This is a genomic window from Propionivibrio limicola (assembly GCF_009469695.1).
In the GTDB taxonomy this organism is placed as follows: domain Bacteria; phylum Pseudomonadota; class Gammaproteobacteria; order Burkholderiales; family Rhodocyclaceae; genus Propionivibrio; species Propionivibrio limicola.
The window spans coordinates 1-50,998 of record NZ_SSSR01000022.1; the positions used below are offsets into that span (position 1 = coordinate 1).

The 50,998-nt window shown below is 59.3% G+C and carries 48 protein-coding genes and 1 pseudogene; 47 read left to right on the forward strand and 2 right to left on the reverse strand.

Annotated elements, in window-relative coordinates; translation table 11 throughout:
* Positions 1-139 precede the first annotated feature (139 nt).
* On the reverse strand, positions 140-469 hold the full coding sequence (locus tag GH659_RS12785; RefSeq protein WP_153111826.1) for a transposase: 330 nt from the start codon (positions 467-469) through the stop codon (positions 140-142).
* Between the two features lie 27 nt (positions 470-496).
* On the opposite strand from GH659_RS12785, the pseudogene GH659_RS12790 reads away from it, so the two are divergent.
* The 44 genes and pseudogenes from GH659_RS12790 (at position 497) to GH659_RS13005 (ending at position 48,118) form a co-directional block, all read left to right on the forward strand.
* A pseudogene (locus GH659_RS12790) lies at positions 497-1,662 on the forward strand (IS110 family RNA-guided transposase).
* A gap of 227 nt (positions 1,663-1,889) precedes the next feature.
* Complete coding sequence (locus tag GH659_RS12795; protein ID WP_153111827.1) at positions 1,890-3,689, forward strand: NAD(P)H-dependent oxidoreductase subunit E; 1,800 nt, start codon at positions 1,890-1,892, stop codon at positions 3,687-3,689.
* A gap of 16 nt (positions 3,690-3,705) precedes the next feature.
* Positions 3,706-4,434, forward strand: coding sequence for a 2Fe-2S iron-sulfur cluster-binding protein (locus tag GH659_RS12800; protein ID WP_153111828.1), 729 nt, complete (start codon positions 3,706-3,708; stop codon positions 4,432-4,434).
* A 3-nt stretch (positions 4,435-4,437) separates the two neighbouring features.
* Positions 4,438-5,001 carry an NADH-quinone oxidoreductase subunit B family protein gene (locus GH659_RS12805; protein ID WP_246167846.1) on the forward strand — a complete coding sequence of 188 codons (564 nt, stop codon included), beginning with the start codon at positions 4,438-4,440 and terminating at the stop codon, positions 4,999-5,001.
* A 12-nt stretch (positions 5,002-5,013) separates the two neighbouring features.
* Positions 5,014-6,510 (forward strand): Ni/Fe hydrogenase subunit alpha, encoded by a 1,497-nt coding sequence (locus GH659_RS12810; protein ID WP_153111829.1) that lies wholly within the window; start codon positions 5,014-5,016, stop codon positions 6,508-6,510.
* On the forward strand, positions 6,507-7,004 hold the full coding sequence (locus GH659_RS12815) for a hydrogenase maturation protease (RefSeq protein WP_153111830.1): 498 nt from the start codon (positions 6,507-6,509) through the stop codon (positions 7,002-7,004). The genes GH659_RS12810 and GH659_RS12815 overlap by 4 nt, the downstream gene beginning before the upstream one ends.
* Positions 6,997-7,338 carry a hydrogenase maturation nickel metallochaperone HypA gene (gene hypA, locus GH659_RS12820; protein ID WP_153111831.1) on the forward strand — a complete coding sequence of 114 codons (342 nt, stop codon included), beginning with the start codon at positions 6,997-6,999 and terminating at the stop codon, positions 7,336-7,338. The genes GH659_RS12815 and hypA overlap by 8 nt, the downstream gene beginning before the upstream one ends.
* A 30-nt stretch (positions 7,339-7,368) precedes the next feature.
* On the forward strand, positions 7,369-8,283 hold the full coding sequence (gene hypB, locus GH659_RS12825; RefSeq protein ID WP_153111832.1) for a hydrogenase nickel incorporation protein HypB: 915 nt from the start codon (positions 7,369-7,371) through the stop codon (positions 8,281-8,283).
* Entirely contained in the window at positions 8,280-9,377 is a 1,098-nt protein-coding gene (locus GH659_RS12830; protein ID WP_153111833.1) for a Kae1-like domain-containing protein, read from the forward strand. The genes hypB and GH659_RS12830 overlap by 4 nt, the downstream gene beginning before the upstream one ends.
* A gap of 3 nt (positions 9,378-9,380) precedes the next feature.
* Complete coding sequence (locus GH659_RS12835; protein WP_153111834.1) at positions 9,381-9,614, forward strand: HypC/HybG/HupF family hydrogenase formation chaperone; 234 nt, start codon at positions 9,381-9,383, stop codon at positions 9,612-9,614.
* Entirely contained in the window at positions 9,611-10,720 is a 1,110-nt protein-coding gene (gene hypD, locus GH659_RS12840) for a hydrogenase formation protein HypD (protein WP_153111835.1), read from the forward strand. The genes GH659_RS12835 and hypD overlap by 4 nt, the downstream gene beginning before the upstream one ends.
* A 121-nt stretch (positions 10,721-10,841) precedes the next feature.
* Positions 10,842-11,864, forward strand: a complete 1,023-nt coding sequence (hypE, locus tag GH659_RS12845) for a hydrogenase expression/formation protein HypE (protein ID WP_246167847.1) — start codon at positions 10,842-10,844, stop codon at positions 11,862-11,864.
* Positions 11,865-11,992: 128 nt separating this feature from the next.
* Positions 11,993-12,433, forward strand: coding sequence for a carboxypeptidase-like regulatory domain-containing protein (locus tag GH659_RS12850; RefSeq protein WP_153111836.1), 441 nt, complete (start codon positions 11,993-11,995; stop codon positions 12,431-12,433).
* Positions 12,434-12,657: 224 nt separating this feature from the next.
* Positions 12,658-13,632 carry a hypothetical protein gene (locus GH659_RS12855; RefSeq protein ID WP_153111837.1) on the forward strand — a complete coding sequence of 325 codons (975 nt, stop codon included), beginning with the start codon at positions 12,658-12,660 and terminating at the stop codon, positions 13,630-13,632.
* Between the two features lie 609 nt (positions 13,633-14,241).
* Positions 14,242-14,898, forward strand: coding sequence for a helix-turn-helix domain-containing protein (locus GH659_RS12860; RefSeq protein WP_170285888.1), 657 nt, complete (start codon positions 14,242-14,244; stop codon positions 14,896-14,898).
* 73 nt (positions 14,899-14,971) lie between these two features.
* Positions 14,972-16,282 carry an MFS transporter gene (locus tag GH659_RS12865; RefSeq protein ID WP_153111839.1) on the forward strand — a complete coding sequence of 437 codons (1,311 nt, stop codon included), beginning with the start codon at positions 14,972-14,974 and terminating at the stop codon, positions 16,280-16,282.
* Positions 16,283-16,324: 42 nt separating this feature from the next.
* On the forward strand, positions 16,325-17,980 hold the full coding sequence (locus GH659_RS12870) for a sensor histidine kinase (protein ID WP_153111840.1): 1,656 nt from the start codon (positions 16,325-16,327) through the stop codon (positions 17,978-17,980).
* Positions 17,980-18,621: a response regulator gene (locus GH659_RS12875; protein WP_153111841.1), complete on the forward strand. Its 642-nt coding sequence runs from the start codon at positions 17,980-17,982 to the stop codon at positions 18,619-18,621. The genes GH659_RS12870 and GH659_RS12875 overlap by 1 nt, the downstream gene beginning before the upstream one ends.
* A gap of 175 nt (positions 18,622-18,796) precedes the next feature.
* Positions 18,797-21,148 (forward strand): cadherin-like beta sandwich domain-containing protein, encoded by a 2,352-nt coding sequence (locus tag GH659_RS12880; RefSeq protein WP_153111842.1) that lies wholly within the window; start codon positions 18,797-18,799, stop codon positions 21,146-21,148.
* Between the two features lie 172 nt (positions 21,149-21,320).
* The gene (tatA, locus tag GH659_RS12885) at positions 21,321-21,509 is read left to right on the forward strand and encodes a Sec-independent protein translocase subunit TatA (RefSeq protein WP_153111843.1); all 189 of its coding nucleotides are present in this window, start codon (positions 21,321-21,323) and stop codon (positions 21,507-21,509) included.
* 277 nt (positions 21,510-21,786) lie between these two features.
* Positions 21,787-24,138, forward strand: a complete 2,352-nt coding sequence (locus GH659_RS12890; RefSeq protein ID WP_153111844.1) for a cadherin-like beta sandwich domain-containing protein — start codon at positions 21,787-21,789, stop codon at positions 24,136-24,138.
* A gap of 168 nt (positions 24,139-24,306) precedes the next feature.
* The gene (tatA, locus tag GH659_RS12895; RefSeq protein ID WP_153111845.1) at positions 24,307-24,543 is read left to right on the forward strand and encodes a Sec-independent protein translocase subunit TatA; all 237 of its coding nucleotides are present in this window, start codon (positions 24,307-24,309) and stop codon (positions 24,541-24,543) included.
* A 77-nt stretch (positions 24,544-24,620) separates the two neighbouring features.
* Positions 24,621-24,962, forward strand: coding sequence for a Sec-independent protein translocase protein TatB (tatB, locus tag GH659_RS12900; RefSeq protein ID WP_153111846.1), 342 nt, complete (start codon positions 24,621-24,623; stop codon positions 24,960-24,962).
* Positions 24,963-24,978: 16 nt separating this feature from the next.
* Positions 24,979-25,710, forward strand: coding sequence for a twin-arginine translocase subunit TatC (gene tatC / locus GH659_RS12905; protein WP_153111847.1), 732 nt, complete (start codon positions 24,979-24,981; stop codon positions 25,708-25,710).
* A 133-nt stretch (positions 25,711-25,843) separates the two neighbouring features.
* Positions 25,844-27,388, forward strand: coding sequence for a histidine kinase (locus GH659_RS12910; RefSeq protein WP_170285889.1), 1,545 nt, complete (start codon positions 25,844-25,846; stop codon positions 27,386-27,388).
* The gene (locus tag GH659_RS12915; RefSeq protein ID WP_153111849.1) at positions 27,388-28,029 is read left to right on the forward strand and encodes a response regulator; all 642 of its coding nucleotides are present in this window, start codon (positions 27,388-27,390) and stop codon (positions 28,027-28,029) included. Before GH659_RS12910 ends, GH659_RS12915 begins: the two co-directional genes overlap by 1 nt.
* A gap of 298 nt (positions 28,030-28,327) precedes the next feature.
* Positions 28,328-29,296 carry an alpha/beta hydrolase gene (locus tag GH659_RS12920; protein ID WP_153111850.1) on the forward strand — a complete coding sequence of 323 codons (969 nt, stop codon included), beginning with the start codon at positions 28,328-28,330 and terminating at the stop codon, positions 29,294-29,296.
* Positions 29,297-29,320: 24 nt separating this feature from the next.
* Positions 29,321-30,280, forward strand: a complete 960-nt coding sequence (locus GH659_RS12925) for an alpha/beta hydrolase family protein (protein WP_153111851.1) — start codon at positions 29,321-29,323, stop codon at positions 30,278-30,280.
* A 381-nt stretch (positions 30,281-30,661) separates the two neighbouring features.
* Positions 30,662-32,464, forward strand: coding sequence for a tannase/feruloyl esterase family alpha/beta hydrolase (locus GH659_RS12930; protein WP_170285890.1), 1,803 nt, complete (start codon positions 30,662-30,664; stop codon positions 32,462-32,464).
* 391 nt (positions 32,465-32,855) lie between these two features.
* Positions 32,856-34,724 (forward strand): alpha/beta hydrolase domain-containing protein, encoded by a 1,869-nt coding sequence (locus tag GH659_RS12935; RefSeq protein WP_153111853.1) that lies wholly within the window; start codon positions 32,856-32,858, stop codon positions 34,722-34,724.
* A 489-nt stretch (positions 34,725-35,213) separates the two neighbouring features.
* The gene (locus GH659_RS12940) at positions 35,214-35,885 is read left to right on the forward strand and encodes a helix-turn-helix domain-containing protein (RefSeq protein WP_170285891.1); all 672 of its coding nucleotides are present in this window, start codon (positions 35,214-35,216) and stop codon (positions 35,883-35,885) included.
* A 333-nt stretch (positions 35,886-36,218) separates the two neighbouring features.
* On the forward strand, positions 36,219-37,022 hold the full coding sequence (locus tag GH659_RS12945; RefSeq protein WP_153111855.1) for a hypothetical protein: 804 nt from the start codon (positions 36,219-36,221) through the stop codon (positions 37,020-37,022).
* Positions 37,019-39,196 carry a type II secretion system secretin GspD gene (gene gspD, locus GH659_RS12950; RefSeq protein ID WP_153111856.1) on the forward strand — a complete coding sequence of 726 codons (2,178 nt, stop codon included), beginning with the start codon at positions 37,019-37,021 and terminating at the stop codon, positions 39,194-39,196. Before GH659_RS12945 ends, gspD begins: the two co-directional genes overlap by 4 nt.
* Positions 39,197-39,200: 4 nt before the next feature.
* Positions 39,201-40,688: a type II secretion system ATPase GspE gene (gene gspE, locus GH659_RS12955; RefSeq protein WP_153111857.1), complete on the forward strand. Its 1,488-nt coding sequence runs from the start codon at positions 39,201-39,203 to the stop codon at positions 40,686-40,688.
* Positions 40,689-40,695: 7 nt separating this feature from the next.
* Positions 40,696-41,775, forward strand: a complete 1,080-nt coding sequence (gene gspL, locus GH659_RS12960) for a type II secretion system protein GspL (protein ID WP_153111858.1) — start codon at positions 40,696-40,698, stop codon at positions 41,773-41,775.
* A gap of 9 nt (positions 41,776-41,784) precedes the next feature.
* Positions 41,785-42,285, forward strand: a complete 501-nt coding sequence (gspM, locus tag GH659_RS12965) for a type II secretion system protein GspM (protein WP_153111859.1) — start codon at positions 41,785-41,787, stop codon at positions 42,283-42,285.
* A complete protein-coding gene (gene gspN / locus GH659_RS12970; protein WP_153111860.1) occupies positions 42,282-43,010 on the forward strand; it encodes a type II secretion system protein N in 729 nt (242 codons plus the stop codon). The genes gspM and gspN overlap by 4 nt, the downstream gene beginning before the upstream one ends.
* 151 nt (positions 43,011-43,161) lie before the next feature.
* Positions 43,162-44,364: a type II secretion system inner membrane protein GspF gene (gene gspF / locus GH659_RS12975; protein WP_153111861.1), complete on the forward strand. Its 1,203-nt coding sequence runs from the start codon at positions 43,162-43,164 to the stop codon at positions 44,362-44,364.
* A gap of 27 nt (positions 44,365-44,391) precedes the next feature.
* On the forward strand, positions 44,392-44,820 hold the full coding sequence (gene gspG, locus GH659_RS12980; protein WP_153111862.1) for a type II secretion system major pseudopilin GspG: 429 nt from the start codon (positions 44,392-44,394) through the stop codon (positions 44,818-44,820).
* On the forward strand, positions 44,792-45,328 hold the full coding sequence (locus GH659_RS12985; protein WP_153111863.1) for a GspH/FimT family pseudopilin: 537 nt from the start codon (positions 44,792-44,794) through the stop codon (positions 45,326-45,328). The genes gspG and GH659_RS12985 overlap by 29 nt, the downstream gene beginning before the upstream one ends.
* On the forward strand, positions 45,306-45,686 hold the full coding sequence (gene gspI / locus GH659_RS12990) for a type II secretion system minor pseudopilin GspI (RefSeq protein WP_170285893.1): 381 nt from the start codon (positions 45,306-45,308) through the stop codon (positions 45,684-45,686). The genes GH659_RS12985 and gspI overlap by 23 nt, the downstream gene beginning before the upstream one ends.
* A complete protein-coding gene (gene gspJ / locus GH659_RS12995) occupies positions 45,664-46,293 on the forward strand; it encodes a type II secretion system minor pseudopilin GspJ (protein WP_153111865.1) in 630 nt (209 codons plus the stop codon). Before gspI ends, gspJ begins: the two co-directional genes overlap by 23 nt.
* Positions 46,290-47,216 carry a type II secretion system minor pseudopilin GspK gene (gene gspK / locus GH659_RS13000; RefSeq protein ID WP_153111866.1) on the forward strand — a complete coding sequence of 309 codons (927 nt, stop codon included), beginning with the start codon at positions 46,290-46,292 and terminating at the stop codon, positions 47,214-47,216. The genes gspJ and gspK overlap by 4 nt, the downstream gene beginning before the upstream one ends.
* Before the next feature lie 212 nt (positions 47,217-47,428).
* Positions 47,429-48,118 (forward strand): PEP-CTERM sorting domain-containing protein, encoded by a 690-nt coding sequence (locus GH659_RS13005; protein WP_153111867.1) that lies wholly within the window; start codon positions 47,429-47,431, stop codon positions 48,116-48,118.
* A 39-nt stretch (positions 48,119-48,157) separates the two neighbouring features.
* Here the strand turns inward: GH659_RS13005 and mnmH are convergent, their stop codons facing one another.
* Complete coding sequence (mnmH, locus tag GH659_RS13010) at positions 48,158-49,225, reverse strand: tRNA 2-selenouridine(34) synthase MnmH (protein ID WP_153111868.1); 1,068 nt, start codon at positions 49,223-49,225, stop codon at positions 48,158-48,160.
* A gap of 48 nt (positions 49,226-49,273) precedes the next feature.
* Between mnmH and selD the strand changes: the two genes are divergently transcribed.
* Genes selD through GH659_RS13025 form a run of 3 tightly spaced genes read left to right on the forward strand, consistent with a single transcriptional unit; the run spans position 49,274 to position 50,922 of the window.
* On the forward strand, positions 49,274-50,317 hold the full coding sequence (selD, locus tag GH659_RS13015) for a selenide, water dikinase SelD (RefSeq protein ID WP_153111869.1): 1,044 nt from the start codon (positions 49,274-49,276) through the stop codon (positions 50,315-50,317).
* A gap of 9 nt (positions 50,318-50,326) precedes the next feature.
* On the forward strand, positions 50,327-50,677 hold the full coding sequence (locus GH659_RS13020) for a DsrE family protein (RefSeq protein WP_153111870.1): 351 nt from the start codon (positions 50,327-50,329) through the stop codon (positions 50,675-50,677).
* A gap of 35 nt (positions 50,678-50,712) precedes the next feature.
* Complete coding sequence (locus GH659_RS13025; RefSeq protein WP_153111871.1) at positions 50,713-50,922, forward strand: HAD family hydrolase; 210 nt, start codon at positions 50,713-50,715, stop codon at positions 50,920-50,922.
* The last annotated feature ends 76 nt before the right edge of the window (positions 50,923-50,998 follow it).

Sequence of the window (50,998 nt, forward strand, 5' to 3'; positions counted from 1 at the left end):
CGAAAAGACCTCCGTCAGCGAGACTCGTTGATTTGCCGTAGCCGCTTTCTCCGTCTCCATACGCCACCCAAAAAGACAGAAAACTACACAAATCAACGCCCTGTGAACAGCCCCTTTGTAACTGATTGATTGTGAACGGCTATTTTGGCATGTTCACGACGGTGGCATTTCGGGTTTGGTGCGATTGCCCTGGACCAACCACGCGGACGGGAACAAAGGCCGCTGGCAGGGAGGTGGCGGCCGCCGCCGGTGAGGACGGATTGTCGGCGGCGCCAACCTTCGTTACGCCGGCGCCCGCCTCGGCGGCCGCTTTGATCCAGCGCCTGACCAGGTTGGCGTTGAGTTGATTCCGCTGCGCAATCGCGGCCACTGAAATGCCGGGCACCTGACAGGCGGTGACGACCTGCGATTTGAATTCGGGGCTGTGATAACGGCGACGGCGCCGTGGGGCTTGTGTCGTTGGGAGCATAGTATCCACCAAAAATTAGTGGACACTATGCTCCCAAGCTTTCTTGCTGCGTTCAATGTGGTCGGGTTGGACGCTTACGGCGCAGATCACGGCCTGCGCGATTATCGAAGAGGCCGACGGAACGACTCGAATCGAGCAGCGGCAATTTGGTGCCTTCAAGAAGGACCGACGGGCACTGGCCGAGTGGGCAGCGGCCCTGCGGCCGGACGAAGTCGTAATGGAAAGCACCGGCATTTACTGGAAGAGTCCGTACGTCGCGCTGGAGACGGTCGGCATTCGTGCTCAGGTGGTCAATGCTCGGCACGTCAAGAACGTCCCCGGGCGCAAGACCGATGTCGGCGACGCGCAATGGCTGGCAACGTTGGCGCGCGCCGGTCTGTTGCGAGGCTCGTTCATTCCGCCGGCAAAACTGCGTGAGTTGCGCCTGATCTCGCGCCAGCGGCAGAAGTTGGTCGGGCAATTGGCCTCCGAGAAGAACCGCCTGCACAAGGTGCTCACCGACGGCGGCGTTCGCCTGGGCGTGGTGGTCAGCGATTTGCACGGGCAATCGGCGCGAGCCATGGTCAAGGCAATCATCCTCGGTCAAGCGCCGCAGGAGGTGCTGAAGTTCGCCAGTCGCGAGGAGTTGTTCGACGCCTTGCAGGGCGATCTGACCGACAGCCATCGCTTCGTGCTCGACGAATTGATGCGACACGTCGAGGAGATCGAGGCGCGCATCGCACGATTCGATGCCCGACTTCTCGCCGAACTCAAGGATCAGCACAACGCTCTCGCCCTGCTGCAAACCCTGCCCGGCGTCGACCTTATCGGCGCGGCCATGCTGCTGGTTGAGATCGGGGGCGATATGACGGCCTTCGGCAGTGCTGACCGCCTGGCCTCCTGGGTCGGCATCTGTCCGGGTTCGCAAAGGCAATCTCTACGTCCGCCGACTCCTTTGCGAATTCGCTCATGCGGCCAGCCGAACAAAGTCCGTCTTCAAGTCGAAGTTCCAATCGTTGATCGTCCGTCGCGGCGATAGGCGTTCCATCGTCGCCTTGGCTCACAAAATTCTGCGCACGATCTTCTTCATGCTCAAACGCAACGAACCCTACAGGGATTCCAACACCGATTACGAAGCCATCTCCGTTCAACGCAACGCCCCTCGCTGGATCAAGGCCCTCACTCGCTTCGGCTTTATCCCCGCCGCCGCCTGATTCGCCGCATCGTCATTTCGATGACCGTCTCCGGTCAGGCCTTTGCTCGCCTCGAATTCCGGTTCTTTCACGTTAAAGTTCGCCACTCTGAATCGCTCACAAGCGTTCGGGCAATGCCCTCTCACTAACACTCGTCACTTACACATAGCGCGCTCATGTGGCGTGGTGTATGTTGTGATGGATGGGGTTTTTTGCGCCAAGCGAGATGTTGCCGGGAGGTGGTGTTCATGGATGATTTCAAGCACTGTGCCTATCTAGATCCGATTCTGACGCGCTTTGAAAATCGTTCAGACTATCTTGTTCAGATTCTCCGGGAAGCGCAGGACTGTTTCGGGTATTTGCATCAGGACGCCATCGACTATCTTGCTACGAAACTGAACTTGCCGCGTGCCCGCGTCGAGGGGGCCGCGAGCTTTTATTCCTTCTTGCATCTGCAGCCGCCTGGAAGATACCGGGTACTTTTTTCCGACAACATTACTGATCGTATGCTCGGCAATCAGGCGCTGATGGAGCGATTTTGCCGCAATTTGTGGGTTGAGCCGGGAAAGCCGGCGGAAGATGGGCTGGTGAGCGTTGATTTCACGTCCTGTACCGGAATGTGCGACCAGGGGCCGGCTCTCTTGGTGAATGGCCATGTGCTGACGCGGATGTCTGTTGAGCGTGTCGACCGCATCAGCGAGTTGATACGGGGTAAGGTCGCGCTCACCGACTGGCCGCACGAATATTTCGTTGTTGCTGACAACATTCGCCGGCGAGATGTTCTCCTGGGGGGCGACTGGCAAGCCGGTGAGCCGATTCGCGCGGCGCTGGCGCGGGGCGCTGACGGCGTGCTGGCGGAAATGAAATTGTCCAACCTGCGTGGCCGCGGTGGTGCCGGATTCACTACGGCGGTTAAATGGGAATCGGCACGTCTGGCGCCGTGTCAGGGCGAGCGCGCGGAGCGCTACATTGTATGCAATGCCGACGAGGGCGAGCCGGGTACCTTCAAGGATCGCGTGCTATTGAACAGCTATGCGGATCTTTTATTCGATGGTATGACGGTGGCGGGGTTTGCCGTCGGTGCGACGAAAGGCCTTGTCTATTTACGCGGGGAATATCGTTATCTGTTACCGAAATTGCTCGCCAACCTTGAGCGGCGCCGAATTGACGGATTGCTTGGGACGACCGTTTGCGGCCAGGTCGGCTTCGATTTCGATATCGAAATCCATCTCGGCGCCGGCGCGTACGTCTGTGGAGAAGAAACGGCGCTGATCGAATCATTGGAGGGCAAGCGCGGCGTGCCGCGGGTGCGGCCGCCATTCCCGGTGACGCGCGGCTATCTGGGCCAACCGACGGTGGTCAATAACGTCGAGACGCTGTGCAAAGCGGCAACGATCGCCCTCAATGGCGGGGCGTGGTTCGCGGGGTTGGGCACCAAGCAATCGACCGGGACAAAACTGATTTCGGTATCCGGCGATGTCGAGGTGCCGGGGATTTACGAGTACCCGTTCGGCGTGTCGGTAGATAGGGTGCTGAATGATTGCGGTGCCGGCAATGCGCAGGCCGTGCAGATTAGCGGCGCTTCCGGCGTGTGCCTGGCCGTGCATGAATTCGGGCGTCGGATCGCCTTCGAGGACGTGCCAACGGCGGGGGCTTTCATGGTCTTTGGCGCGCATCGCGACATGTTCGAAGTAGCGCGCAATTTTTCCCACTTCTTCGCCCACGAGAGTTGCGGTTTCTGCACGCCGTGCAGGGTTGGCACGGCGCTGGTTGCCAAGCTGATGGATAAAGTTGCCAGCGGGAGTGGCTCGCAATACGACATCAACGAGATCGTCAGTCTGCAGCGCGTGATGCAGGCGGCTAGCCATTGCGGTCTCGGTCAGGCGGCGTGCAATCCGGTCATGGATACGCTGCAGAAGTTTCGTCCTGCTTACGAACGGCATTTGCGGGCGCTGGATTTCGAACCATCTTTCGATCTGGACGAATCGTTGGCGACGTCCCGGCAGTTGACGGGCCGGGACGATTCGGGGGCCCATTTCGGGCAGTAAATCAGGGAGTTCTGCCATGACTACAGGCACCATGCTGATCGACGGCGTACCCGTCAGCTTCGAATACGGCCAGACGATCATGGAGGCGGCGATGGCCGCCAAAATTTTCATCCCGCATCTTTGCCACCATCCCGAATTTACGCCACAGGGCAGTTGCAAGCTGTGCACGGTCAAGGCCAGTGGCCGCTACGTGTCGGCATGCACGATGAGTGCCAAGGACGGGATGGAAGTCGAGAACAACACCCCGGACCTCAACGACAAGCGGCGGACGCTGCTGCAGATGCTTTTCGTCGAGGGCAACCACTTCTGCCCGTCGTGCGAGAAGAGTGGCAATTGCATGTTGCAGGCGTTGGCCTATGAACTGGAAATGCTATCGCCGCGTTTCGAGCAGTTTTTTCCGAACCGACCGGTCGATGCCTCGCACCCGGATTTCCTGCTCGATTTCAACCGTTGCATTCTTTGCGAGCTCTGTGTGCGGGCCAGCCGCGATGTCGACGGCAAGAACGTGTTCGCGCTGGCCGGGCGTGGCATCCACAAGCACCTGATCGTCAACGCCCGCTCCGGCCAACTGGCCGATACCGATTTTTCGTTGCAGGACCGGGCCGCGCATGTCTGCCCGGTCGGCGTCATTCTGGAAAAGCGCAAGGGATTCGCCGTGCCGATCGGCCAGCGGCAATACGACGAGACGCCGATCGGCCAGCAGATGGACGAGCTGGCGGCGCGGTCGGCGAAAGCGGAGGAGTGAACTATGGACGCGATGGATGCGGTTGCCGTGAAACCCAAAGTGCGCGTTGCCACCACCTCGCTGGCCGGCTGCTTCGGCTGCCACATGTCGTTCCTCGATATCGACGAGCGGCTGCTCGAACTTGTCGAACTGGTCGAGTTCGACCGCTCGCCGCTCACCGACATCAAGCATTGCGGGCCGTGCGATATCGGCCTGATCGAAGGCGGCGTGTGCAACTCCGAAAACGTGCATGTGTTGCGCGAGTTCCGCAAGAACTGCAAGGTGCTGATCGCGATTGGCGCCTGCGCGATCAATGGCGGTCTGCCGGCGTTGCGGAACAGCTTTGATATCGGTCGCTGTCTGCAAGAGGTCTATCTGACCGGGCTTAACGTTGAAAACGGGCAGGTGCCGAACGATCCCGAGTTGCCGTTGCCGCTCGATCAGGTGCATCCGATTCATGAAGTCGTGCGTATCGACTATTTCATCCCCGGTTGCCCGCCGTCGGGCGACGCGATCTGGAAATTCCTGACCGATCTGCTGGCCGGACGCACGCCGCGGCTGGGGCATCCCTTGCTGCGTTTTGACTGAGGCGATTGAATCATGAGCTTCGAACTGGAAACCGCCCGTGCCGATGCCGGCAACCTGCGCCGCGTGGCCATCGATCCCGTCTCGCGCGTCGAGGGGCACGGCAAGGTGACGCTGCTGATCGACGACAACGACGAGATTCAGCAGGTGCGCCTGCATATCGTCGAATTCCGCGGCTTCGAAAAATTCATTCAAGGGCGGCCGTATTGGGAAGTGCCGGTCATGGTGCAGCGCCTGTGCGGCATCTGTCCGGTGTCGCACCATCTGGCCGCGTCGAAGGCGTTCGACCACGTCGTCGGCGCGCCGGTGCTGACGCCGACAGCCGCGGTCGTGCGCCGTTTGATGCATTACGGCCAGATGCTGCAGTCGCACGCGTTGCACTTTTTTCACCTCTCGTCGCCTGACCTGTTGTTCGGCTTCGCGAGCGATGTCGGCCGGCGGAATATCGTCGGCGTGGCAGCCGCCTATCCGGAAATCGCCAAGCAGGGCGTGCTGCTCCGCAAGTACGGGCAGGAAGTGATTCGCCATACCGCCGGCAAGCGCATTCACGGCACCGGGGCCATTCCGGGCGGCGTGAATCGGTCGCTGACGGTTGATGAGCGCGATGAACTGTTGGCCGGTATCGACCAGATGATCGCCTGGAGTCGCGAGGCGGTGGTCATGGTCAAGCGCCTGCATGCCACCGATCCGGTGCTCTACGACGATTTCGGCACCTTCCGCTCCAACCTCCTGTCGATTGTCCGCGATGACGGAGCGCTCGATTTTTACGATGGCGTCCTGCGTGCGCGCGATGCGGATGGCGGCATTCTTCTCGATGGCGTCGAGGCAAAGGACTACCACCAGTGGATCGGCGAGGAAGTGAAACCGTGGAGTTACATGAAATTCCCGTTCCTCAAACACTTGGGAACGGAAGCCGGCTGGTACAAGGTCGGGCCGCTGGCGCGCGTCCAGAACTGCGACTTCATCCCCTCACCGCTGGCCGAGGCTGAGCGACGCGAATTCATCGATTACGGCAAAGGACAATTGATCCACGCACCGTTGGCCTACCACTGGGCGCGCATGATCGAGATGCTGTACGCCGCCGAAACGATCAAGACGCTGTTGCAAACCGATGATCTGCTGGGCGGCGATCTGGTGCGCGAAGGGGCGCATCAGCCGGAGGGGGTCGGCATCATCGAAGCGCCGCGCGGCACGCTGATCCATCACTACGCTGTGGGCGACGATGATCTGGTGACCATGTGTAATCTGATCGTGTCGACGACGCACAACAATCAGCCGATGAACGAGGCGGTGCGGCGCGTTGCCAGGCAATATCTGAACGGACGCAAATTGACGGAAGGGCTGCTCAATCACATTGAGGTGGCAATTCGCGCCTTCGATCCGTGTCTGTCCTGTGCGACGCATGCGCTCGGCAAGATGCCGCTGCAAGTGGTTTTGCAGGACAGGGCGGGAAGCGAACTCGACAGGCTGGAAAAAACCGGCGCTGGCGAAATCTCGGGCCGAAGAGAATGAAGCCGATTCTGCTCTTTGCCATCGGCAATGAAAGCCGTGGCGACGACGCGCTCGGGCCGAGGCTGGCGCGAGAGATAGAGACTTGGCTGGAGAAATCGCAGGGGGATGCACCGGTCGAAGTCATCGAAGAATTCCAGCTGCAGATCGAGAATACATTGGATATGCTCGGGCGCGATCTGGTGCTGTTCGTCGATGCCGGTCAGGGGCGGGCGGCGCCTTTCTCCTTTTACGAAGCCCGTCCGGCGCCGTGCGATGCTCACACTTCGCACGCATTGACGCCGGAAGCGCTGCTTGGCGTATTCGACAAAGTGCATGCAATAGCGCCGCCAGCGGCGTTTGTGCTCTGCGTGGCCGGGGTTGGCTTTGGCTTGGGTGAGCCGCTTTCCGGTGCGGCTGCAAGCAATCTAGAACGGGCTACCGGCTTCTGCCGGCAACTGTTCGAGCAGCCGACGCCGGGCGAATGGCGGCGCTATACGGAGATCGATCATGCATGAAATGTCGCTGGCCGAAGGCGTGCTGCAGATCATCGAGGAAACGGCCGAGGTGGAGGGTTTTCAGGCGGTTCGCAAAGTGACGCTTGAAATCGGACAATTGGCCGCCGTTGAGCCCGAGGCGATGCGCTTCTGCTTTGATGCGGCGATGCGCGGCAGCCTCGCCGAAGGCGCGGAACTCGAAATCGTCGAGGTGCCGGGCAGTGGCTGGTGCGTCGAATGCGCGACGACGGTGCCGATGCCCGAAATCATCGCCGCCTGCCCGTATTGCGGCAACTGCCAGTTACAGGCGACCGGCGGCATGGAAATGAAAGTGACCTCGCTGGAAGTGGAGTAGGGAAAACAGCGAAAAACAGGAGAAATCGTCATGTGCACGACGTGTGGCTGCCAGAGCGGCGAGATTCATAACGATAACGACGAGCATGAACACGTCGGGCCGGATGGCCTCGTTTACCGGCACACGCACCATTCTCCCCATGGCCATGCGCGCGATCATGAACAGCACCGCAAGCATGCGCATGAATCGACCCGGCTGGTGCAGATCGAGCGCGACATTCTGGCCAAGAACAACGCCTTCGCCGCCGCCAACCGCCAGCGCTTCGAGCAGGACGGCGTGCTGGCGCTGAACCTCGTTTCCAGCCCCGGCTCGGGTAAGACCGCGCTGCTGGTGCGGACCATCGCTGCGTTGCACGATAAAACGCCGCTGGCCGTCATCGAAGGCGACCAGCAGACCAGCCTCGACGCCGAGCGCATCCGCAGTGCGGGAGCGCAGGCTGTGCAGATCAATACTGGCAAAAGCTGTCACCTTGATGCGCAGCGCGTGCAGGAGGCCTTGGGCGAACTGAACCCCTTGCCGGAATCCATCATGTTCATCGAGAACGTTGGTAACCTCGTCTGTCCGGCGGCGTTCGATCTCGGCGAAGCGGCGAAAGTCGTCATCCTCTCGGTCACCGAAGGCGAGGACAAGCCGCTCAAGTACCCCGACATGTTTCGCGCCGCGCGCCTGATGCTGCTCAACAAGTGCGACCTGCTGCCGCACCTGCAATTCGACGTACAGCAGGTGCTCGGTAACGCGCGCCGCGTCAATCCGGCCATCGAGGTGCTGCAAATCTCGGCGACGACTGGCGAGGGAATGGCGGCCTGGCTGGACTGGCTCAGGCGGGAACTCACCGCCGTACTGGCGAAGCGCAACGAGAGCATCGCCGCACTCAAGCGCCGTGTGGCGGAACTGGAAGCGCAATTGGAAACGCAACTTCGGGCGCAGCAGACGGCTGCCGAATGAGCGTTACCGTCATCGATTTGCCGATTGCCGCACCCGGCGTTCTCGCGCTCGGCGCCTGGCTGAAGAGTTCGGTCTGCGCCGTGCGCGGCAACACGGCGTTCGTTTCCGAAACGATCGGCGATCTGGTCGATGCCGGGGCGTGCGAGGCGCTGGAGCGGACGGTCGGCCAACTCTGTGCCGAGCAGCGCATCGAACCGGCCATCGTCGCGCACGACCTGCATCCCGATTTTTTCAGTACCCGGCTGGCCTTGCAGATTGCCGAGCGATGCGGCATGCCGGCGCTCGGCGTGCAGCATCACCACGCCCACATCGCCGCGGTGTGCGCCGAACATGGCGTGAGCGGTCCGGTGCTCGGGCTGGCGATGGACGGTGTCGGCCTCGGCAGCGATGGTCAGGCGTGGGGCGGCGAACTGCTGCGCCTCGACGGTGCGTGCTTCCAACGTCTCGGCCATTTGCAGCCGCTGCGTCTGCCCGGTGGCGACCGGGCGGCGCGTGAGACGTGGCGGATGGCGGCCTCGGCGCTGGCCAGTCTCGATCGACCGCACGAAATCGCGGCGCGTTTTGCCGATCAGCCGGCCGCGCCGACGGTCGCGGCGATGCTCGAACGCGATTTCAACTGCCCGCCGACGACCAGCCTCGGGCGCCTGTTCGACGCCGCCGCCGGTCTGCTCGGCCTCTGCCCCGTGCAGTCGTTCGAGGGCGAAGCGGCGATGGCCTTGCAGGCGCTGGCCGAACGGCACGGCAAGGTCGTGGCGTTGGCCGACGGTTACGCGTTGGGCGAGACGCTGGATTTTCGCCCGCTGCTGGCGGTGCTGGCCGGAGATGTCGATATCGGCTATGGTGCCGCGCTGTTCCACGCCACGCTGGCCGCCGGTTTGGCCGACTGGGTGGCCGAGGCGGCTGAACGGCAGGGGATTCGCCGGGTGGCCTGCGGCGGCGGTTGTTTCCTTAACCGTTTGCTGGTGCAGCGGTTGTTCGGCTTGCTACGCGAGCGCGGGATCGAGATGCAGACCGCCCGCCGCCTGTCGCCGGGGGATAGCGCCTTGTCGCTCGGGCAAGCCTGGGTGGCCGTCCAACATTTGCAGGAGAGATGAATCATGTGTCTGGCCATTCCGGCGCGCGTCGAGCAGTTGGTTGGCGACGACGTTGCCATCGTCGATTTCGGCGGCGTGCGCAAGGAGATTTCGCTGTCGCTCGTTGATAACGTCAATGTCGGCGACTACGTCATCGTGCATGTCGGGTTTGCCTTGCAGAAGCTTGACGTCGAGGAGGCGGAGCGGACGCTGGCGTTATTCGCCGAGATGAACGCAAGCCAAGCCTCGTCCGTATGAAATACATCGACGAATTTCGCGACGGCGCACTGGCGCGTCAGCTGGCGGCGGCGATTGCTGCCGAAGTGATGGGCGGGCGGCCGTACCGTTTCATGGAATTTTGCGGCGGCCACACGCACACCATTTCGCGCTACGGCCTTACCGATCTGCTGCCCGACGCAATCCGCATGATCCACGGACCGGGTTGCCCAGTGTGCGTGTTGCCTATCGGGCGTATCGATCAGGCCATCCGGCTGGCGCTGGAGCAGCGCGTAATTCTGTGCAGTTATGGCGACTGTCTGCGCGTGCCGGCGTCGGGCGGTTTGTCGCTGCTCAAGGCTAAGGCGCAGGGGGCGGATGTGCGCATCGTCTATGCCGTGACCGATGCGCTGGAACTGGCTCGGCGCAATCCGGACCGGCAGGTCGTCTTTCTCGCCATCGGTTTCGAGACGACGACGCCGCCAACGGCAGTGGCCGTTCGGCAGGCGGAGGCCGAGGGGCTCGCGAATTTCTCGCTGCTCTGCAACCATGTGCTGACGCCGCCGGCGATGCACGCGATTCTCGATCATCCCGCCGGGACGCGGCTTGACGGATTTGTCGGGCCGGCGCATGTGTCGACCGTGATCGGCAGCCGCCCGTATGAACCGTTCGCGCGTGAATACGGCAAGCCGGTGGTCATCGCCGGCTTCGAGCCGCTCGACGTGCTGCAGGCCATCCTGATGCTCGTGCGCCAGACCAATTCGGGCCGCGCCGAGGTGGAAAACGAATTTGTGCGGGCGGTGACGCCGGAGGGTAACCGCAAGGCACAGGCACTGATGGACGAGGTATTCGAGTTGCGCGACAGCTTCGAATGGCGAGGTCTTGGCACCTTGCCGCGTAGCGCCCTGAAACTCCGTCCGCGTTTTGCCGCACTCGACGCCGAGGCGCGTTTTGGCGTCGAGTATGTCGCGGTGCCTGACAACAAAGCGTGCGAATGCGGCGCCATCCTGCGCGGCGAGAAACGGCCGGCGGAATGCCGGATTTTCGGCTCGGCCTGCACGCCGGATCACCCGGTCGGCGCGTGCATGGTGTCCGCCGAGGGGGCTTGCGCCGCGCATTACACGTATGGGCGGTTCAGATCTGTTTGAGGTGAACCGCTTTCAACGCAGAGATCGCAGAGGTGCAGAGAACGCAGAGATTTCAAAACTCTGCGCTCTCTGTATCTCGGCCTCCCCTGCGTTGAAAGAGTTTTAATCGTTGGAGAAGTGAATGAAGCTGGATCTACGCCACGGACGCGTTGAAATGAACCACGGTAGCGGCGGTCGCGCCATGGCCGAGCTGATCGAGCAGCTTTTTGCGAAGGCGCTGTCCAATGATTATCTGGCGCAGGGCGACGATGGTGCGGTGCTGCCGGCGATGTCTGGCCGGCTGGTGATGTCGACCGACAGTCACGTTGTTTCGCCGCTGTTCTTTCCCGGTGGTGATATCGGCAGCTTGGCCGTGCACGGCACGGTCAATGACGTGGCGGTGATGGGCGCGAAGCCTTTGTATCTCGCGGCCTCGTTCATCCTGGAAGAAGGCTTTCCGCTCGCCGATTTGCAGCGCATCGTCGAATCGATGGCGCGTGCGGCGGCCGCGGCGGACGTACTGGTGGTGACCGGCGACACCAAGGTCGTGGAAAAGGGAAAGGGCGATGGCGTGTTTATCACGACGACGAGCGTCGGCGTGGCGCGCGATGGCGTCGAGCTGTCCGGAAACCGTGCCCGGCCGGGCGACAAAATCCTGCTCTCGGGTACGATCGGCGATCACGGCATGGCGATCCTCTCGCAACGCGAGGGGCTCAGCTTCAAAGCGCCCATCGTTTCCGATTCGGCGCCACTCAACGGCCTGATCGAATGCATGCTCGACAGCGGCGCCCAACTGCGGGCGTTGCGCGATCCGACGCGCGGCGGGCTGGCGACGACGCTCAACGAGTTGGCCACGCAATCAGGCGTGGGCATGCGGCTGGACGAAGCGGCCATTCCAGTCAAACCGGTCGTGGCGGCAGCGTGCGAATTTCTCGGCCTTGATCCCGCTTATCTTGCCAACGAAGGCAAGCTGATCGCCATTTGCGCTCCGGCGGATGCCGAGCCGTTGCTGAACGCGATGCGGCGTCATCCATTCGGGCGGGAAGCGGCGATCGTCGGCGAGGTCGTTGAGGATCGCCACCGTTTCGTCCAGATGACGACGCCTATGGGGGGGCGCCGCATCCTCGACTGGCTGAGCGGTGAGCCGCTCCCGCGCATTTGCTGAAAACCGGCAGGAATTGCAGGAATTGCAAGAGTCGCAGGAATTGTGGGGTGGGCGTGTCTATCATGGAAACGTTCGGAGGATCTGTGCGTGTTTCCGCCGGGTCTTCGCTTTTTCGAAAGGAGTTCGCCATGCGTAAAGAACGTAAAGGACGTAAAGGAATCGGCAAAAAAATCGCCAACCCTCTCGCCGTTGCGGCCCTCGGTCTATTTTGCGGCGCGTTATTCGCCGCCGAGCCCGGGGTGATGAAGCAGGAGTTCAATGGCACGCCCTTCATTTCGGGCGGCGTCGGTGAGGAGGAGCTGGAACAGATCAATGCGGCAAAAGGCGAGTACAACGTCCGCTTGCTGCTGGCCGAAAAGTCCGGCGCCTATGTGACCGGGGTTCAGCTTGCCATCTTCGATGGCAAGGGAAAGAAAGTCCTTGATGCGTGGGATGCGGGTCCGTACCTGCTGACGCGCCTTCCGACCGGTACGTATCAGGTGAGTGCCGCGTATGACGGGCAGACTCAGCAAAAGCGTCTGGACGTCCGCGCTGGAATGCCGCAAGCATCAATGGTGTTCCATTGGTAGCTCTGTGGCAGCGCTATCGCTTCTGGTACGGAGGTTCGTTGCATCCGCATGGTGTTTTATGTCTTTGTTTTTTATGTCATTGCGTTTTTTTATCGGGCAGTTGCCGGCTTGTGCAGAATCAGTAAAATCGCGCTTTCCGAGAATCGGTGCCGTTGTGATCCGACGTGCTGCTGCACGGTTCTTGCTAATGTTTTGTCTATTGGTTACAAGCCAGGATAGGTGCCATGAGCAATGTGATCTCCTTTAGCCACAAGCCGCTGCCCGACGAAGTTCCCGAGGAGGGGACACGCCGTTTGTTCAATGGGCTGGAACGGGTTTTTTACGACGGCTACTGGGTCAAGACCTATCCGGTGCCGGCCAATTCGCTGGACGCCAAGCGGCGCCTGATCGAGGCACTGACCCGGCGCCTGTTCAATCACACCGAACACGGGCTGAACGTGCCGGGCTTCCGGCTGGCCGAAGCGCGCAAGAGCTATGAAGCTGAAACCGACCCGGCGCGTCGACGGGTCAAGGCAGCGATGCTGGCTGGTGCGATGTTCAACCGGGCGACCGATATCTTCCGCAAACTCGTCGAACTGCAGGCCGAGGGCGTCGAAATTCCAGCCGACGATGGCCTGATGCAGGAGTGCGGAAAGTGCCTGATGGATGCCATGGAGCTCGGGCGCTTCGTTCTGCATCGCAGTGGCGAAGAGGGCATCGACGAACTGTGGGGCGAGCCGTTCCGTGCCTTTTCGGTGCCCGTCGAAGATTTTTATGAGAGCCGCTATATCAAGATGGGTCAGAGCATGCGGGATATCGACCGGATTGCCGATGCGATGGTGACGAATTTCTCGGCCATCCCGGCGTTTTCCAGCATCGAACCGCTGGTCCGCAAGTTTGCCGAGGCGGCGAGGGTCAAAACAGAAACCTTGCGCACTGACCCGGATATTTTCGATGTGTGGGCTGATCTCGTCAGCGCAGCCGAGCGCCTGGCCAATTTCGCGCCGCACCCGCAGCCTCACGCGCTGGATGATGCCGACTTCGTTCAGCACAACATTTCAGACGGCTTGCAGCTCATTCGCTGCGGACGTGACCTGATTTTCTATATCACCCGCGCGCGAACCCCCATGCCGAAGAGCACGCGCGAATACATCGATCGTTGCACCATCTATCTGGAAACCGGTCTGGCGCCGGTCATGCCGGCTCCGTTGCCGGCTTGACCAGCCCGCGGCTGGCGGTGATTGCCGTTTCAGGATTGGCGTCGTCGCCCCCGCTGTCGCCATTTCCTTCCTGGATGCATAGAAAGCAGAAAAACGAAAATCCAGGAGCAGTATTTTGAAATACGCATCGACGGGGTCTTCGTACTCTTCGATGAAATGCATCCCAAACGATACCGTTTGCAATAGACAAAAATAACTATCGCGGGATGAAAACAGGGGGCTCGGCGATTTTCGAGCCAGGATGGGTCAGGGAAAGCTCCGTCTGCGCGATCGGGATTCTTGCCCGCAGGATTGGGCTTTTTGCGTTAATAGGCGTAAATTGTCCAGCCGCTTGTGGCATTTGTTTCCGGGCGCGGTTGTCGAGACAGGTGATTTATGGCTAAGCAAAGAGAATTGGTTGGGGCGCACAGTTCTCACATTCTTGGGGGCGACGGCACTCCGGTTCTGATTCGACACCAACAATGGAAAGGTCTTGTCCTAGAGCGCAAGGAAATACCGATCCGAGCCGAGTGCGGGCCGCAGTTTTCCGGTATGCCGGTCGTGATCGCATCGCAGTATTCCCCCGGTCGCCGTTGGTACCGCTGTAGCGGTCAGACGCAGGAAGTCCCGATGGTTGCGCCAGGCATCGATACCTTGGGCGCCACCTATGAACGGGACTATGGCCGGTGGGAGTGTGATCCCGGCGGGGAAACCATTTGTTTGCGTTTGCCGCCGGACATCATCCAGCGCTATCTGCAAGAAGATGCATACCATTTCGACCTGGAAACGAAATACTCCTATCGGGATGATGTGCTGGTGAAGGCCATTTACGCGCTGGCCGATGAAATGCAGCGGGATTTTCCGAACGGCATGCTTTATGCGGAAGGAATGTCATTGATGGTCGTCGGCTGGTTGGCGCGGCATCATGCCCGCAAACCCGCGCAACCGGCCTTGCAAGCGCGGGTTTTGTCGGCCGTTCAGCAGGCGAAGGTGCGCGAACTGGTCGATACCCATCTCGATTCGGAATTGAGCGTTGAGCGGATGGCCGCCGAAGTGGGCATCAGCCCCTTTCATTTTTCCCGGTTGTTCCGGGCGACGTTCGGTGTGCCGCCTCACCGCTACGTGCTGCAGATGCGGATTGCGCGCGCGGCGCACTTGCTGCGTTCGCAGCGGCAGAGAACCGTGGCCGATATCGCGCTGGAGGTCGGCTTTGCCAGTCAGGCGCATCTGACGCATGCCTTCAAATGCCACATGGGACAAACGCCGGCGCGCTGGAGAACAGCTTGAGGCGTAGGCTGAACTGACTTTAGGCATCTCCGGATTTGTTTTTCAATCCGTACATATTCCTCAGAAAAGACCGATGCCAATTATTCATCCGCAGGATTTTTATCGCGCGCAAGCCCGCAAGGCGGCGTGGGCAAGCTGGATCGGGAGCGCGCTCGAGTATTACGATTTTTTCCTCTACGCGACAGCGGCGGCTTTGGTGCTGGGGCCGTTGTATTTTCCGGCGTCTGAGCCGGGGCTGACCGCACTGGTGACGCTCGCCTCGGTCGGTGTCGGCTATATCAGCCGGCCGGTCGGGGCATTGCTGCTCGGCCCTCTCGGTGATCTGTTGGGACGTCGGCTCGTATTGAGCATCACCTTGCTGTTGATGGGGAGCGCGACATTTCTGATCGGCATTCTCCCCACGTATCAGGAAATAGGTATTGCGGCTCCCATCGCTCTGGTGGTGCTGCGTTTGCTCCAAGGCTTTGCCGCTTCCGGCGAACATGCGGGCGCGAGTACGCTTGTGCTGGAACTTATCGGTACGAACAAGCGGGGTCTATACACGAGCTTTGCGCTCAGCGGTACTTTGGCCGGCCTCATTGCCGCGTCGATGGCGTTTTTGCTGGTTTCAACCTTGTTGACGGAAGAAGACCTGCTGGCGTGGGGATGGCGAATTCCGTTTCAGCTTAGCGCGATTGTGGTCGCCGCTGGGGTTTGGGTGCGATTCCGGTTGCCGGAAAGCCCAGCGTTTTTGTCCGAGAAGCGTACTGACAGTGATCGATCAGGGCCGTTGAAGTATTTGTGGCGCTACTGCAAGACCGAGATATTGCGTGTGGTTTTGGCGGCTCAAGTGTCTGTGGTCAGTAGCATTGTCGGCGTTTTTTCGCTGTCATGGGCCGTCAATCATTTGCACATTTCCCGGCCGACAATGCTTGGAATCACGTTGTCGAGCGCCTCGGTTGGCGTATTTGCGGTGCCTGCGCTGGCCTATTTGTCCGACCGTATCGGCCGTAAACCGGTTTTCATTTTTGGCGCAATGGGCTCCGGAATCCTGATCTGGCCCTATTTATGGGCGCTCGGTCAAATGAATATCCCGCTTGCGTTTCTCTTCGGCATCCTGCTGGCGGGCGTTGCCTATAGCGCGGCGAATGGTGTCTGGCCGTCTTTGTATAGCGAAATGTTCAGCACCAAAGTCCGCTTGTCAGGCATGGCCATCAGTACGCAAATCGGGTTTACGCTGGCGGCTCAGGCGCCGGCCGTGGCGGCCGTCCTGACGCGATACGATCCTTCCGATTGGATGCCTGTGGCGTTGCTCGTTACCGTCTCGTGCGCAATTTCCATTGCCGCCGTGTGTACTGCCACCGAAACGAGCCGGATAGAATTGTCGGAACTTGGCCGGAAATAGCGTGTTTCTTCGCGCCGAACATGAACGAAAGCTGATTGGTTAATGACCATAGACAATTCTAACGACCCGTATTTGCGAAGCATGAACCTTCTTGCCGGCGGGGTGCTTCTCTTGCTGCTTCTTGTGCTTGCTGGATTTCTCCGATATTCGTGGGTGGCGGAAAAAGAGTCGGCGATACGAGAGCTTTCGACGCCCCTGAGATTTGCCGCCCAGTATTGTGAAGGCTATTTCAAGCGTATCGAAAAGCAGCATCGAATATTGGGGCTTGAGTTATTGCAGCAAAACGGACAAGTGGCTCCGGATAAGGCGATTGTCATTTTGAATAACTACAAGGGAATTAATCATGACCAGCGGTGGTTTTCTTTAGTATCAGCAAGCGGTGAAGTTATTGCCGAGACAGATACGCAACTTAACAAGCAGAGACCCTATTTTTTGTCCGAAATACCGGTCAAGCAGCTACCGGATAAGCCAGCTCCTGATTTGCGACTGGAACTTGAAACCGTGGCTGATGCTGTTCCAGAAGAAAGTCTGGTACTCCCTTTCCGTTATGCGATTCGCGACAGTGGAGGCGAACTCAAGTATGTGGTTCGCTCACGACTGAGGCTCAGCATGATTCAGGATTTCTGGAAGACAGCTCTGATTCCGCAGGAATCGGTGATTGGTTTCATGCATCACCAGGGACATTTGATCAATAGCTACTCAGCGAATCCGGGAGGGCTCACCGGGAGAATGTTCAGCAATAGTGCGGAAGCGTTGGCAAGCTACCTTCAGGCCTCAGGGTTTCCGACCAGCGGCTCTGTCGAGATACCTCGTGACGGAATGGATTGGAATCTTTTGGTCATGTATCAGAAATTGACCTACTATCCCCTCACCGTGTTCGTTAGTGTCCCCATGTCTTATGTCGGCGTTGGCTGGTGGGGCAGGGTGAAAATTCCCCTGATTCTGGCTTGTGCCCTGTTTGCGGTAGGTTTTGCCGCTTACCGGTTAATGCTCTCCAAACATGTAGCCGAGCGTCGTTTTTTTCGCAGGCAGACGCAGCTTAAAGACGTTGCTCAAGGCATCCTGACAGCGCAAGAAGAGGAGCGCGCGCGCCTCTCGCACGAGCTTCACGATGAAGTGGGTCAATCGTTGACGGCGCTGAAGATTACCCTCAACCGTGCCCAACAAAACCTGGCCAACCATGAAAAGGCATCCGCCCTGCTTGGAAGCGGGCAAGAAATGGTCGAAGAGATGGTGGGCGGGATACGGGAAATCGCCTACCGCCTGCGCCCCTCCGAGCTTGACCAGCTCGGGCTGGTGGCGGCGCTCCGTTCCCACATTGACAAGACCATCCGGCCGCTCTTTCCGAATGTCGCCTTGTCGGAAAACGTCGGCCACCAGCGCTTCAATCACGACCTCGAACTCTGTTGCTTCCGGATTGCCCAGGAAGCCCTGACCAATTGCCTGCGCCACGCCAAGGCGACGCAGATCGACGTTTCCCTGGATTACCAGGCCCCCCGGCTGACCCTCGCCATCAAAGACAACGGCGTCGGCTTTGACGCCGCATGCTACTCCTCGGCGCAAGCCGCCTCCGGCTCGCTCGGCCTTATCGGCATGCGCGAACGGGTGGCCGCCAACGGCGGGCAACTCTGGATCGTCGCCTTGCCCGAAGGCGGCACCCAAGTGACCGCCCACTTCCACCAGATTGGAGAACTTTAATGGCCACGCGCATCGTCGTCGTCGATGACCACCGGCTGGTAAGGGCCGGCATCGTCGCCCTGCTCGAAGACATTCCCGAAGTAGAAATCGTAGGCGAAGCGTCGGACGGCACACAAGCCTTGAAGACGATCGCCGAACTCGAACCTGACTTGCTGATCCTCGATCTGTCGATGCCTGAAATGTCCGGATTCGAAGTACTCGAGCGGATTCACGAAACCCACCCGCGCGTGAAGGTCATCATCCTCTCCATGCACGACAGCGCCGAGCACGTCCATCGCGCCCTCAAACTGGGCGCTTCCGGATACCTGCTCAAGGACGTACTGCCGGACGAACTGGTGCTGGCGATCGACGCGATCAAAAAAGGCCGCACCTGGCTCTCCTCCGCCATCTCCAAGACCGTCATCGACGGCTACCTGGGGCGGAACGGCGAGGAGGGCGCTTTGTCGCCGCTCACCGAACGACAGAACCAGGTCTTGAAAATGATCGCGGAAGGTCAAAGCACCAAACAGATCAGCGGCCATCTGAACCTGAGCGTCAAGACGATCGAGACCTACCGGGCGCAGATCATGGAGAAGCTCGATATCCACGATATCGCCGGCCTCGTGCGTTATGCGATCCGCCAGGGGATCGTTCCGCTCTAAAACCCCTATGGTGATCGGGGATTTCGAAGTTGAATTCGGGGAACTCCCTGATGCCCGTTTTACCTTCTCACTACTACGATGTTTTCCGCAGGGCGTGCGCAGTTGAGTCCTGCTTTCCTTTTCGATGATGGTTTTGTCGGGAAACGAAGTTTGTTTCCATGACTGAAGTTGATTTGTGAAGGGAGTTGGTGGCGGGGTGCGTGCGGCGTGCCGCAAGCGGCCGGCCAGACAGAGAGGTCCTCGATGGATTTCTCAACAACATCGATCAGCAGAGGGTGAAATGACAGAAAAAACAAAAGGGGACGTTGAGGTAGCTCAACAGTCGCAATCGACTGGATTCGACAGCATTCTGACCGGGAAAATCTCGCGCCGCAGCTTCGCCAAGCTGCTTGGGATGCAGACAGTTGTTGCTTCCACGGTAACGCTTTCGGGTTGTTTGGGCGGCGGAAGCGATTCGGACTCCGATAGCAGTACCTCCGATGCGGGCACACAGCCGCTCACGCGTGCCGCATTTGTCGCCACGATTTCCGACCACTTCAACTGGATCCATTCGTCCGAATACATTGACGCCTATAAGGCGGTTCAGCCGACCTTCGTTGACGTGATTTACGGCGCAACGCCGTATGCGAAGCAAATCGAGACCGCCCTGGAAGAGTCGATTATCAGCAACTCTCAGGGCTATTTTTATCCGACAGAGAACATTACCCGCGAGGATGCAGCCGACATTTATGTGAAAGCGTTCAAGATTCCGGCCGCGACTGGCAATCCGCTGAGCGGATTCACTGACGCCAGCACGATCAGTGCCAGTAAGCTAAATAGCGTCAAGGCGATTGTCGCGGCGGGCTACATGAGTGGCACGAGCACCACGCTGTTCTCGCCGAAGGGTACGTTGTCGGCCAACGACGCCAAAACGATCCTGGCCAAGATCACGTCTTCCCTGGTGGCGCCGCCGCAGGTCATGTGCAAGCCGGGAACCACGGCTCCCCGGCGCTACGTAGCGATTTCGACTCCGACAGAGGGGGCGACGATCTATTACAGCTACACCTACGACGGCAGCGAACCAGCCGACCCGACAAGCGCCTCGGCAAGCTACGACTTCAGGCAAAACGGCGTACTCCAGTTCGTCAATCCCTTGTCATCAACGACGAATTCCCGGCTGTACCGCCTTAAGGCGGTGGCGATGAAGAATGGCATGGCAACCAGCGCGATTCGTGAGTTCTCATGGAACATCGTTCGCCCAAATACGGGGGCATTCCAAGCCAAACTGGTACATGCCGGGACGAGTACCAGTCCGACGGTATGGAAGATCAACAACCCCGCCGAGTTTTATCAGGCGCATGTTTTTTACATCGAGGGTTCAGCGCGCGGCGTGGTGTTTGATGCCGGCGAATACGGCTATCAAAAAGCCAACATGAAGGACTTCATCGACTCAATCGCCACCAAGCCCTACGACATGGTGCTTGGCCACAACCATCCTGACCATGCCGAACAGGTTTACAACTTCACGTCGGCTGGCATCACGTTGTATGCCTCGGCTATCGAAAAGGCTTCACTGATGGCCTCGAGTCGAGCGGACTTCCAAGCGGCGGGTGCCGCCGCTGTTGCCATCAACGACGGTCAATCGCTGGATCTTGGTAACGTCCAGGTTACGGCGTTCAATGCCCCGGGACATACCAACGGCCTGCTCACTTTGTTGATCAATCAGACCGGCTGGGTTTACGCCTCGGACCATTTCTGCTGCAACCGTGCCTATACGGCCGATACGACCCAATACAACGGAGTAAAGGTCGATCTGATGGTGTCGCTGAACCAGCAACTTGTGGCCAATTACCTGAAGAGCAGTTCCAGCGGATTGCTCAACGAGGTGACCAATGCCCACCAGGAAGTTCCCGTCGGCATGGAAGGCGTCAGGAATTTCCAGAAATGTTTCCAGCAGTTGGTCGATCAAGGCGATGCAGTGTCGGCGCCTTCGATTCGCGGTGGTGTTGCGGGTAATTCCCGAATGTCCCTCGTCTCGTCGTACTCCACACCCTTCGAGGGAATGTGGCGGGACAAGAACTGGATGGCCGTTGGCAACCCACTGGGCAGTGGCTGGAACAAGCCCGTCGACTACTTCACTGCACCCACGACGGCTTATCCCTGCGGTGCGACGATCGACTACAACACGGCCGACGGTTACAAGAAGTACTCGGTGCTGAGCAACGTCGAAATCAGTGGAGGTACGCTGGTTGGCGTCGATGTTTACTGGGCGGCTCCCTCCAACGGCGTGCCAAACAAGCTGTCGAACAAGTTCGATCCCTGGACCTACGCGTACACGATCAACGTTCCGACGGCGACGAACAGCATCACGTTCAAGCCGACGGCGATGTCGAACAAGATCACGTCGATGAAGGTCAATGGTTCGGCTGTGACGCAGGGTTCCAGCGTGACCTTGTCGGTGTCTGCCGGAACAAGGATTACGGTGAACATTATTGCGGCCGACGGAAGTACATCGAGCTCTTATACCTTCACGGTGGCGAAGGTTTGAGCGCTGGCGGGGCGGTAAGCCCCTGATCCATCGGGTGGTAAAGGATCGCCTGATTCGCGCTGAATCAGGCGATCTTGTGAATGGATCGGGAACGTCCGCCCGCTATTCTCGTTTGTTGCAAGTGCGATCTGGTCCGTATGCGGGTCGATGAATTGATTTTCAGGGGGAAACCATGGGTAGTTTCAGCATCTGGCACTGGATGATCGTCTTGGTCATCGTCATGCTTGTTTTTGGTACAAAGAAGCTGCGGAATGTTGGCGAAGACCTCGGCGGGGCGGTCAAAGGCTTCAAGGAGGGCATGAAAGAAGCCGAATCCGTCAGCAATGCGGGTGGCTTGCCGCCTCAGCATTCCCGCTTTTAATCCATGTCAGGGTCAGGGATTTCGAAGTGAAATTCGGTGAAGTCCCCGATGCCTGTTTTATCTCCTCGCCACTACGATGTTTTCCACAGGGCGTGAGTAGTTGAGTCCTGTTTTCCCTTTCGATGAGGTTTGGTCTGGAAACGAAATGCGTTTCCATGGTTGAAGTCGATACGTGAAGGGAGTTGGTGGCCGGTTCCATCCAGTGCGTTGCGGACGACCGGCTATACAGAGAAGGCCTTGCCGGACTTCTCAATAACATCGATTAGCAGAGGGTGAGATGAAAGAAAAAACAAAGGGGGACGTTGAGGTAGCTCAACAGTCGCAATCGGAAGGCATTTTCTCGGAAAAAATCTCGCGCCGGAGTTTCGCCAAGCTGTTGGGCGCGCAAACGCTGCTCGCCTCCGCAGTGACCCTGACCGGGTGTGGAGGAGGGGACGACGATGATGATCCAGCAGCGAGTTCGGATACCGATACCGGCACTCAACCGCTGACGCGCGCCGCGTTCGTCGCGACGATCTCGGATTACTTCGACTGGGCGCATTCGTCGGAATACATCGACATGTACAAGGCGGTGCAGCCGACCTTTGTCGATGTCACGATGGGGGTGACTGCCTACGCCAAGCAGGTTGAAACGGCCCTGGAAGAATCGATCATCAGCAATGAGAGCGGCTACTTCTATCCTGAGACGCTCATTACCCGTGAAGACGCGGCGGACATGTATGTCAAAGCCTTCCGGATTGCCGCCGCAACGACAAATCCGTTGTCGGGCTTTACCGATGCCAGCTCCATCAGCAGCAGCAAACTCGCCAGCGTCAAGGCCATTGTCGCCGCCGGTTACATGAGCGGTACGAGCACGACCCTCTTTGCGCCAAAAGGCAATCTGACGGGCAATGAGGCGAAGAAAATCCTTGATGTCATTACATCCGCGCAGGTTGCTCCGGTGCACTCCCTGTGCAAGCCTGGAACCACGGCTCCGCGGCGCTATACCACCTATTTCTGCCCCACTCCCGGAGCGCAGATTTATATCACCGAAACGACGGATGGATCGGAGCCACCCAATCCCGATACGACATCGACAACGCAGACGATTACGCCTATGTCGATTACGAATGCGTACTATGCGGGCGCGACCATCAAGTACGATTTCACGACGCTGGGTTCCCGGCAGTACAAGTTTGGCGGTTTGAACGCGACTGAGGGTGGGATCAGAACGGTCCGGGTGAAAGCCGTGGCGGTGAAGAGCGGCATGAAGGCGAGTGCTGTCCGCGAATTTTCGTGGGTGATTTATCGCCCGAAGAATTCCCCGTTCGAGGCCAAGCTGGTGCATGCCGGAAGCGCGACCGAGCCAAAGGTCTGGAGGATTTACAACCTCACCGAATCCGTTCAGGCGAACGCCTTCTATGTCGAAGGCAGCACCCGCGGCATGCTCGTCGATGCGCTCGAACTGGATGTGGCAGGCGGTGCAACTTCTTACAACCCCGGCAACTACAACCTCAAGACCTTCCTCGACAGTATTGCCACGAAGCCCTACGACGTGTTGATCGGGCACTATCATGGCGACCACTCCGCCCATATGGTGAATTTCACCAGCGCCGGGATCAATTGCTACGTTAGTGCCCAGTGTCAGGCCGAATTGCTCGTGCAAACGAGTGCTCAGGCGATTAACAACCGGTGGGCCGAAGCCGCCTCATCAGCCTATTGCAAGGTGCTCACCGACGGCCAGGAATTCCCGCTGGGTAACGTGACGTGCTCGGCATGGCAGACGCCGGGGCACACGAATGGCCTGACGACCCTGCTCGTCCATGAGCCGGGTTGGGTTTACGCCTCGGATATGTGGGGTTGCAACCGTCCATACACGTCAGATACCACGTACTATGGCCAGATCAAGTCCGACCTGTTCCTGTCGATGTGCCAGCAGGTGCTGGTGAATTACCGGAAGAAGATTCCGTCCGGGATCATTACCGAAGTTACCAATGCGCACCAGGAAGCCCCGGTGGGCATGGTCTGCATCAACAACTTCCTGCAGTCGTACCAGAATCTGGTTGACAACGGCATTTCAGCGGTCAAGCCGTCGATTCGTAACGGCACGAAGGGAAATAACGGGATGCTCAACGTCGGTGACCCGTGGCGGAACAAAAACTGGATCGCCCTTGAGCCCGGTCAGCAAGTTTCCGCTACGGCATTGACGATCCTGAGCTCGCCGACCAATTCCACGTTCCGGCCGGCCTCCGCGCCGATTCCGGTCGACTACAACGCCGCCGATGGTTACAAGAAATATTCGGTACTCAGCAACATCGAGATCAGCGGTGGTGATTTGGTCGGGGTCGATCTCTACTGGGGAGCGCCGCAATCGAACGGTACCGGAACGGTGGCCTGTAAAGTACCGAACAAGTTCGATCCCTGGACGTATGCCTATACGATCAACGTTCCGGTGGCAAACGGCAGCATCACGATCAAGCCGACTGCCATGTCGAACAAGATCAAGTCGATGAAGGTGAATGGAAACACGGTTGCACAAGGGGCAAGCACCACCGTCTCCGTTTCCGCCGGCACCAAGATCACCATCGACATTGTTGCGGCAGACGGAACCACGTCGAGCTCCTATACCTTCACGGTTGCAAAGGTTTAAGCATCGTCGGGGTGATTAACCCGCGGTGTTTGTGGCTGTAAAGAGGAGCGCCTGATTCGACGCGAATCAGGCGCTCTCGTGAATGGGGAAAAAACTGCTGTTCACGTTTAGTGCAATCCGAATACGGTCAGTGGCCGGGTAGAGGAATTGATTTTCTGGAGAACACTCATGGGTAGTTTCAGTATCTGGCACTGGGTGATCGTGTTGGTCATCGTGATGCTCGTCTTCGGTACCAAGAAGCTTCGCAACATCGGCGAAGACCTTGGCGGTGCGGTCAAAGGATTCAAAGAGGGGATGAAGGAGGCTGAAACAGCGAGTAATGCTGGCGAGTTGTCCCTTCAGCCGGTCTCCGGTGGACAAACCATCGAGGGCGAAATCCGGGAAAAAACTAAAAGCATGCTTTAAGGTAAGGGCGCGTTTGCGCCCTTACGCCAGGCGGCCTTTTCGGCTATTCGATTTCCCTTATGTAGAGTGCCTAAAAAATGTTCGGCATCGACTTTTCCGAATTGATCGTTATTGCCATCGTCGCGCTTGTGGTGATCGGCCCTGAACGCCTGCCCCGTGTCGCCCGTACGGTCGGGCATCTGTTCGGACGCACACAGCGTTATGTCAGCAAGGTGAAGGCCGACATAAGTCACGAGATGCAACTCGACGAACTCCAGAAGTTAAAAACCGAAACGCAGGAATCGCTACGCGCTATCGAAAATGGTATTTCCCGGGAAATACAGGCGGTAGGGCAGGCCGGGGCCGAAGCCGTCCAGTCGGCCGATTCGATGCTTCAGGAGGCCACGCCGGGCATCCTGCGTTCCGCAAAACAAAAATGAAAGGGGCGAGTGTCCGATGAGTCAACTTGAGGAATCTTTTCTCGGCCATCTTTTTGAACTGCGCGACCGTCTCATACGGTCGTTGCTTTCTGTGGGGCTGGTTTTTATTTGTCTTTTCCCTTGGGCAAAAGACCTTTATTCGCTTCTTGCCCAGCCACTTCTGGCGTCGTTGCCTCAGGGCGGTCAAATGATCGCGACCGACGTGATCGGCGTTTTCATGGTGCCGATGAAGGTGACGCTCATGGTGGCCTTCCTGATCGCGTTGCCTTTTGTGCTGTACCAGGCGTGGGCATTCGTGGCGCCCGGTCTGTACTCGCATGAAAAGCGCCTGGCGGTGCCGCTTGTCGCGTCGAGCGTGATCCTGTTCTTTGTCGGGATGTCTTTTGCGTATCTCTTCGTTTTCCCGACCGTGTTCGGGTTTATGGCCAAGGTCGCCCCGGACGGCGTGGCGTGGATGACCGACATTGAAAAATACCTTTCCTTTGTGATGGGCACCTTTATGGCGTTCGGCATGACGTTTGAAATGCCGGTGATCGTGATTGTCCTTGTCAGAATGAATATCGTCGGACTCGCCACGCTCAAGGAGTGCCGCTCATATGTAATCGTCGGCGCGTTTGTTCTGGGGGCCATATTGACTCCGCCGGACGTCATTTCGCAGCTCATGCTGGCGATCCCGCTTTGGCTGCTCTATGAGCTTGGGATGCTGGTGGCGCGTTTCACCGGTTGTGAAGGTGGCGTAGCCACTTGATGGCCTGATAGCAATACTATGAAAAAAAATGACGCTGCTGCCCCCTACGGACGGGGAATGAACCTCTGGGCGGGCCTCGTCCTTTTTTTTTGTCATGTTTTTCCTGGCTGTCTTTCTCAGATATTCGTGGGTTGTGGAGAGAGAGCACAAAGTTCAGGAGCTGTCCGGCATCCTGCGTTTCGGTTCCGAATTCTGCGAAATCTATCTCGAACGGATAAAGGCGACGCATAGAAGGTTCGCGAATGAGGTGTTGCAGATTGAAGGGCTGGTAGAAGCAGATAAAGCCCTGGTCATGCTTAATAACTACAAGAGAACCAATCCGGATCAGCTTGGTTTTGTTTTATTTTCTGCCCGTGGCGAAGTAATCGCTGATACCGATGCCTTGATTGATAAGCCGCAGATTCTGCTTTTCTCTGATATGCCAATCAGGCAGTTTCAGGTGGACAAGCACCGTGAAGAACGTCTTGAGTTTGAACCCATGGCGTCAGAAATCTCGGGTGAGAGCTTGATCCTTCCGCTTCGATATGCGGTGCGTGATACCGACGGGGAGCTGAAGTACGTTGTCAAGTCGCGGCTTCGTTTAGGACTGCTGCAAAATTTCTGGAAAACGGCTCTGGTTCCGCAAGAGTCGGTGCTTGGGCTTGTCCATGATGGCGGTTATTTGATCAACCGGTACTCGGCTAATCCCGGCGAATCGGTTGATCAAGCTTTTGGGAAGCCCAGCGCTGACGCGTTGGTGAGCAGCCTTCGACAAACAGGCTTACCAACAAACGGGGATTTCCAAATCAGGCCTCTTGGAGCCGATTCAGAACAACTGGTGATCTTCAGGCGTCTTTCCTATCATCCGGTCACGATGTTTGTCAGTATCCCGATGTCGTCCATCTGGATGGGATGGTGGAACAGGGTAAGAGTTTCATTTTTTCTGTCGATAGCTCTAATCGTTGTCGGTGGTGTCGCCTACGGACAAATCATCAAGAAGCGCCGGGCAGAGCACCTTGTTTCCGAAAAACAAACAGAGTTCGAAGACGTGACCCAAGGCATCCTGACAGCGCAAGAAGAGGAAAGGGCGCGCCTGTCGCACGAACTCCACGATGAAGTGGGCCAATCGTTGACGGCGCTGAAGATAACCCTCAACCGTGCCCAACAAAACCTGGCCAACCATGAAAAGGCGTCCGCCTTGCTGGGGAGCGGGCAAGAAATGGTCGAAGAGATGGTGGGCGGGATACGGGAAATCGCCTACCGCCTGCGCCCCTCCGAGCTTGACCAGCTCGGGCTGGTGGCGGCGCTGCGCTCGCACATTGACAAGACCATCCGGCCGCTCTTTCCGAATGTCGCCTTGTCGGAAAACGTCGGCCACCAGCGCTTCAATCACGACCTCGAACTCTGTTGCTTCCGGATTGCCCAGGAAGCCCTGACCAATTGCCTGCGCCACGCCAAGGCGACGCAGATCGACGTTTCCCTGGATTACCAGGCCCCCCGGCTGACCCTCGCCATCAAAGACAACGGCGTCGGCTTTGACGCCGCATGCTACTCCTCGGCGCAAGCCGCCTCCGGCTCGCTCGGCCTTATCGGCATGCGCGAACGGGTGGCCGCCAACGGCGGGCAACTCTGGATCGTCGCCTTGCCCGAAGGCGGCACCCAAGTGACCGCCCACTTCCACCAGATTGGAGAACTTTAATGGCCACGCGCATCGTCGTCGTCGATGACCACCGGCTGGTAAGGGCCGGCATCGTCGCCCTGCTCGAAGACATTCCCGAAGTAGAAATCGTAGGCGAAGCGTCGGACGGCACACAAGCCTTGAAGACGGTCGCCGAACTCGAACCTGACTTACTGATCCTCGATCTGTCGATGCCTGAAATGTCCGGATTCGAAGTGCTCGAGCGGATTCACGAAACCCACCCGCGCGTGAAGGTCATCATCCTCTCCATGCACGACAGCGCCGAGCACGTCCATCGCGCCCTCAAACTGGGCGCTTCCGGATACCTGCTCAAGGACGTACTGCCGGACGAACTGGTGCTGGCGATCGACGCGATCAAAAAAGGCCGCACCTGGCTCTCCTCCGCCATCTCCAAGACCGTCATCGACGGCTACCTGGGGCGGAACGGCGAGGAGGGCGCGCTGTCACCGCTCACGGAAAGACAGAGCCAGGTTCTGAAGATGATCGCGGAAGGCCAAAGCACCAAACAAATCAGCGGCCATCTGAACCTGAGCGTCAAGACGATCGAGACCTACCGGGCGCAGATCATGGAGAAGCTCGACATCCACGATATTGCCGGCCTCGTGCGTTACGCAATCCGGCAGGGGATTGTTCCGCTGTAAAGCGCGATTTTAATCAGATATTTCGTAGTTGATTTCGGGCAAATCCCCGATGCCTGAATTTCCCCTCTATCGCTAGGATGCACTACGTAGATCGTCGTCTGGTAGTGCAGGTATTTCGTTGCCTTTATCCGGATAATTCTGAATAAAAGGAATCCGGATTTGCGATGCGTGCCACCTTTTTCGCTGGCTGATTATCAGACTGATCTGCTTTGTAACCATGAATCAGGGGGCAGACAGAAGACAGAAATTGCTGACATTTTTTTGTCCTACGAATATTTGTTAATCAGGGGAAATGTTTATGAAAAGCGTATCTATTGGGAAGGCATTGGCGGTGGCGGTGGCCGGATCCTCGTTGATCTTGTCGGGCTGTAATGGCGGTGGGAGTGATAACGATGAAGTAGCGGCAACGCCAGCTGAACCGACGCCGGCAATTGAGAAATTTTTTCCGGTAGTAAAAGAGGCCGCGCCAGGGTTGGATGGTTACACGATATATCGCCCGGCTAAACTCTCCGATGTGGGAAGCAAGGTTCCTGTCCTCGTTTGGCAAAACGGCGCCTGCAAGAAGAGCAACCATCAATACTGGGATGTTCTGGGTAATATTGCGGCTCGTGGATTCGTCGTGGTGGCCTATGGAAGCAATAGCCAGCCGGTGATTACGGAGTCAAATACCGTTACGCCCACCAGAGTTTGGGATGCATTGAATTGGGTAACCAATAAAGCCAGTTCAAATTCCGGTTATGAATTGATTGATAGCAGCAAGATCGGTACATTTGGTACATCGTGCGGCGGACTTGAAGCATTGTTGGGTGGAGCCGACTCACGTGTTAAATCCGTTGCGGCGCTAAATACCGGTTTCTTTGATGCAGGCACAACAAGCAGTATCAATATGGGTGGGTATTCGCCCGCAAACATGAAGAACCTGCATAGTCCGTTGCTGTTTATCGGCGGTGGTCCGTATGACGTTGCTTACAAACAGACCCATTCGAACTATGACGTTTCGACAGTGCCGACTGTCCTTGCCGAGAATTATCAGGGGGGGCATTCCGGCCTGTGGGCCGGAATCAGATATTCCTATACGGATTCCACCAATACCGTTCCTTCCGCTGCCACGGTCGATTACACAATTACCACTGAATCGATTAACGCGGTGGTTCGCTGGTTCGATTACACCCTGAATGGTGTCAAGTCGCAGGCCTCCTATTTCTTGGGCAGCGATTGCGGCTTGTGCAAGGTGAGCGGCTGGTCTGTTCAGTCAAAGAATTTCTAATCTAACCTGCCTAGGGAATTAATCATGAAGAAAATTGTTTTGGGCGTAGCCATGGCAGCGGCGGTTTGCGGTTCAGCGGCGTTCGTTGTGGCCGCAACCTCGACTTCAACCCCGGCGATCAGTAAGTTTTTCCCGGTAATTCGCGAAGCGGCTCCGGGTCTGGATGGATACACCGTATATCGCCCGACGGATCTTTCGGCCGTGGATAGTGGTGCGAAGGTGCCCGTCCTTGTCTGGGGGAACGGGGCATGCAAGCTGAGCAACCAACAGTATTGGGATGTTCTGGGGGCCGTTTCGGCGCGCGGCTTCGTGGTCGTTGCGCATGGCAGCCCGTCCCAAGAGGCTACAAAGGACCCGGTGACTACGGATCCCGCCAAGATGACAAAGGCAATGGATTGGTTGGTCAAAACCGCTCCTTCGAAATCTGGTTATGAATTGGTGGATACAAGCAAAATCGGTGTTTTCGGTACGTCCTGTGGCGGTTTGGAGGCTCTGCTGGCAGCTGCTGATTCGCGAGTCAAATCTGTGGGCGCTCTGAATACTGGTTTCCCGGAGGCAACCGTAGTGGCTGGAACGACTACGGCGGGTGCAAGTCTCGTGAATGTTCCGGCGGTGACTTATAGCCGGAATGATTTGAAAAATCTTCATCAACCGGTCTTATGGCTGGGGGGCGGCGAAAGGGATGTGGCCTATGCGAACAGACAGGCGAACTATGATTTGACGACCGTGCCGACGGTTCTTGCCGAGAATCCTCGGGGCGGCCATTCCGGTTTGTGGACGGGTTTCCGCTATTCGGCGACAGATTCGGCAAATGTCATCCCAACTGTGGATTACACGATCACCACGGAGTCAATCGAGGCAGTTGTTCGTTGGTTTGACTACACCCTGAATGGCAATACATCACAATCAACCCACTTCCTGGGAACAGATTGCGGCCTGTGCACCACTACCGGCTGGACTGTGAAGTCGAAGAACTTTAACTAAAGTAGCAAAAACGAGGCCCGCTAACATTCAGGTGTTGGCGGGCTTCTTTGTTCACTGATCGCACGTATTTGCAAAAACGCTCCCCATTTTCTGAAAGACGAGGGTGTTGGCTCACCGTAGTCTTTGCTCCGTTGGTGGTTACGGCTCCGGGGGATACCAAGAGAGTCCGAACGCCAATTATCGATATGGATAAGGGACTGAGGGATGGTCCCGTACCGATTTGCGGGGAACGGGGGGCGTTGGTCGATCGGTGCTTCGGAGAACGTTAAGGGCATCGGTAGGCGTTGGTCTTCCGTCGTGGTTGCAATCGGTTTTCTTTATCTCGATTGTCATCACTTACGGAGAAAAATAATGAATCACAGGAGTCAAGCAAGATCAGCCATGAGTCTGGCGATTGCGGGGTGCTTTGCCCTTGCCTTGGGTGGTTGTGGCGGGGACAGCGACAGCAGTAGCAGCAGTACGACGACCGCGCCAGTGGAAACGGCGTGCGCGGATTTGCTGACGCAATTCAAGATGGATGGTGTCACGCTGACGAAGGCGGAAGCTGTCGCCGCGGCGGCCAACATTGTTGGTATGAACACTACCGGGCAGAATACGGAGAACTCCGGGCCGATGCCTGCGCACTGCTTGATACAGGGCAAGGCGGATGCGCGGACCAGCACTGTCGACGGTAAATCGTATGCGATCGGTTTTGAAGTCCGGATGCCGACAACCGGCTGGAACGGGCGTTTCTTCTTCCAGGGCGGTGGCGGCTCCAATGGTGCGTTGGCCATGGCCTATGGCAACCTGCGTGGAAATATCCTCGATTCAAGCGGCAAGCCGACAGATAACGCATTAAATCGCGGCTTCGCTGTCGCATCCACGGATGGTGGCCACCTCATTGAGGCGGGCACGGACGCCAATGCGTCGAATGCCTTTGGTGTCGATCCCCTGGCGCGTCTCGATTTCGGCTACAACGCCGTGGCCCGGACGACGACCATCGCCAAGGCTCTGATCGCCAAGCGCTTTGGAAAATCGGCTGACCACTCCTATTTCGTCGGCTGCTCCAACGGCGGTCGCGATGCGATGATGGCTTCGCAGCGGCTTCCGGATCAGTTCGACGGCGTGTTTGCCTTGAATCCGGGATTCCAGATGCCGAAGGCCGCGGTCAATCAGGCCTGGGATACGCAGCAGTTCAACAGCGTGAGTCCGGGTACGATTTTTGATGCGTTCAGTCAGGCCGATCTTGATGCGGTTAGCAAGGCCGTGCTCAATGCTTGCGATGCCGATGATGGTGCCAAAGATGGCCTGATCTTCGATCAGAAAGCCTGTGCAGCGAAGTTCAATCCTGATACGGCGCTTGCCGGTGTTCTGACTGCGCCGCAGTTAGCAGCGCTCAAGAAGGTCTTCGGCGGTGCCAAGGATTCCAGCGGTAATGCTATTTATTCCGACTTCCCGTGGGATGCTGGTATCAACTACAAGGATTGGCGTGACTGGAAACTTGGCATAGGAGCTCCCTCGGTAGGTGTTGCTAAAGGGGCTGGGAAGGCGATTTCGATTGGTGCCTACTCGTTGCCTGCTGTCTTCATGCAGCCGAGTGCGCCGATTACTGGCGATACCGTTTTTAACTCCTCTAATGGTTTTGCGTTCCAGTTGAACCTCAAGACCCAGACCAATCTGTCCGGTACGGTTGACCCCGAGTTGATCTATGCGACGAGCGGTATTTACAACGTCCCGTCGATCAACAAGACAGCCTACAGCGGTGGATTTATCGCGGCCAACAGCACGAACTACGATACGTTCAAGGCTCGTGGGTCGAAGCTGATCGTGGCGCACGGTACCAGCGACGGTGTGTTCTCCTCGAACGACACGAAGAGCTGGTATGAGACGTTGTCGACCAAGTACGGCAGCAATACGCAGAGCTTTGCCCGTTATTTCCAGATTCCGGGCATGAACCACTGTGCCGGAGGAGCGACCACCGACAAGTTCGATATGGTCACAGCGCTGGTCGACTGGGTTGAGAAGGGAACAGCACCGGAATCCGTTGAGGCCTCGAGTCGTGATCAGAGCTATCAGTATGCGTCCGCTCCGTGGTCGACGACCTACAAGCCGACGCTGATCGCCGCGGGCATCACCCGTCCGCTCTGCGCCTATCCGAAGCAGGCGAAGAGCACCGACCAAGGTGCGACCTGGACGTGCCAGTGATGTAGTTCGAACCGGGACAATGCCCATTGCCTGAAACGATCGACCGTTGTGGCGGAGGGACTTGTCTGCCGGCCGGTTGGGCGGTGAATTATGGCCTCGCCTGACCGGTTCGGTAATATAGACGGTAAAAAGAAGCGCCCCCACAAGGGGCGCTTTTTCGTATGGGGCGAGCCGGTTTCGGCTCTCGCTATTCCCACAATTCTCCTGCTGATTCCTGACCGTCGAGGCGCCGTGCCCGCAATCAATCTTTGCGTCCGTACGCAGAGATTTTTCGCGCGCGTTCTTTTTGACAAACGGTCAGCCGTTTTCTGGCAGACCGGAGCGATGTGGATGGCTATCCTCGTCACACGGTCGGCATAACGGCCGTCAATAATCAGAGGAGGGGTCAATCATGGTTTGCTCGGCGAATGCTGAATTGAACGCCAAGGGGCGGCTCACGTGTCAATCGAGTCTGCGCCTCATGGTTTTGTGTAGTGTGCTTGGTGTTACTGCGTTGCTTCCTGCATGTGGCGGTGATGGCGGCGACAATTCCGTGGCCACCACGCCGCCGGTGGTTGTCGATAAATATCCGAACGTTCCGACGCCAACCGTAACCGCGTTGCCAAGCTCCGGCGTTTCGGCAGATCGCGATTATCCGTTCCTTGCCTCCGATTTCGATCCCAAAGCCTTTGGGTTCGTCGAGGAAGAGTTTCTGTTTGATGGCAAGGCCAACGTCTATGACCTGAAGACTTCGAGGACCGACGTATTTTCTCTCGCTAATAATTACCCGGTGACCCAGAATGCGAAAGTCGTGTCCACTGGCAACCCCTACCGCACGCGGATGATAGTCCTTCGTCCTTCGGACCCGGCCAAGTTCAACGGCACGGTGATTGTTGAATGGGTCAATGCTTCAAATACTTGGGATACGCCGATCCATTTGTTCGAGCAGAAGAACATGGTTCTGCGCAAAGGTTATGCGTACGTTGGTGTGACCGTGCAGGATATGACGATTTCCGGCACGAATGGCCTCAAGGCCTGGAGTCCAAAACGCTACGGTACGCTGGACGTCACCAATGGCGGGAAATTGGTCAATGAAGAGCTTTCGCTGGATATCTTCTCGCAGGCAGCAAAAGCCGTGCGCGCCGACAGCAAAGTCATGGGCGGGATGAGCGTCAAGAAAGTTCTTGCGGTAGGCGAGTCGCAATCGGCCATGCGGCTGGGTGTTTACCTGAATTCGGTTCACCCGCTCACCGGCAATATTTTCGATGGCGCGCTGGTGACTAACAGCGGCCCGGCGCAGCGCACCGATCTGTCAATTCCGATTATCAAGATTCTGACCGAATCCGAATTCGAAACGGCGACGACCAACGAAACCATGGTTTTGCAGTCCGATACGGACAAGTACAAGACGTGGTACGTCGCGGGATCGACGCATTCGAATCTGACCAGCTTGCTGCCACGTACAGTCATGTACGTTCGCGATTTCAATGGCAAGATGATCAGCGACACCTGTGCTGTGCCGATGAATAGCCGCGTGAATCTCGGCCATATCTACAATGCCGGTATCGTTGCGCTCGAGAAATACATCGACAAGGGCACCGCGATGCCGACGAGTCCGCAATTTCAATACACCGCGAGTGCGACTGCTCCGAGCCTGATGCGGGATGCTGACGGCCTCGCCTTGGGCGGTATCCGGGTACCGGATGTCGTTGTGCCGGTAGCGCTCAACTCCGGGGTCAATACGGCGTGTCCGGGGCTCAGTGGTTCGCACGTGCCATTTACCAAGGCAAAACTCGATGCTCTGTACTCGACGCATGCCGATTACGTTAGCAAAGTCACGACTGCCGCGAATCAGTCGGTGGCCGACGGCTTCATGTTGGCGGAAGATGCGCAGGACGTGATCAACACCGCCAGCGCGTCGATTCATGGCTACAAGTTGAATTGCGATGGTGACGGTACCACCAACTTGTGCGGAGACCGCGGTCTGTTCCCGCAAACCCCGTCGATCCACAACCTGCGTTGGCACATCTATCTGTATTACCTGCCTAACCGGGCCAAGATTCTTGCTCCGGTCGACGAAGCCGCACTCAAGATCGCTTCGGGCTACAACGCGACCGATGCAGCGACGAAGAAGATGTACTTCAGTCAGGCGATCGCGTTGCTGGAAAATTATTCGGATCTGATTCAGGCGGAAGCAACTGGCGGAACGCTCTCCAAGGATTCCGCCACCTATCTGTCCGGTCAGGCCAGCCAGCTGATTACCGAGCTGCAGAAGCTTTAATCAAAAGCCGCATCGTCCATCACCCTGCCTTATGCCCCGTCACCGGTCATCGGTGGCGGGGTGTTTTTGTTGCCGGAACCCGAACAGCAATGCTGAATTGCCGAATTCGATAGGGATGGACTGAATTTCTTGGTTAACCCGGATTTACCGGCTAGTCTTTGCCAGCATCATCATTTTCAGGTCGGGGACGGGCAGATGCCGATTTTTGTCGGAACAGGCCAGGTGCCTTGAAATGTTCAAAAAGAATAATCGAGGGTTAGGCTTATGGTGAGTGAGTGCTCTGAATCGATTCTGACGCCATCAATGTTGTGTACCGACGAGGTTGGCAAGCCTTTGTTGAGTATGCCGGAATCATGGAGTGGCGTCCCCTTGAATCTTTATCGCGGCTTGGGGCAGTCGCAACGGGGGCCGTGTCATGTGGAGAGTCCTGTAATCGTTTTATGCGAAAGCGGCTGCGAGGGGGCGCGTTGGTATCGGCAAAACGGCAGGGTGATTGAACTACGAGCCAATGGTGTCGGGGCATTCGACTTTATCGGGCGGGACTATCAGCGCGAGTGGGGGCGCTGGGACGTGACGCCTGGTCGTACCGTGGGTGTGGAACTGACTCCAGCAGTTGTCAGCCGATTGGCGCCTGAAGCGCTCGATTTCGATTTGTCGACGATTTACGGCGTCTTCGATCCAAAGCTGCAATGGCTGGTCCTTGAGCTGCTCGAGGAGTCGCTGCGTGGCGCACTTGGCGGCGCGCTCTATGTCGAGGGCCTCTCAAGCGCGCTGATTGCCCGCCTTGCAAGTTGCTATGGGCATCGGAAAACGGCCGACCGCCCAGTCGGAAGTCTTTCGGCGATTGGCCGTCGCCGGATAGCGGAATTCATCGAGGCGCATCTGGGCGATGAGCTCAGCGTCGTCGCTCTGGCGAAGGAAGCGGGGTTGAGCCCGCATCATTTTTCCCGCTGTTTTACGGCAAGTTTTGGCCAGCCCCCGCATCGTTATGTTCAGCAGCGCCGCGTCGAAGCCGCGCGGCGCATGTTGGTGCTATCCTCCCGCTCGCTGGCCGAAATCGCCATGGATCTAGGCTTCTCCAGTCAGTCGCACTTCTCGCAAGTCTTTCGTCAGCACACCGGGATGACTCCGACACTCGCGCGTTCAGTTCGAATCGGATAGCAGGATTCTTATAAAACAGCCGCAGTTTTCTGGTAGCTCTGAACAGCATGAGGGGGCTACTCTCGCCCCGGCTATCAGTTTTCCCAAAAGAAAACAGTCGGGGATTTCGAAGGGACGAATCCGGGAATCCCTGATGCCTTAGAAGAAGCGACTTGGGTAATCTGGTGCGCAGACAAAATGAGTTCGACAAGTAAATGCGAGCTCTAAAAAACGAACGCCGAAAAAGAGTGACAGCTATAAACTAATACGGCGACAAGGGGGACAGGGTGTGATGCCAGGGGGGGGAGTAGTGCGAAGTGGTGCAGCGCGGGATTTTGCGGTGGGGAATCTGTTGTGGTGGTAGTGGATCGGGCCTGTGCCTTGGCCGCGAAGATTCCACCGTGGCTGGAGCGCCTGTTGTTGGTGGTGGTGATCTGGCAGGTCGCGGGGGTGTTCTGGTGGGCTTTTGCGCCTTCGACGGAGGGCGGCGGTCTGGCGTTGCCGCGGCCGGTTCCCGCGAATAATGTGTCACGCGAAGCATTCCTCCGCTGGTACGGTTCGGATGCCAAAGCCGGAGCTCCGGCGGCAAGCGACTACAGTCTGATGGCCGTCATTGCCGGCAAGAACGGGGCGGCGCTGCTGAAGGGCAGCGATGGCACGAGCGTCGCCGTGCGCGTGGGCGAGGAGATCCGCCCGGGAAGTCGGCTGGTGGCGGTCGAGCCTTTGGGGGCGATGATCGAGCAGGGCGGCGTCAGACAGGAAGTGAAATTGCCGCAGGCCGGCACGCAATCCCTTTTTAGCCGTAACGACCAACCGGCGCCGGCGTCATCCGTCAAACGCGCCGTACTCAAGCCGGTCCGGATTACGCGCGGGCAGATGATGTCCGTGATTCAGAGCGGCAATGTGGCGCACTGGGACAAAGGAATGTCGGTGGCGGCCGATGGCGGCATACGTATCGACAAAGCCGCGGCCCAGCCGTTTGCCAAGCTGCTCCAGTTCAACGATGGCGACATTCTCAAGCGCATCAATCAGAGGCCACTCGACCGGCTTGCCGACATTTCGCTTCTTTCCTTTTATTTCGGGCAACACAATTCGGTGGATATCGAGCTCGTCCGCCGTGGCGCCCCCATGATTCAGCACTACGACATCCAACCATGACCGTGAAGCCTTTTTTTCGCTCGACCCTCATCGCGCTCCTGCTGGCCTCCTGCCTGACGACGGCTCGCGCCTCCGACGAGCAGGTGACGCTCAATTTCGTCAATTCCGATGTCGAATCGACGATCAAGGCCGTGGGCGTCATTACCGGCAAGAATTTTGTGATCGACCCGAAGGTCAAGGGCACGATCAACATCGTCTCCAACCAGCCGGTGGCGCGCAGCCTGATCTATCCGATCCTGCTTTCGGCGTTGCGCCAACAGGGCTTTACTGCCGTGGAAAACGACAGCATCGTCAAGGTCATGCCGGATGTCGATGCCAAGACGCAGTCCGTGCAGGTGTTTAACCGGCGCGGCAAGACGGCTGGCGACAAGGTCGTTACCAAGGTTTTCCCGCTCACGCATGAGTCGGCGACGCAACTGGCCAACACGCTGCGTCCGCTGGTGTCGGTCAATAACCTGATTGCGGCCTATAACGGCGCCAATACGCTGGTGGTGACCGACTATGCCGACAACGTCGCCCGTATCAGCCAGATCATCGACAACATCGATCAGCCGGGGGCGAACGACGTTTTCCCGGTTCCGGTCCGATACGCCTCGGCCCTTGATGTCGCCCAATCCATTGGGCGCCTGATGCCGGAGATTTTCGTTCAGGGCGTGGCCTCACCGATGGCGGTTGCGGAGGGCGTCAAGCGCACGGTGATTGTCCCGGATATCCGCAACAACCAACTGCTTGTCCGCAGCGAGGCTCCGGCGCACACGAAACAGATCAAGTCGCTCGTCGCCAGCCTCGATACTCCCGCGGCTTCGGGTAGCAACATCAACGTCGTCTATCTGCGCAACGCGGAAGCGGTCGCCTTGGCGAACACCCTCAAGGGGATTCTGACCGGTCAGGATACCGGTTCGACGACGGGTTCCGGCTCCACCGGCAGCTCAAATTCCAGCTCCAGCGGCCTGGGAAGCACAACCTCCGGGTCGAGTACCACAACGGGTTCGACGGCCACGACTGGATCACTGACGACGACGTCATCCATGACATCCGGCTCGACCAACATGAGCGGCTCGGCGCCGCAGTCGGCCGGCGCCAGCATCCAGTTTGGCGGTGCAACGGTTCTCCTGCGCGCGGACAGCACAACCAACGCTCTCGTCATTACGGCGCCTGACCACATTTACAACAGCCTGCGTGCCGTGATCGACAAGCTCGATGTGCGCCGGGCACAGGTCTATATCGAAGCCCTGATTGCCGAAGTCAACATCACCAAGGCACGCGAACTCGGTGTGCAGTGGGTGGCGGCCGGCGGCGACGATTCCTTTGGCGCTGGCGTGATTTCGTCGATCAGCCCTGGATCGGCCAGCTTGGGCTCGCTTTACTCCAATTTCGCGGCCGGCACGTTGTCGATCCCGAATACGTTTACCCTCGGCCTGTTCAACGGCGACCCGACCAGCGGTACCGCTTCGCTGGGGATGCTGGCCTCGGCGCTTGAAACCAACGGTGGCGGCAACGTCCTGTCGGCGCCTAATCTGTTGATGCTCGACAATGAAGAGGCTCGTATCATGGTCGGCCAGAACATTCCGATCCTGACCGGTTCCTACACCACGACCTCGGGCAGTTCGACCAACCCGTTCCAGACCGTCGAGCGCAAGGACGTTGGTATCGTGCTCAAGATCAAGCCGCAGATTTCCGATAGCGGCACGATTGCGCTCAAAGTCGCCCAAGAGGTTTCCAGTGTCGACAACACAGTCGATACCGATGGCGCCGGCCTGGCGACCAAGGTGCGCCAGATCGACACCAAGGTGCTGGTCGACGACGGACAGACGATCGTGCTCGGCGGCCTGATCGAAGAGCGTGTGAATGAATCCAAATACAAGGTGCCGCTGCTTGGCGACATTCCGTATGTCGGCGCTCTTTTTCGCTACGAAGATTTGTCGCACGAAAAAGTTAACCTGATGGTTTTCCTGCGACCGGTGATCCTGCGCGACGCTAAGACGACCCAAGCGCTGTCGTCGGAACGTTACGAATATCTGCGCGCCGAACAGGGGCGATTCTCGACGCAGGGCTATCTGCCCAGCTTGCAGCTGCCGGCTCAGACGGTCGCCACGCCTGCAGTGCCGTCGGTCGTTGCGCCGTCGGCTGTCGATCTGCGGCGCGATGCCCGGACGGAAGGTTCGACGAAGTAGCGCCATGAATGCACCCCTCGTTCCCTACGCTTTCGCCCGCGAGTTCGGGTTGTTTGACGCCGTTGGCCCGGATACGGCGGATAACGCCCGTGGCGTTCGGCGTGTCTATTTTCGCGAAGGCGGTGACCTTGGCGCGCTGAGCGAGCTGCAGCGCCACAGCCCGCAGTCGTTGGAGGTTCAAGTTCTTGGCGCCAGCGACTTTCAGGAGCGACTGGCACGCGCCTTCAACGACGGCAGCACCGGCGCGGCGAGCATGGTCGACGATCTGGCGGATATGGATGATCTGGCCAACCTGCTCGAAGAGATGCCGGAACTCGAAGATCTGATGGATGCCGACGAGGATGCGCCGGTCATTCGCCTGATCAACACGCTGCTGGCGCAGGCCTTGCGCGAGAACGCCTCGGACGTGCATTTCGAAATGTTCGAAGCGCGGGCCATCGTGCGCTTCCGCATCGACGGCCAGCTGCGCGACATCATCGAGCCAAAGCGCGGTCTGCACGCCGCCATGGTTTCGCGGATCAAGGTCATGGCCGGACTCGACATCGCCGAAAAGCGCCTGCCGCAGGACGGCCGCATCGCCCTGCGCATCGCCGGCCGCCCGGTCGACGTGCGTGTGTCGACGCTGCCGACCGGCCACGGCGAGCGCGTCGTGTTGCGCCTGCTCGATAAATCGGCCGGCCGCCTCGAACTCGAAAAGCTCGGCATGCGTTCCGAGACGCTGAAGCGGTTGCAGAACCTCCTGCAGCAGCCGCACGGCATCCTGCTCGTTACCGGCCCGACCGGCTCTGGCAAGACGACGACGTTGTACGCCGCGCTGTCCGGTATGGACAGCCGCACCACCAACATCATGACCGTCGAAGACCCGATCGAGTATGACCTCGATGGCGTCGGGCAAACGCAGATCAACGCCCGCATCGACATGACCTTCGCCCGCGCCCTGCGCGCTATCCTGCGCCAGGACCCGGACGTGATCATGATCGGCGAAATCCGCGACAAGGAAACGGCGCAGATCGCCGTGCAGGCCTCGCTGACCGGCCACCTCGTGCTGGCGACGCTGCACACCAACGACGCGCCGAGCGCCATCACCCGCCTCGTCGACATGGGCATCGAGCCGTTCCTGCTCGCCTCGTCGACGATCGGCGTGCTGGCGCAGCGGCTGGCACGCCGGCTGTGCCCGGTCTGCCGGCAGCCGTACGAGTCCGACGCTGGCGAAATGGAGCTGCTCGGCGTGTCGAGCCCCGTTACCCTCTACCGGGCGGCGGGATGCGATGCCTGCAACCATACCGGCTATCACGGCCGCAGCGGCCTCTACGAATTGCTCGTGGTGGACGACTCGGTACGCGCGCTTGTCCATCAGGGCGGCAACGAGCGGGATATCCGGGAACAGGCGGTTGGTAACGGCATGGTGCTCTTGCGCGCCGATGGGGTTGCCCGCGTCCTCGCCGGCGAAACGACTCTTGAAGAAGTCCTGCGCGTGACGCGGGAGGGATGAACGAGCAATGACGAGCCCCCTTCATTTTCCCATCCTGCGCGTCCTCCTGCCGGCCGACGAAGCGTGGACGATTCTGGACTGGTATGGATTCGCTGCCGACGGCACGCTCAGCGCGCAAGGCGAAAGTGTTCTGGCGGAAGTGCCGGCGGCGGGCGAGCTGGAGATTCTTCTGCCCGCCCGCTGTGTCTCCCTGCACCGCCTGACCCTGCCGGCGCAGGCCGGCAAACACCTTGACGCGTTGATCGGGCAGGCGCTTGAAGACCGCCTGCTCGGCAACAAGAGCGACGTGCTGGCCATTCCCGGACCGCAGCAGGGCACGGAGCGGCGCGTCTGGGTGTGTAGCCGCCGCTGGCTGGAAGGCGCATTGGAGCGCCTCGCGGAGGCCGGCTTGCATCCGACCCGGCTCATTCCGGAGTATGAACTGCTGCCGGAAACCACAGATGCGACCACCTGTGCCATGGCGACGGGCGGGACGATCTTCCGCACGTCCTCCGGCCAGTTCGGCATCGTGCATGACGAAGAGTCGATCCCCGCGCTGACCGGCGGTGCTCCCGTGCAAGTGCTCGACAGCATTGACTGTCGCCCGTGCCCGGCCAGTTGCCGGGGGAGTTTGCCCAAGTCGTTGGGCCGCTTCGCCAAACGCGGATTCGACGTGAAGTTGCTGCGTAAATCGGCGGTGCTGTTGGCGACTTCAGCCGCGCTGCTGCTGCTCGGCACGGTGATTCATTGGCGTCAGCTGGAAAGCCGTGAAGCGCGGCTACAGCATGAAATTCGTCAGACCTTCGCGACCGCCTACCCCGGCACGCCGATCATCGATCCCCTCCTGCAATGGGAAAGCAAGCAGCGCGAGGGCGGGCAGGGACGAGGGGATGCGCTCGATGCGGTCATCCACCTCGCGGCACGCCTCAACGCGCCGATCCGGCCGCGCCGGATCGAATCCGGGGAAGGTTTTGTCCGCCTGACGCTGACCGATAGCGAAGTCGCGCAATTCAAGATGCAGCTCGACGCGTTCGGCAAGCCGGAAACGAGTCCGGCCGAATCGGGCTTTACGCGTCTGACCTACCGCCTTGACCGGGCATCACGTTAACGGAGCGCCATGTCCATGCCTGTCCAGGAAAAAATCCTCGTTTGGTGGCACGCCCGTTCCGACCGTGAGCGCAAGATTCTGCTCGCGTGGAGCGTATCAGCCGCACTTCTATTGCTCTGGTTCGGCCTGCTTTCGCCACTCTTCCAACGTATTGCGACGCTCGAAAAGCGGGTGCCGCAGCTGGAGGCCCAGCTCAACCGCATGCACCTGCGGCCGGTGGACGCGCCGCGCGCCGCGAACACCGCCCGCCCGGCCGGCGAAGACCTGCGCAGCACGCTGTACGGTCTGCTCGCCGAGCGCAAACTGAGTGCCGAACTGCGTGCACTTTCCAATTCACGCGTCGAGATGCGTCTGCCGGAGCTGCCGGTGAAGGAAGCGCTTGAAGTGCTTGATTCGTTGCGCCAGGAGGCGGGCGCGCGTGTCGCCGTGTTCAACGTGAGGACGGAGGTTGCCTCGGGCAGTGCCAGCGGCATGTCGCGCATCGTCGTCGAACTGGAGCGTGCGCCATGAAATATGTTGCGCGTCCCGGGCGGCGTTCGCTCGTCGTTATCAGCCTTTTGCTGGTCGTCTTCGCTGTGGTCAGGGCGCCGGCCAGTCTGATCACCCTGCTGCTGCCGCCGAGCATCCAGCTCAGGAACGTGGATGGCTCGTTCTGGAATGGACAAGCGTCTGCCGTGGGCGTTGGTGGGACGATCGTGCAGGAGCAGGTCGAGTGGCGTTTCCGGCCGCAGGCCATGTTGGGGGGCAAGCTTGCCTGGGTGGTCAACGGCCGTTTCGCGGACCAGGCCAGCCACCTTGACCTGGTGTTGCACCCTAGAGGCGTTGAACTCAAAGGCGTCAGCCTTGTCGTGCCGCTCGAACCGTTCGCCGCGTTGCATGCGAAACTCAAGCTCGCCCAGCTTGGCGCAGTGCTGCGCATCACCACGAAGGCGCTCGGCATGGACGCGCCGATCGCGGCCACGGTCGCCATAGACCACCTGTTCACGCCCGTGGCGCCGCAAGGCGAGCTTGGCAGTTATCGGCTGGATTTGAATGGGGAAGTCGATGGCAAGGGAAGCTGGCAGGTGACTACGGTGGCCGGCAACCTGCAGGCCGCCGGTCAGGGCGCGTTCGATGCGGCGCGAGGCAAGATCAGCGGGCAGCTGACGTTAACGCCGCAGACGCCGATGCCCGGCCTGACTCCCGTGCTGTCGAGCCTGCCCAAAGTCGGGGACGGATTCCAGTTGGCGTTCTAATTTTCAGTCGAGACAAACGATGCGTTTTCACCACCAAGCCGCCAAGAACACAAAGTTTCACCAAGGAAATCGGAGCTCTTTCTTGGTGCCTCTTGGTGCCCTTCGTGCCTTGGTGGTTCGCTTTTCTTTCTGATTGGAATAAGAGGATCTCTTGCCGGTATTTCGCTACAAAGCCATTCCACTCGCCGGGGGGCGGTCGGTTTCCGGAAAAATGGACGCCGACAGTGCTCGTCAGGTGCGCGCCCAGCTCAAGGAGCGCGGCCTGCTCGTCTCCGAACTCGAAGCGGAGAAGGCGGGCGCGTCCGAGCGTAGCCGGCTGCGCCTCGGCAATGCACTGCTGACCAGTTTCTCGCGTCAGTTCTCGGCTCTGCTCGATGCAGGATTGACGGTCGATGAAGCGCTGAACGTCCTCTCCGACCAGTCCGACAACGACCGGGAAAAACGCCTGATCGCCGCCTTGCGTACCGACATTGCCTCCGGCCTCTCGCTGTCGGCGGCGATGGGCAAATTGCCCAAGGCCTTTCCGTCGTTCTACCCGACGCTGATCAAGGCCGGCGAGGAATCCGGTCGCCTGCCGAGCGTCATGCAGCGGCTCGCCGTCTATCTCGAAGAACGGGCCGAGCTGATCTCGCGTGTCGCGCTGGCCTTCATCTATCCGGCGGTTGTGTTTGGCGTTTCGGCGCTCGTCATCGTCGGCATGCTGACCTGGGTTGTGCCGCAAATGGTGCAGGTTTTTCAGGGGGCGAAGCAGACGCTGCCGCTGATGACGCGCATCCTGTTGGCAACGAGTGCCTTTGTCGGCGAGTGGGGACTCTGGTTCTTGCTGCTCGCCGTTCTGGGCGGTGTCGGTTTTGCCTTGGCCATGCGCAACGAAGCCTTCCGCCTGCGCGTGCATGCCTGGCGCCTTAGGCTGCCGCTTTTCGGGCGTTTCGAACGCGCGGCCAACACCGCGCGTTTTTCCAGTACGCTGGCGATTCTCGTCGGCAGCGGCGTGCCCTTGCTTTCCGCCTTGGCGGCAGCCGAGGGCGTCATGACCAACCGCGTGCAGCGCGCCGCGGCCAATGCTGCCGCCGGTCAGGTGCGCGAAGGCATGGGGTTATCGAGGGCGCTGGCCGGCACGCGCGAGTTTCCGCCAATCCTCATTCACCTCACGGCCAGCGGCGAAGCGACCGGGCGCCTCGACCGGATGCTCGAACGGGCGGCGCAGGAACTCTCGCGTGAGCTTTCACGGCGCATCGAAGCTTTCACCAGCCTGCTCGGCCCGGCCGTGGTCCTGTTCATGGGCGGCGTTGTCCTCTTCATCGTGCTCGCCATCCTGCTGCCGGTGTTCGAAATCAACCAGTTCGTCAAATAGTTAAATAGAAAGAGAAACGGAGATCCCATGAAGAACCGTAAAGCGCAGGGTTTTACCCTGATCGAAATCCTCGTCGTCGTCTCCATCCTCGCCATCCTCGGCGCGCTGATCGTGCCGAAGATCATGGATCGGCCGAATGATGCGCGCGTCGTCGCGGCCAAGCAGGACATCGGCACGCTGGTTGCTGCGCTCAAGCTCTACAAGCTCGACAACGGCCGCTATCCGAGTACCGAACAGGGACTCAAGGCGCTGCTCGAAAAGCCGACCTCCGAGCCGGTGCCGGCCAATTGGAAGACGGGCGGCTATCTCGAGAAAGCGCCGAAGGACCCGTGGGGGCATGAATACCTCTTCCTCAATCCGGGCCTCAAGGGCGAGATCGACGTCATGAGCTACGGCGCCGACGGTCAGCCGGGCGGTGAGGGGTTCGATGCCGATCTCGGCTCGTGGATGCTGTAAATCCGTCAGCGCCGTGAAGCAGGTTCGCGTCCGTTTTCTGGAGCAGGGATTTACCCTGATCGAAATCCTCGTCGCCTGCGCCATCATGGCGATTACCCTCGGAGTGGCCATGGTCAAGCTCGAACCGTCCGACAGCCAGCGACTGAACAGCGCCGGCGAGAGTCTGCTCGGGCGACTGGAGGCAGCGCGAGACGAAGCGGTTGTCGGTGGCCGGAATGTCGCCTTCTCCAGCGACGGGCAGGGCTACCAGTTCTGGGCGGCCGATGCTGAGCGCAACGCATGGGTCGCCTTGCCGGATAACGATACCGTGGCTTCCGGCCGTCTCGCGCCGGGGGTTTCTCTGAGCGCCATTCGCGTCAATGGCTCGCCGCGACCGCTCGGCGAGCGGTTGGTCTTTTCATCCTCCGGTCTGGCCGAGTCGTTCTCGCTGACGCTCTCGTCCGGTAACGCCTCCCTCGATATTGAAGCCGATGCACTCGGACGCCTTGAAATCCGCCGCCCGCTCTGACGGCTTTACGCTGCTCGAAACGCTGGTAGCGCTGGCCATTATCGGCATCGCCATGGCGGCCGCCATGCGTTCGACGCACTTCGCCGTCGATACCGTGGCGGACCTCAAGACGCGAACGGCGGCCGCGTGGGTGGCGCAGAACGTGGCCAACGAACTGGTCGCCACGCGCCTGTTTCCCGAGGCGGGAGCCTCCAGCGGCGAAGCGCGGCAAGGCTTGCAGGCGTTCAACTGGCGGCGCGAAGTCAGCCTGACCCCGAATTACAGTTTCCGGCGCGTCGAGATCAAGGTGTTCGTTCCCGAACGGCCGGATCATGCCGTCGCCCGACAGGTGAGCTATGTGGCACGCCAGCAGAATTGACCGCCAGCGGGCGTTTACGCTGATCGAGGTGCTGGTGGCGCTGGCCGTTTTCGCCATCGCCAGCCTGATTGCTTATCGCGGTCTCGATGCCGTGGCGTCGACGAAAAGCACGCTCGATCAGGAAATCCGCTTCTGGCGCGAATTGGGACTCGTCTTTGACCGGATGGACACCGATTTCGGCCAGAGCGTGCCGCGTCCGCTGCAGGTCGGTTCGGATACGCTCACCATCCCGTTGCGCGGCGGGCGTGCGGGGGATGCGGACCACCCGGGATTTTTCATCGAACTGGCGCGCCTCGATGGGAACCGTGCGCCGGTGCATGTGATCTACCAGTGCGAGCGCGGCGAACTGACGTTGAGTCTGCTGCCGATCCGATGCCGTTCCGGTGTTGCCAATTCGCCGGCCGCTGGCGAAAGAGGTGCGGTGACGATAAAGCCGACGCGTCTGCTACAGCATGTCGAACAATGCGATGCGGCCTTCCTCAACGGTGCCAACGCGTGGCTCGACGAGTGGCCGGGCGATCAGTCCCTGGTGAAACCGCGCGCCATCCGCGTCCGCGTGACGCAGAGCGGGCGGGGCCAGTTCGAACGCGTATTCGTTCTGCCATGAGGATTGAGCCCAGTTTTCCCCAGCGACAAAAAGGCATCGCCGTGATTACGGCCATTCTGGTGGCCGCCCTTGTCGCCTCGCTGGCGTTTGCCCTGAGCGCGCGGGAACGCCAGTGGCTCAATCTCGTGAGCAACCGCAACGACCTGGCGGCGGCCGGGTCGAGCGCGCGCAGCGCCATTGATCTGGCGCGGCTGACGTTGCGCGACGACATGCGCAACAACCAGAGCGACCATCTGCTGGAAGCGTGGACGGTTCCCGTGCCGCCGATCAACGTCGAGGAGGGCAAGGTTGGCGGACGCCTCATCGAACTGCAGGGCCGGTTCAATCTCTATAACCTGCAGAGCGGCGGCAAGGTGAGCGAGGAAGGGCTGGTGGCGTTGCAGCGTTTGTTGACGACGCGCAACCTGTCGACCGGCTGGGCGGAAAAGCTGGCCGAAGCGATGGCTTCCCAAGTGGCGTTGTGGCAGAAAACGCAGAAAGCCGATGCGACGGCGGCAAGGCTCACCAGCAAGATCCTGCTGGTTGCGAACCTTTCCGAACTCGCCGAACTCGCCGGCCTTGACCCCGAAAAAATGGCGGCGCTGGAGCCGCTGGTGACGTCGCTGCCCGATGCGACCTCCGTCAACGCCAATTTCGCGCCGCCGGAAGTGCTGATGGCTGTAACGCCCGGGCTGTCGATTCGGGAGGCCGAGCGCCTTGTCAGCCGCCGCGTGGCGACGCCGTTCAAATCGGGGCAGGATTTCGTCAATGCGCTGCCCGAGAGCATTCGCCATACCACCAAGCCGGCGAATTACACCGTTGAAAGCCAGTATTTCATCGCCGAAAGCGAAGCCTGGTTCGGCCGTGCCCATCTTCAACTGCAAGCGCTTCTCTATCGGCAGCGCGGAAAAGTGCCGGATATCCTGTGGATTCGACGGGTCTGATCAGAGTCTGATCGAACTACGATCAGTCCGGCGTCGGCAAAATGCCGAACTTCCTATCCAAAGTGCATCTGCCCGAAAAGTGTCGGGTTTTTTTACATGCTTTTTGGATTTTTCCAGGTGATGTTTTCAAGCTATTGATTGAATTGGATAAATTTATTTGGCACCGAATGTGCTAGGAGACGAGCGGAAAAACAAGAACAAGGGAGTTGAAAATGAAGAATACGGCATCCGTGGCCCTCGCTGTCGCCGCACTTGGTGTTCTGGCCTCGTCGCCGGTTCAAGCTGATCCAGTGTCGTTCAACATTTCTGCCGCGTCGATTACCTCTGGGGCAGGATACGGCGTCGATACCGGCCTTGGCTCTAGCGCGGAAAACGGCGGCACCTTGCTCGACGTTGTTTTCTCAACGACGTTTGTCGCCCAAACCTTCTCGCTCAGCGATGTTGGCGAATCGTTCTCTTTCGGGCTGGGCACGGTGAATTTCCGAGAGCCGGATATCGGGCCTGGTGCCAACAAAGGCATCCACAACAACGAAATAGATGGCTTGGATGTGACAGCGACCTTCACGTTTGCCGATCCGCTGGGCGTGCTTTCCAGCCTGACCGCGATTGGCATTGCAACGACCGGGGAGATCACAGACAGCCCGGAAGCGATGGACTACACGCTCACGTGGTCCCCCATCGTGACCAACTTTGGCGACGGCGGGCAGTTCAGGATTTCGTTGAACGAGCTCTCGTTCGACAACACGGGAACTGAGACCCAGACGGCAACGGTCACCTTGTTGGCCGCGCCTCAGGTTGCGCCTCCAGCGGTGGTCGAGGTGCCCGAACCCGCTTCGCTGGCGCTGTTCGGCCTTGGCCTGCTTGGCCTCGGCTTCTGCCGGCGCCGTGGAGTGGGTTCGTAGGCTGAAAAACTGCCTCTCAACGGGGCAGCGGTTCTGGCATCAGGCTTTCCGTTCTGCCGGCATTTCCAGCAGTTCGAGCAGACGGAAGGCCTGTAATGTCAGATCGTCCGAATTCGGACGGAAGGAGAACGGTAAGGCTTGCGGGAGCTTGGGGTACAGGCTGTGGCTGCTGCGCTGGTAGGCCGGGTCGTAGTGCTGTTCGATCAGTTCCTGGAACAACTCGGCCTTTGCGCCGGAGTCGATTAACGCGTGCCAGTGGACGATGGTTTTCCGCCCATGCAATTCCGTGAGGCGTGAAAGTAAATCCTTGAACTGCGCGGGTTCGGCAAACAGCGAACCATAATCGTCGCAGAGAAAGTCCACTCGGTCTTGAAGGTCGGCCTCGATGCGAATGCACCGGGCGCCGGCCAGCGACCGCATCATCGCGTCTGGCAGTTGCACGAAACCGATCTTCTTGCTCTCCGCCTCGACGAACACCGGGCGCGCCGGATCGAGCCGCTTGAGCGCCTGCACGAGCTGGCTGTCGAATCCCTTCTGGGTCGGCTGGCGCTCGCCCGGCAAGGCGCCGAGCAACGAGCCGCGATGCTTGGCCAGTTCCTCCAGATCGAGCACCTGCGCGCCGCAGTCGGCCAACGCCCGCAGCAGGCGCGTCTTGCCGCTGCCGGTCATGCCGGCTAGCACCCGGTAATCGAAGCGGCCGGGCAGGGTGGCCAAATCTTCCAGCACCTGATGCCGATAGGCTTTGTAACCGCCCTGTAGTTGCTTCGCCTTCCAGCCGATCAGGCTGAACCAGGTCGTCATCGAGCCGGAGCGCTTGCCGCCGCGCCAGCAGTAGATCAGCGGCTTCCAGTTGATCGGCTTGTCGGCGAAGAGCGTTTCCAGATGACGCGCGATATTCTTCGCCACCAGCGCCGCGCCGAGCTTGGTCGCCTCGAACGGCGACACCTGCTTGTACATCGTGCCGATCAGCACGCGTTCTTCATTGGTCAGCACCGGGGCATTGATGGCGCCGGGGATGTGGTCCTCGGCAAATTCGAGCGGCGTGCGTACGTCGATGACGCAATCGAAGCGGGAAAGTTCGTCCAGCGAGGCAAGTCGGTTTTTCATGGAAGGCCAAACAACGGATAATCCCGCCATTGTAATTGAGGAGCTCCCATGGACACGATTCGCCTGACCCAGCTTTCCCACGGCGGCGGCTGCGGCTGCAAGATTGCGCCGGCCGTTCTCGCCGACATGTTGAAGTCGATGCCGCAGATGCAGTGCTTCCCGAATCTGCTGGTCGGCACCGAAACGGCCGACGATGCGGCGGTCTATCGGCTGAACGACGAGCAGGCGCTTGTCGCCACCACCGATTTCTTCATGCCCATCGTCGACGATCCGTTCGACTTCGGCTGCATCGCCGCGACCAACGCCATCTCCGATATCTACGCCATGGGTGGCAAACCGATCCTCGCGCTGGCCATCGTCGGCATGCCGGTCAATACCTTGCCGATGGAAGCCATCCAGAAAATCCTTGCCGGCGGTGCCAGCGTTTGCGCCAGCGCCGGCATTCCGCTCGCCGGCGGCCATTCCATCGACGCGCCGGAACCGATCTACGGCCTCGTCGCGCTCGGCCTCGTGCATCCCGACCGCGTCAAGCGCAACAGCAGCGCCAGGGCGGGCGACGTGCTTATTCTCGGCAAACCGCTCGGCATCGGCGTCCTCGGCACTGCCATGAAGAAAGGCGTACTCGACGCCGACGGCTACCGCCAGCTCATCGACACGACGACGCAGCTCAACACGATTGGCGCCGAACTCGCGGCGATGGACGACGTGCATGCGCTCACCGACGTGACCGGCTTCGGCCTGCTCGGCCACCTGCTCGAACTGTGCCGCGGCGCCGATCTCGGCGCGCTCGTTGAAGCGAACAAACTTCCGCTCTTGGCGGCCGCCATCGGCTTCGCCCAGCAAGGCATCGGCCCCGGCGCGATTGCGCGCAACCTCGACAGCTTCGGCGCCGATGTCGCGTTTGCCGACGATGTGCCCGACTGGCAGCGCCGCCTGATGGCCGACGCGCAAACGAGTGGCGGGCTGCTTGCCGCCGTCGCACCGGAAAAGGCCGACGAAGTCCTCGCCCTGTTCCACGCGCAAGGCTTCGCCTCCGCCGCCGTCATCGGCCGCATGCAGCCGGGCGAGCCGGTCATTTCAGTTGCCCAGTAAGGAATCCGCATGAACCAGAATTTTTCCGATACCGTCATCCTGTTCAACAACGACGGCCTCGGCTACGCCGACGAGGCGTTGCGCCACAAGCTCGCCACCAACTACCTGCGCACGCTGCTCGAACTCGGCCAGCGCCCGCAAGCCATCCTCTTCTACGCCGCCGGCGCCAAACTGGTGGCGACCGGCTCGCCCTGCCTCAAGGAACTGGCCGAACTCGCCGCCCTCGGCGTGCCGCTCATCGCCTGCCGCACCTGCCTCGACTTCTACGGCCTGATGGACGCCGTGCGGGTCGGCGAAATCGGCAACATGATGCGGATCGTTGAGGCGCAGGCCAAAGCGGGGCGGGTGATTACGGTTTGAGTCGGCGCTTTTTGATGTAAATCTGGAAAATTGCAATGTTGGTTCTGCTCGATCAAGACGGCGTGCTGGCCGACTTCGACCAAGGTTTCTACGCCGCGTGGCAATCGCGGATGGGACACAAATACCCCGCCCGTCACCCGAGCCTGCGCCGTTCGTTTTACGTGCGCGACGAATACCCGGAAGAGTTCCGGGAGGACGTCGAGAGTATTTACACCGCGCCAGTGTCACCAGCGGTTGTAAATTGACACAGGCCAGCGATTGAAAGTTGATACACCGAACTGAGAAGATCGGCGGTTTTTGAGGCGCCGGTGATCACGAACG

What these genes read in the sequence shown, in the direction of transcription:
- GH659_RS12870 (WP_153111840.1), top strand. Translation starts at nt 16,325, where the DNA reads ATGACCATAGACAATTCTAACGACCCGTATTTGCGAAGCATGAACCTT.
- GH659_RS13025 (WP_153111871.1), top strand. Translation starts at nt 50,713, where the DNA reads ATGTTGGTTCTGCTCGATCAAGACGGCGTGCTGGCCGACTTCGACCAA.
- tatB (WP_153111846.1), top strand. Translation starts at nt 24,621, where the DNA reads ATGTTCGGCATCGACTTTTCCGAATTGATCGTTATTGCCATCGTCGCG.
- GH659_RS12810 (WP_153111829.1), top strand. Translation starts at nt 5,014, where the DNA reads ATGAGCTTCGAACTGGAAACCGCCCGTGCCGATGCCGGCAACCTGCGC.
- gspK (WP_153111866.1), top strand. Translation starts at nt 46,290, where the DNA reads ATGAGGATTGAGCCCAGTTTTCCCCAGCGACAAAAAGGCATCGCCGTG.
- GH659_RS12890 (WP_153111844.1), top strand. Translation starts at nt 21,787, where the DNA reads ATGAAAGAAAAAACAAAGGGGGACGTTGAGGTAGCTCAACAGTCGCAA.
- GH659_RS12930 (WP_170285890.1), top strand. Translation starts at nt 30,662, where the DNA reads ATGAGTCTGGCGATTGCGGGGTGCTTTGCCCTTGCCTTGGGTGGTTGT.
- tatA (WP_153111843.1), top strand. Translation starts at nt 21,321, where the DNA reads ATGGGTAGTTTCAGCATCTGGCACTGGATGATCGTCTTGGTCATCGTC.
- GH659_RS12835 (WP_153111834.1), top strand. Translation starts at nt 9,381, where the DNA reads ATGTGTCTGGCCATTCCGGCGCGCGTCGAGCAGTTGGTTGGCGACGAC.
- gspJ (WP_153111865.1), top strand. Translation starts at nt 45,664, where the DNA reads ATGTGGCACGCCAGCAGAATTGACCGCCAGCGGGCGTTTACGCTGATC.
- gspM (WP_153111859.1), top strand. Translation starts at nt 41,785, where the DNA reads ATGTCCATGCCTGTCCAGGAAAAAATCCTCGTTTGGTGGCACGCCCGT.
- GH659_RS12850 (WP_153111836.1), top strand. Translation starts at nt 11,993, where the DNA reads ATGCGTAAAGAACGTAAAGGACGTAAAGGAATCGGCAAAAAAATCGCC.
- selD (WP_153111869.1), top strand. Translation starts at nt 49,274, where the DNA reads ATGGACACGATTCGCCTGACCCAGCTTTCCCACGGCGGCGGCTGCGGC.
- GH659_RS12985 (WP_153111863.1), top strand. Translation starts at nt 44,792, where the DNA reads ATGCCGATCTCGGCTCGTGGATGCTGTAAATCCGTCAGCGCCGTGAAG.
- GH659_RS12815 (WP_153111830.1), top strand. Translation starts at nt 6,507, where the DNA reads ATGAAGCCGATTCTGCTCTTTGCCATCGGCAATGAAAGCCGTGGCGAC.
- GH659_RS12785 (WP_153111826.1), bottom strand. Translation starts at nt 469, where the DNA reads ATGCTCCCAACGACACAAGCCCCACGGCGCCGTCGCCGTTATCACAGC.
- hypE (WP_246167847.1), top strand. Translation starts at nt 10,842, where the DNA reads ATGAAGCTGGATCTACGCCACGGACGCGTTGAAATGAACCACGGTAGC.
- gspE (WP_153111857.1), top strand. Translation starts at nt 39,201, where the DNA reads ATGAATGCACCCCTCGTTCCCTACGCTTTCGCCCGCGAGTTCGGGTTG.
- GH659_RS12830 (WP_153111833.1), top strand. Translation starts at nt 8,280, where the DNA reads ATGAGCGTTACCGTCATCGATTTGCCGATTGCCGCACCCGGCGTTCTC.
- hypA (WP_153111831.1), top strand. Translation starts at nt 6,997, where the DNA reads ATGCATGAAATGTCGCTGGCCGAAGGCGTGCTGCAGATCATCGAGGAA.
- GH659_RS12875 (WP_153111841.1), top strand. Translation starts at nt 17,980, where the DNA reads ATGGCCACGCGCATCGTCGTCGTCGATGACCACCGGCTGGTAAGGGCC.
- hypB (WP_153111832.1), top strand. Translation starts at nt 7,369, where the DNA reads ATGTGCACGACGTGTGGCTGCCAGAGCGGCGAGATTCATAACGATAAC.
- GH659_RS12860 (WP_170285888.1), top strand. Translation starts at nt 14,242, where the DNA reads ATGGTTGCGCCAGGCATCGATACCTTGGGCGCCACCTATGAACGGGAC.
- tatC (WP_153111847.1), top strand. Translation starts at nt 24,979, where the DNA reads ATGAGTCAACTTGAGGAATCTTTTCTCGGCCATCTTTTTGAACTGCGC.
- tatA (WP_153111845.1), top strand. Translation starts at nt 24,307, where the DNA reads ATGGGTAGTTTCAGTATCTGGCACTGGGTGATCGTGTTGGTCATCGTG.
- GH659_RS12800 (WP_153111828.1), top strand. Translation starts at nt 3,706, where the DNA reads ATGACTACAGGCACCATGCTGATCGACGGCGTACCCGTCAGCTTCGAA.
- GH659_RS12805 (WP_246167846.1), top strand. Translation starts at nt 4,438, where the DNA reads ATGGACGCGATGGATGCGGTTGCCGTGAAACCCAAAGTGCGCGTTGCC.
- GH659_RS12925 (WP_153111851.1), top strand. Translation starts at nt 29,321, where the DNA reads ATGAAGAAAATTGTTTTGGGCGTAGCCATGGCAGCGGCGGTTTGCGGT.
- GH659_RS12935 (WP_153111853.1), top strand. Translation starts at nt 32,856, where the DNA reads ATGGTTTGCTCGGCGAATGCTGAATTGAACGCCAAGGGGCGGCTCACG.
- GH659_RS12855 (WP_153111837.1), top strand. Translation starts at nt 12,658, where the DNA reads ATGAGCAATGTGATCTCCTTTAGCCACAAGCCGCTGCCCGACGAAGTT.
- GH659_RS12920 (WP_153111850.1), top strand. Translation starts at nt 28,328, where the DNA reads ATGAAAAGCGTATCTATTGGGAAGGCATTGGCGGTGGCGGTGGCCGGA.
- hypD (WP_153111835.1), top strand. Translation starts at nt 9,611, where the DNA reads ATGAAATACATCGACGAATTTCGCGACGGCGCACTGGCGCGTCAGCTG.
- gspN (WP_153111860.1), top strand. Translation starts at nt 42,282, where the DNA reads ATGAAATATGTTGCGCGTCCCGGGCGGCGTTCGCTCGTCGTTATCAGC.
- GH659_RS13005 (WP_153111867.1), top strand. Translation starts at nt 47,429, where the DNA reads ATGAAGAATACGGCATCCGTGGCCCTCGCTGTCGCCGCACTTGGTGTT.
- GH659_RS12865 (WP_153111839.1), top strand. Translation starts at nt 14,972, where the DNA reads ATGCCAATTATTCATCCGCAGGATTTTTATCGCGCGCAAGCCCGCAAG.
- GH659_RS12915 (WP_153111849.1), top strand. Translation starts at nt 27,388, where the DNA reads ATGGCCACGCGCATCGTCGTCGTCGATGACCACCGGCTGGTAAGGGCC.
- gspD (WP_153111856.1), top strand. Translation starts at nt 37,019, where the DNA reads ATGACCGTGAAGCCTTTTTTTCGCTCGACCCTCATCGCGCTCCTGCTG.
- GH659_RS13020 (WP_153111870.1), top strand. Translation starts at nt 50,327, where the DNA reads ATGAACCAGAATTTTTCCGATACCGTCATCCTGTTCAACAACGACGGC.
- GH659_RS12795 (WP_153111827.1), top strand. Translation starts at nt 1,890, where the DNA reads ATGGATGATTTCAAGCACTGTGCCTATCTAGATCCGATTCTGACGCGC.
- gspL (WP_153111858.1), top strand. Translation starts at nt 40,696, where the DNA reads ATGACGAGCCCCCTTCATTTTCCCATCCTGCGCGTCCTCCTGCCGGCC.
- gspG (WP_153111862.1), top strand. Translation starts at nt 44,392, where the DNA reads ATGAAGAACCGTAAAGCGCAGGGTTTTACCCTGATCGAAATCCTCGTC.
- mnmH (WP_153111868.1), bottom strand. Translation starts at nt 49,225, where the DNA reads ATGAAAAACCGACTTGCCTCGCTGGACGAACTTTCCCGCTTCGATTGC.